The 57291-nt window shown below is 74.5% G+C and carries 49 protein-coding genes (1 of these 49 cut by a window edge); 25 read left to right on the top strand and 24 right to left on the bottom strand.

Annotated features, from left to right (window positions below; translation table 11 throughout):
* Window positions 1-627: the 3' portion of a DHA2 family efflux MFS transporter permease subunit gene (locus ACWF41_RS03115; RefSeq protein ID WP_380315493.1), read on the top strand. Its footprint begins 1104 nt before the window's first position; only the last 627 of its 1731 coding nucleotides appear in the window; the start codon falls outside the window, past its left edge; its stop codon occupies window positions 625-627.
* Here the strand turns inward: ACWF41_RS03115 and ACWF41_RS03110 are convergent.
* The 3 genes from ACWF41_RS03110 to ACWF41_RS03100 are packed head-to-tail and all read right to left on the bottom strand — an operon-like array spanning window position 557 to window position 2852.
* Window positions 557-976 (bottom strand): DUF2871 domain-containing protein, encoded by a 420-nt coding sequence (locus tag ACWF41_RS03110; RefSeq protein ID WP_380315490.1) that lies wholly within the window; start codon window positions 974-976, stop codon window positions 557-559. The genes ACWF41_RS03115 and ACWF41_RS03110 overlap by 71 nt on opposite strands.
* Before the next feature lie 30 nt (window positions 977-1006).
* Window positions 1007-1702 (bottom strand): ABC transporter ATP-binding protein, encoded by a 696-nt coding sequence (locus ACWF41_RS03105; RefSeq protein WP_380315487.1) that lies wholly within the window; start codon window positions 1700-1702, stop codon window positions 1007-1009.
* A 52-nt stretch (window positions 1703-1754) separates the two neighbouring features.
* The gene (locus tag ACWF41_RS03100; protein ID WP_380315484.1) at window positions 1755-2852 is read right to left on the bottom strand and encodes an ABC transporter permease; all 1098 of its coding nucleotides are present in this window, start codon (window positions 2850-2852) and stop codon (window positions 1755-1757) included.
* 163 nt (window positions 2853-3015) lie between these two features.
* Between ACWF41_RS03100 and ACWF41_RS03095 the strand changes: the two genes are divergently transcribed.
* Window positions 3016-4230, top strand: coding sequence for a sensor histidine kinase (locus ACWF41_RS03095; RefSeq protein WP_380315481.1), 1215 nt, complete (start codon window positions 3016-3018; stop codon window positions 4228-4230).
* Window positions 4227-4862, top strand: a complete 636-nt coding sequence (locus ACWF41_RS03090; protein ID WP_380315478.1) for a LuxR C-terminal-related transcriptional regulator — start codon at window positions 4227-4229, stop codon at window positions 4860-4862. The genes ACWF41_RS03095 and ACWF41_RS03090 overlap by 4 nt, the downstream gene beginning before the upstream one ends.
* 26 nt (window positions 4863-4888) lie before the next feature.
* On the opposite strand, the gene ACWF41_RS03085 is transcribed toward ACWF41_RS03090, so the two are convergent.
* Complete coding sequence (locus ACWF41_RS03085; RefSeq protein WP_380315475.1) at window positions 4889-6463, bottom strand: HNH endonuclease signature motif containing protein; 1575 nt, start codon at window positions 6461-6463, stop codon at window positions 4889-4891.
* Window positions 6464-6634: 171 nt separating this feature from the next.
* On the opposite strand from ACWF41_RS03085, the gene ACWF41_RS03080 reads away from it, so the two are divergent.
* The gene (locus ACWF41_RS03080; protein ID WP_380315472.1) at window positions 6635-7675 is read left to right on the top strand and encodes a S66 family peptidase; all 1041 of its coding nucleotides are present in this window, start codon (window positions 6635-6637) and stop codon (window positions 7673-7675) included.
* Between the two features lie 60 nt (window positions 7676-7735).
* Window positions 7736-8392, top strand: coding sequence for a glutamine amidotransferase-related protein (locus tag ACWF41_RS03075; protein WP_380315469.1), 657 nt, complete (start codon window positions 7736-7738; stop codon window positions 8390-8392).
* A 7-nt stretch (window positions 8393-8399) separates the two neighbouring features.
* Here ACWF41_RS03075 and ACWF41_RS03070 read toward each other — a convergent pair whose 3' ends face one another.
* Window positions 8400-9191 (bottom strand): isocitrate lyase/PEP mutase family protein, encoded by a 792-nt coding sequence (locus ACWF41_RS03070; protein ID WP_380315466.1) that lies wholly within the window; start codon window positions 9189-9191, stop codon window positions 8400-8402.
* 89 nt (window positions 9192-9280) lie between these two features.
* Between ACWF41_RS03070 and ACWF41_RS03065 the strand changes: the two genes are divergently transcribed.
* Genes ACWF41_RS03065 through ACWF41_RS03055 form a run of 3 tightly spaced genes read left to right on the top strand, consistent with a single transcriptional unit; the run spans window position 9281 to window position 10716 of the window.
* The gene (locus ACWF41_RS03065; protein WP_380315463.1) at window positions 9281-9643 is read left to right on the top strand and encodes a YidH family protein; all 363 of its coding nucleotides are present in this window, start codon (window positions 9281-9283) and stop codon (window positions 9641-9643) included.
* Between the two features lie 5 nt (window positions 9644-9648).
* Complete coding sequence (locus ACWF41_RS03060; protein ID WP_380315460.1) at window positions 9649-10005, top strand: DUF202 domain-containing protein; 357 nt, start codon at window positions 9649-9651, stop codon at window positions 10003-10005.
* Window positions 10006-10062: 57 nt separating this feature from the next.
* On the top strand, window positions 10063-10716 hold the full coding sequence (locus ACWF41_RS03055) for a Pr6Pr family membrane protein (RefSeq protein WP_380315457.1): 654 nt from the start codon (window positions 10063-10065) through the stop codon (window positions 10714-10716).
* Here the strand turns inward: ACWF41_RS03055 and ACWF41_RS03050 are convergent.
* The gene (locus ACWF41_RS03050) at window positions 10706-12595 is read right to left on the bottom strand and encodes an alkyl/aryl-sulfatase (protein ID WP_380315454.1); all 1890 of its coding nucleotides are present in this window, start codon (window positions 12593-12595) and stop codon (window positions 10706-10708) included. The genes ACWF41_RS03055 and ACWF41_RS03050 overlap by 11 nt on opposite strands.
* 87 nt (window positions 12596-12682) lie before the next feature.
* Window positions 12683-14575, bottom strand: a complete 1893-nt coding sequence (locus ACWF41_RS03045; RefSeq protein ID WP_380315451.1) for an alkyl/aryl-sulfatase — start codon at window positions 14573-14575, stop codon at window positions 12683-12685.
* Window positions 14576-14739: 164 nt separating this feature from the next.
* On the opposite strand from ACWF41_RS03045, the gene ACWF41_RS03040 reads away from it, so the two are divergent.
* Window positions 14740-15411 carry a GAP family protein gene (locus ACWF41_RS03040; protein WP_380315448.1) on the top strand — a complete coding sequence of 224 codons (672 nt, stop codon included), beginning with the start codon at window positions 14740-14742 and terminating at the stop codon, window positions 15409-15411.
* Window positions 15412-15444: 33 nt separating this feature from the next.
* Window positions 15445-17268, top strand: coding sequence for an alkyl/aryl-sulfatase (locus ACWF41_RS03035; protein ID WP_380346877.1), 1824 nt, complete (start codon window positions 15445-15447; stop codon window positions 17266-17268).
* A 67-nt stretch (window positions 17269-17335) separates the two neighbouring features.
* Here ACWF41_RS03035 and ACWF41_RS03030 read toward each other — a convergent pair whose 3' ends face one another.
* Window positions 17336-19051: a SulP family inorganic anion transporter gene (locus ACWF41_RS03030; protein ID WP_380323152.1), complete on the bottom strand. Its 1716-nt coding sequence runs from the start codon at window positions 19049-19051 to the stop codon at window positions 17336-17338.
* A 206-nt stretch (window positions 19052-19257) separates the two neighbouring features.
* Between ACWF41_RS03030 and ACWF41_RS03025 the strand changes: the two genes are divergently transcribed.
* Complete coding sequence (locus ACWF41_RS03025) at window positions 19258-20838, top strand: DUF7927 domain-containing protein (RefSeq protein ID WP_380323155.1); 1581 nt, start codon at window positions 19258-19260, stop codon at window positions 20836-20838.
* A 36-nt stretch (window positions 20839-20874) separates the two neighbouring features.
* Here ACWF41_RS03025 and ACWF41_RS03020 read toward each other — a convergent pair whose 3' ends face one another.
* Window positions 20875-21924, bottom strand: coding sequence for a TIGR00341 family protein (locus ACWF41_RS03020; protein ID WP_380323158.1), 1050 nt, complete (start codon window positions 21922-21924; stop codon window positions 20875-20877).
* 274 nt (window positions 21925-22198) lie between these two features.
* On the opposite strand from ACWF41_RS03020, the gene ACWF41_RS03015 reads away from it, so the two are divergent.
* Window positions 22199-30397: a DUF5979 domain-containing protein gene (locus tag ACWF41_RS03015; protein ID WP_380323161.1), complete on the top strand. Its 8199-nt coding sequence runs from the start codon at window positions 22199-22201 to the stop codon at window positions 30395-30397.
* A gap of 82 nt (window positions 30398-30479) precedes the next feature.
* Here the strand turns inward: ACWF41_RS03015 and ACWF41_RS03010 are convergent, their stop codons facing one another.
* From ACWF41_RS03010 to ACWF41_RS02995, 4 genes are all read right to left on the bottom strand, one after another.
* Entirely contained in the window at window positions 30480-32531 is a 2052-nt protein-coding gene (locus ACWF41_RS03010) for a bifunctional lysylphosphatidylglycerol flippase/synthetase MprF (RefSeq protein WP_380323164.1), read from the bottom strand.
* Window positions 32528-33712: an AI-2E family transporter gene (locus ACWF41_RS03005; protein WP_452181979.1), complete on the bottom strand. Its 1185-nt coding sequence runs from the start codon at window positions 33710-33712 to the stop codon at window positions 32528-32530. The genes ACWF41_RS03010 and ACWF41_RS03005 overlap by 4 nt, the downstream gene beginning before the upstream one ends.
* 378 nt (window positions 33713-34090) lie before the next feature.
* Window positions 34091-34510 (bottom strand): transferase, encoded by a 420-nt coding sequence (locus ACWF41_RS03000; protein ID WP_380322307.1) that lies wholly within the window; start codon window positions 34508-34510, stop codon window positions 34091-34093.
* A gap of 127 nt (window positions 34511-34637) precedes the next feature.
* Complete coding sequence (locus tag ACWF41_RS02995; RefSeq protein WP_380322310.1) at window positions 34638-35309, bottom strand: hypothetical protein; 672 nt, start codon at window positions 35307-35309, stop codon at window positions 34638-34640.
* An 89-nt stretch (window positions 35310-35398) separates the two neighbouring features.
* Between ACWF41_RS02995 and ACWF41_RS02990 the strand changes: the two genes are divergently transcribed.
* Window positions 35399-35851 carry a MarR family winged helix-turn-helix transcriptional regulator gene (locus ACWF41_RS02990; RefSeq protein ID WP_380322313.1) on the top strand — a complete coding sequence of 151 codons (453 nt, stop codon included), beginning with the start codon at window positions 35399-35401 and terminating at the stop codon, window positions 35849-35851.
* Window positions 35852-35866: 15 nt separating this feature from the next.
* On the opposite strand, the gene ACWF41_RS02985 is transcribed toward ACWF41_RS02990, so the two are convergent.
* Window positions 35867-37081: a PucR family transcriptional regulator gene (locus ACWF41_RS02985; RefSeq protein WP_380322316.1), complete on the bottom strand. Its 1215-nt coding sequence runs from the start codon at window positions 37079-37081 to the stop codon at window positions 35867-35869.
* A gap of 133 nt (window positions 37082-37214) precedes the next feature.
* On the opposite strand from ACWF41_RS02985, the gene ACWF41_RS02980 reads away from it, so the two are divergent.
* The 3 genes from ACWF41_RS02980 to ACWF41_RS02970 are packed head-to-tail and all read left to right on the top strand — an operon-like array spanning window position 37215 to window position 42266.
* The gene (locus tag ACWF41_RS02980; protein ID WP_380322319.1) at window positions 37215-38981 is read left to right on the top strand and encodes an aldehyde dehydrogenase family protein; all 1767 of its coding nucleotides are present in this window, start codon (window positions 37215-37217) and stop codon (window positions 38979-38981) included.
* A gap of 40 nt (window positions 38982-39021) precedes the next feature.
* Complete coding sequence (locus tag ACWF41_RS02975) at window positions 39022-40623, top strand: AMP-binding protein (RefSeq protein ID WP_380322322.1); 1602 nt, start codon at window positions 39022-39024, stop codon at window positions 40621-40623.
* The gene (locus ACWF41_RS02970; RefSeq protein WP_380322325.1) at window positions 40620-42266 is read left to right on the top strand and encodes a GMC family oxidoreductase; all 1647 of its coding nucleotides are present in this window, start codon (window positions 40620-40622) and stop codon (window positions 42264-42266) included. Before ACWF41_RS02975 ends, ACWF41_RS02970 begins: the two co-directional genes overlap by 4 nt.
* Window positions 42267-42278: 12 nt before the next feature.
* Here ACWF41_RS02970 and ACWF41_RS02965 read toward each other — a convergent pair whose 3' ends face one another.
* Window positions 42279-42830: a GNAT family N-acetyltransferase gene (locus ACWF41_RS02965; protein ID WP_380322328.1), complete on the bottom strand. Its 552-nt coding sequence runs from the start codon at window positions 42828-42830 to the stop codon at window positions 42279-42281.
* A 90-nt stretch (window positions 42831-42920) separates the two neighbouring features.
* Window positions 42921-43100, bottom strand: a complete 180-nt coding sequence (locus ACWF41_RS02960) for a hypothetical protein (protein WP_380322331.1) — start codon at window positions 43098-43100, stop codon at window positions 42921-42923.
* A 57-nt stretch (window positions 43101-43157) separates the two neighbouring features.
* Between ACWF41_RS02960 and ACWF41_RS02955 the strand changes: the two genes are divergently transcribed.
* Both ACWF41_RS02955 and ACWF41_RS02950 read left to right on the top strand, forming a co-directional pair.
* Window positions 43158-43928 (top strand): GH25 family lysozyme, encoded by a 771-nt coding sequence (locus ACWF41_RS02955; RefSeq protein WP_380322334.1) that lies wholly within the window; start codon window positions 43158-43160, stop codon window positions 43926-43928.
* An 18-nt stretch (window positions 43929-43946) separates the two neighbouring features.
* On the top strand, window positions 43947-45095 hold the full coding sequence (locus ACWF41_RS02950; RefSeq protein ID WP_380322337.1) for a VanZ family protein: 1149 nt from the start codon (window positions 43947-43949) through the stop codon (window positions 45093-45095).
* 12 nt (window positions 45096-45107) lie between these two features.
* On the opposite strand, the gene ACWF41_RS02945 is transcribed toward ACWF41_RS02950, so the two are convergent.
* Window positions 45108-46175: a YihY/virulence factor BrkB family protein gene (locus tag ACWF41_RS02945; RefSeq protein ID WP_380322340.1), complete on the bottom strand. Its 1068-nt coding sequence runs from the start codon at window positions 46173-46175 to the stop codon at window positions 45108-45110.
* Window positions 46176-46281: 106 nt separating this feature from the next.
* On the opposite strand from ACWF41_RS02945, the gene ACWF41_RS02940 reads away from it, so the two are divergent.
* Window positions 46282-46797: an LURP-one-related/scramblase family protein gene (locus ACWF41_RS02940; protein WP_380322343.1), complete on the top strand. Its 516-nt coding sequence runs from the start codon at window positions 46282-46284 to the stop codon at window positions 46795-46797.
* Here ACWF41_RS02940 and ACWF41_RS02935 read toward each other — a convergent pair.
* Window positions 46794-47519 carry a MarR family transcriptional regulator gene (locus ACWF41_RS02935; protein WP_380322346.1) on the bottom strand — a complete coding sequence of 242 codons (726 nt, stop codon included), beginning with the start codon at window positions 47517-47519 and terminating at the stop codon, window positions 46794-46796. The two genes, ACWF41_RS02940 and ACWF41_RS02935, sit on opposite strands and share 4 nt — an antisense overlap.
* 227 nt (window positions 47520-47746) lie before the next feature.
* Here ACWF41_RS02935 and ACWF41_RS02930 point away from each other — a divergent pair, with 227 nt between their 5' ends.
* Entirely contained in the window at window positions 47747-48412 is a 666-nt protein-coding gene (locus ACWF41_RS02930; protein WP_380322349.1) for a DUF4097 family beta strand repeat-containing protein, read from the top strand.
* Between the two features lie 69 nt (window positions 48413-48481).
* Window positions 48482-48976 carry a pyridoxamine 5'-phosphate oxidase family protein gene (locus ACWF41_RS02925; protein WP_380322352.1) on the top strand — a complete coding sequence of 165 codons (495 nt, stop codon included), beginning with the start codon at window positions 48482-48484 and terminating at the stop codon, window positions 48974-48976.
* A 28-nt stretch (window positions 48977-49004) separates the two neighbouring features.
* Here ACWF41_RS02925 and ACWF41_RS02920 read toward each other — a convergent pair whose 3' ends face one another.
* From ACWF41_RS02920 to ACWF41_RS02900, 5 genes are read right to left on the bottom strand one after another with little or no spacing between them, the layout of a single operon-like run.
* Window positions 49005-49700: a DUF4166 domain-containing protein gene (locus tag ACWF41_RS02920; protein WP_380322355.1), complete on the bottom strand. Its 696-nt coding sequence runs from the start codon at window positions 49698-49700 to the stop codon at window positions 49005-49007.
* A 10-nt stretch (window positions 49701-49710) separates the two neighbouring features.
* The gene (locus ACWF41_RS02915; protein ID WP_380322358.1) at window positions 49711-50340 is read right to left on the bottom strand and encodes an SRPBCC family protein; all 630 of its coding nucleotides are present in this window, start codon (window positions 50338-50340) and stop codon (window positions 49711-49713) included.
* Entirely contained in the window at window positions 50337-51491 is a 1155-nt protein-coding gene (locus ACWF41_RS02910) for an RDD family protein (RefSeq protein ID WP_380322361.1), read from the bottom strand. The genes ACWF41_RS02915 and ACWF41_RS02910 overlap by 4 nt, the downstream gene beginning before the upstream one ends.
* 54 nt (window positions 51492-51545) lie before the next feature.
* The gene (locus ACWF41_RS02905; protein WP_452181972.1) at window positions 51546-52763 is read right to left on the bottom strand and encodes a PEP/pyruvate-binding domain-containing protein; all 1218 of its coding nucleotides are present in this window, start codon (window positions 52761-52763) and stop codon (window positions 51546-51548) included.
* A 50-nt stretch (window positions 52764-52813) separates the two neighbouring features.
* On the bottom strand, window positions 52814-53314 hold the full coding sequence (locus ACWF41_RS02900; RefSeq protein ID WP_380326514.1) for a hypothetical protein: 501 nt from the start codon (window positions 53312-53314) through the stop codon (window positions 52814-52816).
* A gap of 67 nt (window positions 53315-53381) precedes the next feature.
* Between ACWF41_RS02900 and ACWF41_RS02895 the strand changes: the two genes are divergently transcribed.
* Together ACWF41_RS02895 and ACWF41_RS02890 are read left to right on the top strand one after the other, a co-directional pair.
* Window positions 53382-53852 (top strand): DNA-binding protein, encoded by a 471-nt coding sequence (locus tag ACWF41_RS02895; protein WP_380326511.1) that lies wholly within the window; start codon window positions 53382-53384, stop codon window positions 53850-53852.
* The gene (locus tag ACWF41_RS02890) at window positions 53849-54487 is read left to right on the top strand and encodes a transcriptional regulator (protein ID WP_380326508.1); all 639 of its coding nucleotides are present in this window, start codon (window positions 53849-53851) and stop codon (window positions 54485-54487) included. The genes ACWF41_RS02895 and ACWF41_RS02890 overlap by 4 nt, the downstream gene beginning before the upstream one ends.
* A 12-nt stretch (window positions 54488-54499) precedes the next feature.
* Here ACWF41_RS02890 and ACWF41_RS02885 read toward each other — a convergent pair whose 3' ends face one another.
* Window positions 54500-54946 carry a MarR family winged helix-turn-helix transcriptional regulator gene (locus tag ACWF41_RS02885; protein WP_380326539.1) on the bottom strand — a complete coding sequence of 149 codons (447 nt, stop codon included), beginning with the start codon at window positions 54944-54946 and terminating at the stop codon, window positions 54500-54502.
* 150 nt (window positions 54947-55096) lie between these two features.
* On the opposite strand from ACWF41_RS02885, the gene ACWF41_RS02880 reads away from it, so the two are divergent.
* Window positions 55097-56296, top strand: a complete 1200-nt coding sequence (locus ACWF41_RS02880) for an MFS transporter (protein ID WP_380326505.1) — start codon at window positions 55097-55099, stop codon at window positions 56294-56296.
* A 44-nt stretch (window positions 56297-56340) separates the two neighbouring features.
* On the top strand, window positions 56341-57171 hold the full coding sequence (locus ACWF41_RS02875; RefSeq protein ID WP_380326502.1) for an aldo/keto reductase: 831 nt from the start codon (window positions 56341-56343) through the stop codon (window positions 57169-57171).
* Window positions 57172-57291: the final 120 nt, after the last annotated feature.

The raw sequence follows: 57291 nt of genomic DNA, 5'->3' as shown, positions 1-57291 counted from the left end.
GGCCTGGTGCTCGAGGTCGTGGGCGTCGGCGCGGTCGCGCTCGTCGTGACGCCCACCGTCTCGCCGTGGCTGCTCGCCGTGGTGCTGGTCGTCTACGGCGTCGGGCTGGGGCTCGCCTCCGCGCAGCTCACCAGCACGACGCTCGCGCAGGTCCCGCCCGCACAGTCCGGCCAGGGGTCGGCGACGCAGTCGACCGTGCGCCAGGTGGGGTCGGCGCTCGGCACCGCCCTGGTCGGGACGGCCCTGGCCGTGCTCCTCGCGACCACCGTGCCGGCGTCGCTCGACGGCCAGGGCCTGCCCGACGACCAGGTTGCGCAGCTCGCCGACGCCACGAGCGGGTCCGCGGGCAACGCGATCACCGGCCTGCGGGCCCAGGGGACGCAGGGGCCGCTCGGCGAGCAGGGGCCCGACGTCGTGGACGCGCTGTCGGCCGGGTTCGCCGACGCGACCCGGGGCTCGCTGCTCGTCGCCGGCGTGTTCCTGCTGCTCGGCCTCGCCGCGGCGGGCGCCGTCGTGCGGGCGTCCCGCCGCGCCGAGCCTGTCAGCAGCGAGCCCGTCAGCGCCGCTCGACCGCCCGGCGCACCGGGCGACGCAGCGACACGAGCAGGGAGACGAGACCGACCGTGAGGAGGATGTGCCCCACCCCGGCGATCCCCGGGATGGCGGCGCTCACGTCCGTCTGGCCCTGGACCTGCAGCATGCCGTGCCAGACCATGACGCCCACCGCGATCAGCAGCCCGGCGTTGTAGGTGGCGAAGAACCAGGAGAACGACCGGGTCCCCGAGATCTTCAGGACGGCGTCGAGAGCCAGCACGATCAGCATCACCATGAAGCCCAGGGCCAGCAGATGGGTGTGGGCCACGGCCAGCTGGGTGCTGCCGGTGAAGTCCTGCGCCACCGTGTACTCCCGGTAGAACAGGCCGGCGGCCAGGCCGAGCACGGCGTAGACGATGGCGGCGACGTAGAGCTTCTGCACGGGATTCCTCCGGGTTGTGGTGCGGGTCGGTCAGAGCGTGGCGAGGGGGGTGCTCGCCTCGAGGCGGGCGTCGAGCATCCGCTCGGTGGCGTCGACGCTGGCCAGCGTCGACGCGTCGTGCGACACCAGCAGCGTGGCGGCACCGGTCTCCCGGGCCAGGCCGGTGATCAGCTCGACCACCCGGGTGCCGCGCTCGTGGTCGAGGGCCGACGTCGGCTCGTCGACCAGCAGCACCTCCGGCCGCCCGACGAGGGCGCGCGCGATGGCGACGCGCTGCCGCTGCCCGCCGGACAGCTGCGCGGGCCGCTTGGCCGCGTGGTCGGCCACACCGACGGCGTCCAGCAGCTCCATGGCGCGGGCGCGCACGCTCGCCGGCCGGCGCCCGCGCAGGTGGGCGTGCAGCTCCAGCTGCTCCAAGGCGGTGAGCGAGCCCAGCAGCTGCGGCGACTGGAACACCATGCCGATGCGGTCCAGGCGGGCACGGGTCGCGTCGGCGACCGTCGTGGTGGGGGAGAAGACGACGTCGTCGCCGAACCGCACCGTGCCGCGGGTCGGGTTCGTCAGCCCGGCGGCCACCGCCAGCAGGCTCGACTTGCCCGCCCCGGACGGGCCGAGCAGCGCCGTCGTCGTGCCGGCGGGCACGGCGAGGTCGACGTCGTCCACGGCCGTGAGGGTGCCGTCGCCGTCGGGGTAGACGAGGGTGATGTGGTCGAGGTGCAGGTCCATCGGGATCCTCCAGGGGTGGCGTAGGTCGGCGGCAGGCGTGGTCGGGGGCGGGTCAGCGCGCCGCGAGCGCGGCGTGCGGGTCGATGCGGGTGATGCGGGCGACCGAGACCGCCGCGCCCACCAGGCCCAGCAGCACCAGGCCGACGGCGGGCACGAGCGTCGTGGCGGTCGTGACGACCACGGGGACGACGTCGGGCAGCAGGGACGCGCCCGCGACCGTCAGCGCGGTGCCGACCGCGACGCCGCCGACCAGCAGCACCGCCGCCTGGCCGAGAGCGTCGCGCAGCAGGTAGCGGGTGGAGGCGCCGAGCGCCTTGAGCACCGCGATGTCGCCGGAGCGGCCGATCGTCCACACCGTGAAGAACGCGCCCACCACCAGCGCGGAGATGGCCAGCAGGAACGCCTGCATCGTCGACAGCGACGTGTTCTCCCCGGCGAACGACGCCACCGCCGAGCGGGCGTCCGACGTCGTCACCGTCGTCGTGCCGAGGGCGGCGTCGGTGTCGGTGAGGGCGGCGTCGGTCAGGCCGTCGTCCGCCGTGGTGAGCGCGACCACCGTCGCGACGTCGTCGCCGCCGGCCGCGCCGCGGGCGCCGACCGCCTGCCAGTCGTCGAGCGTGGTCCACACCACCGGGGTGTGGGAGAACGACTCGTCGGCGTCGACCGTGGCCGCGACCGTGAGCTCGGCGCCGCCGAGCGTGACCGTGTCGCCGGTGCTCGCGCCGAGGGCATCCGCCGCGCCCGGGGTGAGCACGACCGTGCCCGGGTCGACGTGGCCACCGCCCGGCACCAGGGTGGAGCCGTCGGCCACGCCCAGCGCCGTGACGGAGGCCGTCGTGCTGTCCGAGGCGGCGCGTGTCGTCGCCAGGCCCAACGGCTCTGCCGACTCGACGCCCGGCGCGTCGGCCCAGCCCTCCCACTGGTCGGGCGTCACGCGCGACGCCGTGAACTCCGGGTCGTCGCCGGCGGCCGGCATGGAGAAGGCGAGGTGGTCGGCGGGCAGGTCCGTCACCGCCGACGTCGACTCCCGGGCCAGGCCCGCCGTGAGCGACGCGAGGAACGTGACGAGGAAGGTGATCAGCACGATCACCACGGACATGAGGACGAAGCGGCCGCGGGCATGCTTCAGATCGCGCAGGGCGACGAACACGAGATGACCTCCACAGGACGGGTGTTCCGGACTGCTTCCAGCCTCCGCGTCGGGGCGCCTGCGATCATCGGGACCCGGGGTGATCCTGCGGCGCCGAAGGACGGTCCGCCCGCTCCACCTTTCGGACGATGCGCCCGCGCCCCGTCCGGCTACCGTGGACGGGGTGATCCGCCACCCCCAGCCGTCGGCGACGCGCGCCCTCATCCTGGGGCTCGACGTCCTGCTCGCGGCGCTCGCCGTCGTCGCGGTGCTGCAGGCCCCGCCGGGGCGGACGTGGCCCTCGGTGGTCGTCGCGGCCGTGCTCGTCGCCGTGTACGTCGTCGGACGCCGGGCGGTGCGCGTGCACGACCGGGCCGTCGACACCCCGCGCGGCGCCTGGTGGCCCGACACCGCGTGGATCGCCGCCCTCCTGCTCCCGTGGGTGGTGCTGCTCTGGCTCTCGCCCGCCGCCCTGTGGCTCGCGTTCCCGCTGATGATCCTGCAGATGCACGTGCTCGGGCCGCACCGCGGCGTCGTCGCGGTGGCCGTGACGACGGCGCTCGCCGTCGCCGAGGGGCTGCTCGTGCAGGCCGACGCCGACGACCCCTGGACCGGCTTCGTGCTGGGCCCGGTGCTCGGCGGCGCCGTGGCCGTCGGCGTCGTGCTGGGGATCGAGGCCTTCGTGCGCGAGTCCCAGACGCGGCAGCGGACCGTCGACGAGCTGACCCAGGTGCGCCAGCACCTCGCCCAGGCCGAGCGGGACCGGGCCGTCACCGACGAGCGGGCGCGCCTGGCGCGCGACATCCACGACACCCTCGCCCAGTCGCTGTCCGCCATCGAGCTCCTGCTGCGGGCCGCCGACGACGCCGTCGGCACCGACGACGACAGGGCGCACGACCTCGTCGACCAGGCGCGCGGGGCCGCCCGCGACAGCCTCGCCGAGGCGCGCCGCGTCGTGCAGGACCTCACGCCGCCCGACCTCGACCGCACCACCCTCGTCGCGGCCCTGCGTCGCGTCGCCGAGCGGCAGCCGCTGGACGTGTCCGTGCACACCGTCGGCGACGTGCGGCCGCTGCCCGTGCCTGTCGAGACGGCGCTGCTGCGCGTCGCCCAGTCGGCGCTCGCGAACGTGGTGCAGCACTCGGGCGCCGGCCGCGCCCGCCTCACGCTCACGTACGAGCGGGACACCGTCACCCTCGACGTCGTGGACGACGGTCGTGGGTTCGACCCGGAGGTCGCCGCGACCGCCGCGGGAGCGTCCGGGCGTGGTTTCGGCCTGCCCTCCGTCCGGTCGCGCGCGCACGAGCTGGGTGGCACCGTCACGCTCGAGACCTCGCCGGGCGCGGGAACCGCCCTGGCGGTCACGCTGCCCGTGGACAGGACGGAGGACGCCCCGTGATCGACGTCGTGCTCGCCGACGACCACCCCGTCGTGCGCGCCGGGCTGCGCGCCGTCGTCGACGGCCAGCCGGACATGCGGGTCGTGCACGAGACCGGCACCGCCGAGGACCTCCTGGCCTGGCTCGACGACGGCGGCCGCGCGGACGTCGTGCTGCTGGACCTGAGGTTCGGCGACGCGGGCCCGGGGCGGAGCCGGCTCGGCGGTGCGGAGGCGACCGGCACCGTCGTGCACCGGCACGGTACCCCCGTGCTCGTCGTGACCACCTACGGCACCGACGCCGACATCCTCGCCGCCGTCGAGGCCGGCGCCACCGGCTACCTGCTCAAGGACGCGCCCACCGAGGAGCTCGCCCGCGCCATCCGGTCCGCCGCCGCCGGCGAGGTCACCCTCGGGGCCGACGTGCAGCGTCGCCTGCTCGGCCGTATGCGGTCGCCGGGCGAGACCCTCAGCGCCCGCGAGCTCGAGGTGCTGCGCCTCGTCGCCGCCGGCCGGTCGAACGACGCCATCGCGCGCGAGCTGTTCGTCTCCGTCGCCACCGTGAAGTCCCACCTGGCGCACATCAACACCAAGCTGGGCACGCAGTCCCGCACCGAGGCCGCCGCCGTCGCCCGCGAGCGCGGGATGCTCTGACGGCACGACCCGAGCGCGGTGACGGCTCAGAACGGTGGGTCGCCCAGCTCCGGCGCCCAGTCCGCCGAGCCTGGTAGGTCCGCTGAGCCTGGTAGGTCCGCTGAGCCCAGTGGGTCCGGCGGCTCCGGTGGGACCAGCTCCCGACCGGTGAGGTCGACGGGGTCGGCGACGGGGTCGCGGGCGACTCGTCCGGTCGGTGAGGTCCACACGAGGGTGCCGTCCGGTTCCTGCCGCGTCCGCCAGCGGGTCTCGTGCTTCAGCACGTGATGTCGGCGGCACAGATGAGCCAGGTTGTCCGCGGTCGTGCGCCCTCCGTCGGCCCACGCGACGGTGTGGTCGACGTCGCAGCGGGCGGCGGCGCGGGTGCAGCCCGGGAAGCGGCAGGTGCCGTCGCGGGCCTCCAGGTAGACGCGCAGCGCCGCCGGGACGGTGTACGTGCCGGGGTCGGCGGACAGCAGCTCGCCCGACGCCGGGTCGACCAGCAGCCGGCGCAGCGACGGCGCCCGGGCGGTGAGGAACGCCGCGACCTCCGGGTCGATCGCGCCGTGACCCGTGAGCTCGGCGGCGTCCTCGGAGCGGCCGAGCAGCGCCATCACCGGCACGGTGATCTGCACGCGGGGGACGATCCGACGTGCATGGTCGGCGAGGTCCGGGACGGGGCACGCCGTTGCCTCGCCCGCGGGCGCGCCCGCCGACTCGCCTGCACGGCCTGCACGGCCTGCGCCGGGCTGCGCACCTGCGGAGGTGCCGGTGACGGCAGGGGTCGCAGACCCGGGTCGCGCCGCGGCCGAGGGGGCGGCGTCCGCCAGTAGCAGGGCGGCGTATGCGTCGGCGCGGAGCTGGGCCACCGTGCGCGGGTCGCCGGCCTCGCGGGCGGTGCGAGCGGCCGTCGTCAGCCGGTCGTGGGCCGCGTGGGCGGTCGTGGCGGGGAGGTAGGCGCTGAGCCAGGCCATGCCGTCGGCGGCGGGGTCGACGAACACGCCGCGCTTCGCCGCCGCCCTCGCGTGCCGCAGCGTGAACGGCTCGGGGTGTGCGCGGTCGCGGGCGCGGCGCAGGTGGGCGCGGAACTGGGCCGGTGTGGCCGTCGCGGCCCGCGGCAGCGCCTCGGCCTGCACGGCCGCGCGGGCCTGGGCGTCGGGGAGGTCGGCGAGGACGTCGGCCATCGCCGTCGCGTGGCGGGCCCCGATCCGGCCGCGGCGGAGCTCGGTTAGCGTCGCGGATCCCGACGAGGTGAGCGTCTGCGCCGTCTCGACGAGGTGGTCCGCCTCCCGCTCGCTCAGTCGCAGCGTGGTCGCGACGTCCGCGACGAACGCCCGCCGGGCGAGCTGGTGCCGACGCGCCGTGCCCGCCCGCAGCACCCGCAGCTCCTCGCCCGCCAGGAGGTCGGGCTCGCACCGCACGGCTGCGCGCCGGGCGCGCTCCACGGCGAGCAGCTTCTCGCCCTCCAGCGCGTCGATCCGCGACTGGAGGCGGGCCACGTCGTCGAGGGCGGCCGAGACGTCGTGCACCGTCGTCGGTCCGGGCGGGGAGAGCGCGTCGTCCCAGGGCGTGGTGACGACCGGAAGGTCGTCGACCGCGCCGTCGAGCACCGCAGCGGACATGCGCGCCTCACCCCCTCGTCGTCGGTCGGCGGTTCGAGAAGGGCTCGAACACGTGTTCGAGCCTAGCGAAGGTTCACGCCTCGCACCAGGCCCGATGCCCCGCCTGTGGACAACCGTCGCGGCCGCCGAATGCCGTTGCCGCGGAGCCGTCGGGTCGGGCAAGGTCCGGTCATGACGATCCGCTACCCCCGCCCCCTGCGCCCCGGCGACACGATCGGCGTGACCGCGCCGTCGTCGGGCGTGCCCGCCCCGCTGCTGCCGCGGCTGGACCACGCCGTCGACGTCGTGCGCGCGAAGGGTTACGACGTGCAGGTGGGAGCCACGCCGTCGGGCGACGGGGTCGTCAGCGCACCGGCGGACCTGCGCGCGGCGGAGCTCACCGCGATGCTCACCGACCCGGCGGTGCGTGCCGTCGTGCCGCCGTGGGGCGGGGAGCTGGCGACGGACCTGCTGGGCCGCCTCGACTGGGACGCGCTGGGCGCGGACCCGACGTGGCTGGTCGGGTACTCGGACATCTCGACGCTGCAGCTGCCGCTCACCCTGCGCACCGGGGTCGCCACGCTGCACGGCCAGAACCTCATGGACACGCCCTACGACGTGCCGGAGGGCATCGTCGGCTGGTGGGACGTCGCCGCCTCGGCGCAGGACGGCGGGCAGCTGGTGCAGCGCTCGCCGCGGCGGTACCGCTCGTCGGGCTGGGACGACTGGGAGCAGGACCCGCAGGTCCACACCTGGACCCTCGACGCGGAGGGCGCGTGGCTGCGGCTCGACGGCGAGGACCCGGGCGCGCCCGTGGACGTCCAGGGGCGGCTGATCGGTGGCTGCCTGGAGACCGTCTCCCTGCTCGCGGGCACGCCGTACGGCGACGTGGCCCGGTTCGCGACGGAGCACGCGCCCGAGGGCCTGGTCGTGTACCTCGACATCCTCGAGTGGGAGGCGCTCGAGGTCGGCCGGGCCCTGTGGGCGATGCGGCACGCGGGCTGGTTCGACGCGGCGAACGCGGTGCTGATCAGCCGTACGCACGCGCCGGACTCGGAGGGGTTCACCCTGCACGACGCCGCCCGCGACGCCCTGGGTGACCTGGGGATCCCGATCCTCGCGGACGTCGAGTGCGGGCACGTGCCGCCGTACCTCGCGCTGGTGAACGGTGCGCTCGCGCGCGTGCAGCACGGGCCCGAGGGGTCGGTGATCACCCAGCGCCTGGTGCCCTGACCGCGGGGCCCTGACCATGGGGCCCTGACCATGGGGAACGGGCTGCGCTACCGTGGCGCCGTGACCCTCGCGCTGCTCGGCGACCACGGAGACCACACCAGCCACCGGGAGCTCGCCGCCCTCGTCCCGCGCCTCGCGGACGAGCTCGGCGTGGAGGCCGTGTGGGTGCCCACCGACACACCGTTCGACGTGCGCGCGTACGACGGGATCTGGCTCGTGCCCGGCTCGCCGTACGCCGACGAGGCGGCCGTGCTGCGCGCGATCACGGCCGCCCGGGAGGGCGGGATCCCGTTCCTCGGCACGTGCGCCGGGATGCAGTACGCGGTCGTCGAGCTCACGCGCAGCCTGCTGGGGAGGGCCGCGACGCACGCGGAGTCCGACGGCGAGGCCGACGACAACGTCGTGGCGGCGCTCGCATGCTCGCTGTACGGCGAGGAGCGCGTCGTGACGCCGGTGCCGGGCACGCGGTTCGCGTCGTGGGTGGGCGAGCCGTTCGCCGGGATGCACTTCTGTGGCTATGCCCCGACGGCGGAGGCCGTCGCGGCGCTGGAGGCGGTGGGCGTCGTCGTGGGAGCCGTCGCGGACGACGCCGGCGCGGAGGTGCTCGAGCTCGCCGACCACCCCTTCTTCGTGGCCAGCCTCTTCCAGCCGCACATCGGGGCGTCGGCCGGGCGCCCGATCCACCCGCTGGTGCGGGCGTTCGCCGCCGCGCTCTGAGCGCGCGTCAGCCCCGGAACGCCCGCGGCATGACCTCGCGCGCCGGGCCGGTGCGGTCGAGGAACCCGACGCCGCCGGCCTGGAGCTCGCGGGCGGCGTCGACCAGCGCGGACAGGGCGTTCCAGGCGAACGTGCCGCCGACGGAGACCCGCGCGACCCCCGCGGCGGCCAGCTCGGCGGGCGTCGGGCCGCCCGCGACGAGCAGCGCGTTGACGGGCCGGTCCACCTCGCGGCAGACGGTCGCGATCGCGGCCGCGTCGCGCAGCCCGGGCGCGTACAGCACGTCGGCGCCGGCCTCCTGGTAGGCCTGGAGCCGCGCGATCGTGTCGGCGAGGTCGTCCCGGCCGTGCAGGTGGTTCTCGCAGCGCGCCGTGAGCACCAGGTCCCCCGCGGCCTCGGCCGCGGCGGCCACGCGCTCGACGGCGGCGGGCCGGGCGTAGAGGGGCTGGTCCGCGCGCCCGGTGGCGTCCTCGACCGAGCACCCCGCGAGGCCGGTCCCGCGGGCCTCGGTCACGGTGCCCGCCACCCCCGCGGGGGAGTCCGCGAAGCCGTTCTCCAGGTCGGCGCTCACCGGCACGTCGACGGCGGCCGCGAGCGCGCCGGCGTGGGCGAGCGTCTCCTCGCGGGTGGTCGCGCCGTCGGGCCGGCCGAGCGTCGCGGCGAACCCGCTGCTCGTCGTCGCGACGGCGGCGAAGCCGAGCGCGGTGAGGAGGCGCGCCGACCCGGCGTCCCAGGCGTTCGGCAGCAGGAGCGGGTCGCCGGGGCGGTGCAGGGCCAGGAAGTCCGCGCGCAGGGTCATGCGCCCGAACCTAGCCACCGCCCCCGACGCCCGCCCCCACGCCGCCGTCGCCGCGACGTGCCCCGCGGCGGTCGATAGGCTCGGGCCTCGTGAGCCGCGAGCGCTTCCCCCGGTGGGTCTACGAGCAGGGCACGGAGCCCGACCCGCGGTTCTCCCTCGCCAACGAGCGCACGATCCTGGCGTGGCTGCGCACCGCCCTCGGGCTGATCGCGGGCGGCACCGCGCTCGAGACGCTGGACCTGCCGATGGAGCCGCACCTGCGTCTCACCGCGGCGGTCGTGCTGCTCGTGGCGGGCGCCGTCGTGCCGGTGGCCGCGGCGGTGGAGTGGGCCCGCTCCGAGCGCGCGATGCGGGAGCACGGGCCGCTGCCCGGCGCGATCACGGGGTTCGTGCTGGTCCTGACCATCACCGTCGTGGGCATCCTCGTGCTGCTCGCGCTGCTGCTGCACTGACCGCGATGGCCGAGCCGCCGCTGGACCCGCCGCTCGTCGGCCCCGAACGAGACCGGGGCCTGCAGGTGGAGCGCACCTCGCTCGCGTGGCGGCGCACCCTCCTGTCGTTCACCGCCGCCTGCGCGGTGGCGTGGCAGACGCTGCCGGGCGTCGACGGGCTGTCGTCGTTCGCGCTCGCCGCCGCGGTCGGCCTCGTCCTCACGCCGCCGCTGTGGTGGTTCGCCCGGCGGCACGCGCACCACACGGCAAGGCACCTGGGCGCCGAGGAGCCGCGGCTGCGGCACGGGCGGCGGATCGTGGTCATGTGCGCGGGGACGGCGCTGCTCGGCCTCGCCGGGCTGGTCGCGATCCTGGTCTTCTGAGGACGAGCCCCGAGGACGACGTGCCGCCGTGGCCGCCCGGTCTGGTTCACTACGCCCATGTTCGTGATCGTCGGCCTGTTCCGGCTCTTCGTCGCCGTCCTCGGCCTCGTCGGCACGCGCGCCATCTGGCGCGACGGCGACGTCGAGGGCTTCGTGTACTTCACCAACCTGACCAGCTTCCTCGCGGTGGCGGTGTTCGGATGGGCGGGCGTCGCGACGCTGCTGCGCCGGGAGCAGCCGCCGGTGTGGGCGAAGGGGCTGGTGACCCTGGCCGCCGCGATCACGGGCCTGGTCGCGTGGCTGGTCCTCGCGCCCGAGTCGCCGGACGCGCCCGCCGTCTTCCTCGGCCTGACCGACGGGCAGGTGGAGCACCGGGCGCTGCCGATCGCCGTCGTCCTGGACTTCCTGCTGCTCGACCCGCACCGCCGCGCCCGCCTGCGCCACGCGGGGCTGTGGATGCTGTTCCCGGTGCTGTACTTCGGATTCATCCTGCTGCGCGGCCAGCTCAGCCCGGGCAGCGCGTACCCGTACGGCTTCATCGACCTCGACGCCCTCGGGTGGGGCGGGCTGGGGATCAACCTGGTGGTCTACGGCGGCGCCTTCTACGTGCTCGGGCTGCTCATCGTCGGCGTCGACCGGCTGCTCCCCGCCCGCCCCCTCGTCCCGGGGGTGGCGGTCCCTGAGGTCAGGGACCCTCAGCTCACGGCGTGACGATGGCGAAGTCCGGGTCGCCCGGGTCGAGGATGCCGTGCACCTTCGCCAGCGCGGCCGTGTCGCCCGAGACCTCGATGCCCGCCGCGGCCAGCCGCGCCGGGTCCAGACCTCCCGCGAGGGCAGGGAGCGCGGCCCGCGTCGTGGTGATGGTGACGTCGGCGGCGTCGGGCTGCGGCCGGGCGCTGTAGGTGAGCGCGCCGTTCGCGAGCCGGAGCCGGTAGCGCGCGGCCGCGTCGGAGAGGACGACGTCGGCCGTGACGCGGTGGTCCCACGCCTTCGGGCCGTCGATCTGGATCGCGAGGGCGTCGAACAGCATCTCGGGGGAGAGGTGCGCGACGATGTCCGCCGACGCGGTCTGCGTCGGCGTGCCGAAGTTCCCGCTGCGCAGCTCGGTGGCGCCCGACAGGTACACCGACCGCCACGTGCCGTTCTCCGCCCCGTACCCGAGCTGTTCGAACGTGTCGGCGAGCAGCTCCTTCGCCCCGGCGTGGTCGGGCTGCGCGAAGACGACATGGCTCAGCACCTCCGCCACCCAACGGAAGTCCCCGGCGTCGAACGACGCGCGCGCCTTCTCCACCACGGCGTCCGCGCCGCCCATGAACTCGACGTACCGCTTGCCCTGCTCCTCGGGCGGGTGCTGCCACAGGTGCGCGGGGTTGCCGTCGTACCAGCCCATGTACCGCTGATAGATCGCCTTGATGTCGTGGCTCACCGATCCGTAGTAGCCGCGCGCGTGCCACGCGTTCTCCAGCGCCGGAGGCAGCGGCAGCTGCTCGGCGATCTCGGAGCCCACGAGTCCCTTGTTCAGGAGGCGCAGCGTCTGGTCGTGCAGGTACGCGTACAGGTCGCGCTGCTCGGACAGGAACGTCACGATGCGCTCGTTGCCCCAGGTGGGCCAGTGGTGCGACGCGAAGACGGACTCGACGTCCGCGCCGAACAGGTCGATCGTCTCGGTGAGGTAGTTGGCCCAGGCGTGCGGGTCGCGCACGACGGCGCCGCGCAGCGTCAGCAGGTTGTGCAGCGTGTGCGTGGCGTCCTCGGCCGCGCACAGCGCCTTGTGGTCCGGGAACCAGATGAGCATCTCGGCCGGGGCCTCGGTGCCCGGCGCCATCTGGAACACCATGCGGACGCCGTCGACCGTCTCCTCCTGCCCGGTCGTCGTGATGTCGAGCGTCGGGGCGATGAGCGTGACGGTTCCGGTGGACGTCGTCTGCCCCAGGCCGGCGCCGACCTGGCCCTGCGGGCCGCGGGCGAGTGCCGCGCCGTACATGTAGCCCGCGCGGCGGCCCATCGCCGTGCCCGCGTACACGTTCTCCGCGACGGCGTGCTCCGTGAAGTCCGCGGGCGCCAGCACGGGCACGCGGCCCGCGTCGACGTCCTCCTGCGTGGTGACACCCTTGACGCCGCCGAAGTGGTCCACGTGGCAGTGCGTGTAGATGATGCCGGTGACGGGGCGGTCGCCGCGGTGCTCGCGGTACAGCGCGAGGGCGGCGGCCGCTGTCTCGGTCGAGATCAGCGGGTCGAGCACGATGACGCCCGTGTCGCCCTCGATGAACGTGACGTTCGACAGGTCGAACCCGCGCACCTGGTAGATGCCCTCGACCACCTCGAACAGGCCCTGCTCCGCGACCAGCTTCGACTGCCGCCACAGGCTCGGGTTCACGGTGTCCGGGGCGTCGCCCTCGAGGAACGCATACGTGTCGTTGTCCCAGACGACGGTGCCGTCGTCCTTCGTGACGGCGTTCGGGGTGCGGCGGCCGAGGAAGCCCCGGGACGCGTCGTCGAAGTCCTGGGTGTCGGAGAAGGGAAGCCTGCCGAGCAGCTCACGCTGCTGGGCGGCGATGGTGGGCGTGGCTGGCTTCGGTGTGCTCGGCATGGCGCCAGGCTGGCACCGGCTGGGCGCTCGCGCGCGCCGAAACGCCCCGCCCGAGCAGGTCGGACGGGGCGCTCGCGGCGATGCAGGTCAGGGCGTGACGATGGAGAAGTCCGGGTCGCCCGGGTCGAGCACGGCGGTGAGCCGGCCGAGCACGCTGACGTCGCCGTCGACCTGGATGCCGGCCTCGGCGAGCCCGTCCGGGGTCACGCCGCCGAGGGCGAGCGCGGGCAGCGCGCGCGACGTCGTGGTGAGCGTGAGGTCGGCGTCGCCCTTCTGCGGCCGGGCGCTGTGCGTGAGGGCGCCGTTGGCGAGGCGGAGCCGGTAGCGGGCGTCCGTGTCGGTGAGCACGACGTCGATCGTGAGCTTCTCGTCCCACGCGCGGGGTCCGTCGACCTGGATCGCGATGGCGTCGAACAGCATCTCCGGGGTGAGCGCGGAGATGACGTCCGGCGACGCGGACACCGTCGGCGTCCCGAACTTGCCGCTGCGCAGCTCGGTGGCGCCCGAGAGGTAGATGTTGCGCCACACGCCGTTCTCGGCGCCGTACCCGAGCTGCTCGAAGGTGTCCGCCAGCAGCTCGCGGGCCGCCGCGTGGTCGGGCTGCGCGAAGACGACGTGGCTGAGGATCTCCGCCGCCCACCGGAAGTCGCCGCCGTCGAACGACGCGCGCGCCTTGTCCACGATGGCGTCGGCGCCGCCCGCGAGCTCGACGTACCGCTTGCCCTGCTCGACCGGCGGGTGCTGCCACAGGTGAGCAGGGTTGCCGTCGTACCAGCCCATGTACCGCTGGTAGATGGCCTTGAGGTTGTGGCTCACGGAGCCGTAGTAGCCGCGCGCGTGCCAGGAGTTCTCGAGGGCCGGCGGGAGCTTCAGCGACTCGGCGATCTCGATGCCCGTCCAGCCCTGGTTGATGAGGCGCAGGGACTGGTCGTGCAGGTAGGCGTACAGGTCGCGCTGCTCGGAGAGGAACTTCACGACACGCTCGTTGCCCCAGGTGGGCCAGTGGTGCGACGCGAAGACGGCCTCGACCTCGTCGCCCCACAGGTCGATGGTCTCGGTGAGGTAGCCGGCCCAGGCGTGCGGGTCGCGCACGAGGGCGCCGCGCAGGGTGAGCAGGTTGTGCAGCGTGTGCGTGGCGTCCTCGGCGGAGCAGAGGGCCTTGTGGTCGGGGAACCAGACGAGGAACTCGGCCGGCGCCTCCGTGCCCGGCGCCATCTGGAACACCATCCGGACGCCGTCGATGGTCTCGGTCTGCCCGGTCTCGGTGATGTCGAGCGTCGGGGCGATGAGCGTGATGTTGCCGGTCGCCACCGTCTGCGCCAGGCCCGTGCCGAGCGCGCCCTGCGGGCCGCGAGCAAGCGCCGCGCCGAACATGTACGCCGAGCGGCGGGCCATCGCGGTGCCCGCGTACACGTTCTCCGACGCGGCGTGCTCCGTGAACTCCGCCGGCGCGACGATCGGCACCCGGCCGGCGTCGACGTCCTCCTGCGTGGTGACGCCGCGCACGCCGCCGAAGTGGTCGACGTGCGGGTGCGTGTACAGCACGCCCGTCACCGGGCGGTCGCCGCGGTGCTCGCGGTACAGCGCCAGCGCGGCGGCGGCGGTCTCCTCGGTGACCAGCGGGTCGAGGACGAGGACGCCGGTGTCGCCCTCGATGAACGTCACGTTGGCGAGGTCGAAGCCGCGCACCTGGTAGATGCCGGGCACCACCTCGAAGAGCCCCTGGACCGCGTTGAGCTTCGACTGCCGCCACAGGCTGGGGTTGGCGGTGTCGGGCGCGTCGCCCTGGATGAAGTCGTAGGTGTCGTTGTCCCAGACGACGGCGCCCTCGGCGTTGGTGATCGCGTTCGGCGTCCGCTTGCCCAGGAGGCCGCGCGTGGCGTCCTCGAAGTCCTGGGTGTCGGCGAACGGCAGGGTGCGGAGCACCTCCTGCTGCTGGGCGGCGATCGTGGGCGTGGCTGGCTTCGGAGTGCTCGGCATGGCGCCAGGGTGGCACCGGGTGCCCGCGGGCGCGCGGTGAACGGCGCCTTCGTGCTGTGACGTCGCGACGTCCCGTTCGACGAGCGGATCCCGGGGCGCGTGCCTACCGTCTGAGCGGCGGCGCCCACCCGCGGCGCCGTCGACCACCGGGACGAGGAGAACACGTGGGTGCAGCGATCGGTCAGTCCCTCCCGGTAGCGGTGGGCGTGCTCATCAGCCCGCTGCCGATCGTCGCGGTGGTGCTGATGCTCGTCAGCGAGCGCGCGAAGGCGAACGCCGCGGCGTTCCTGGTCGGCTGGTTCGTGGCGGTGCTGGTCGTCGTCGGCCTGGTCGCGGTGCTCGCCGGCTCCGCCGTGCCGGACGACGAGGGCACGCCGCTGTGGGCGGCGATCGTCAAGATCGTGCTGGGCCTGCTGCTCCTGCTGGTCGCGGTGAAGCAGTGGCGCGGGCGGCCGCGCGAGGGCGTCGAGCCGGAGACCCCGAAGTGGATGGCCGCCATCGACCGGTTCACGCCCGGCAAGGCCCTGGGCCTCGCGGTGCTGCTGAGCGCCGTCAACCCGAAGAACCTGCTGCTCGTCGTCTCCGGCGGTGCCGCGATCGCCGCCGCCGCCCCGAGCGACACGAACGCCCAGGTCGTGGCCGCCGTCGTGTTCGCGCTGATCGCCAGCGCCGGCGTCGTCACGCCGCTGGTGATCTACCTGGCGATGGGCGAGCGCGCCGCGGCCGTCCTCGACGGCCTGAAGACCTGGATGGTCCAGAACAACGCCGTGATCATGGCCGTCCTGCTGCTCGTCATCGGCGCCAAGATGATCGGCGACGGCATCACGGCACTCTGACCCTGGTTTCTCAACAGCCGAGGAGGCGCACCGATGGGATTCGTGGAAGACAACCCGGGTCTGGACTGGGACGACCGGACCGACTTCGAGAACGCGGACCGGGGCTTCATCGCCACGATCGACCCTCCGCAGATCGCCGGGCCGGGTGGTGGTGTCGCGTGGGACAACACCCGGTTCGACTTCCTGACAGGGGACTGCCCGCCCACGGTGAACCCCTCGCTGTGGCGGCAGTCGCAGCTGGTGCAGAAGAACGGGCTCTTCGAGGTCACCGGCGGCATCTACCAGGTGCGTGGGCTCGACCTGTCCAACATGACCCTCGTCGAGGGCGACACCGGCGTGATCGTCATCGACCCGCTGGTGTCGGTCGAGACGGCGAAGGCCGGGCTCGACCTCTACCGGGCGCACCGCGGTAAGCGGCCTGTGGTGGCCGTGATCTACACGCACTCGCACGTCGACCACTTCGGCGGCGTCGCGGGCGTCGTGCCCGAGGGCGCGGACGTCCCGATCGTCGCGCCGGCCGGGTTCCTCGAGCACGCCGTCTCGGAGAACGTGTACGCGGGCACGGCGATGACCCGCCGCGGGATGTACCACACGGGTGCCGCCCTGCCGACGGGGCCGGAGGGCCTGGTCAGCACCGGTCTCGGGCTCACCGCGTCGATGGGCACGGTGTCCCTGCTGCCGCCCACGGTCGACATCACGGAGACCGGCCAGGAGCTGACCCTCGACGGCGTGCGGATCGTCTTCCAGATCACGCCCGGAACCGAGGCGCCCGCCGAGATGAACTTCGCCTTCCCCGACCGCCGGGCGCTGTGCCTCGCGGAGAACGCGACCCACAACCTGCACAACCTGATCACCCTCCGCGGCGCCGAGGTACGCGACGCACGTGGTTGGTCGCGCTACATCGGCGAGGCGATCCGCCTGTTCGCCCGCGACGCCGACGTCGCGTTCGCCTCGCACCACTGGCCCACCTGGGGCACCGAGAACATCGTGACCTTCCTGACCGAGCAGCGGGACCTGTACGCCTACCTGCACGACCAGACCCTGCGGATGCTCAACGAAGGCCTCGTCGGCTCGGAGATCGCCGAGCGGATCCAGCTCCCCCCGGCGCTCGAGAACGCCTGGCACGCTCGCGGCTACTACGGCTCCGTGAGCCACAACGTCAAGGGGATCTACCAGCGCTACCTCGGCTGGTTCGACGGCAACCCCGCGCACCTGTGGGAGCTGCCCCCGTCGGAGGCGGGCGCCGCGTACGTCGAGGCGATCGGCGGCCTCGACGCGACGATCGCCAAGGGGCGCGAGCAGGCCGAGAACGGCAACCTGCGGTTCGCCGCGCAGCTGCTGAGCCACGCCGTGTTCGCTGCGCCGGAGTCGGCCGACGCGAAGGCGGCGCTCGCGGACGTGCTCGAGCGGCTGGGGCACGGCGCCGAGAACGGCACCTGGCGCAACTTCTACCTCGTCGGCGCGCACGAGCTGCGGCACGGCGTCCTGAGGACCGAGATGGACTTCGGCAGCGGGATGGCGGTGGCGCTCACCCTCGAGCAGATCTTCGACACTCTCGCGATCCGCGTCGACGGCCCGAAGGCCTGGGACGAGCACTTCGTCATCGACTGGCACTTCACCGACGCCGACGCGCGCTACCGCACCACGCTGTCCAACGGCGTCCTCGTCACCGAGCCGGGGGAAGAGAGCGCCGACGGCGCCGACCTCGCGTTGACGCTCACCAAGCGCCAGCTGCTCGGCATCGCCGCCGGGGCCCCGGCGAGCGACCTCGAGCACACCGGCGACCTCGGCGTCCTGGCACGCCTCGCGGCCGTCCTCGGCAAGCCCGACGCCAACTTCGAGGTCGTCGCACCCTGACCACCACGACGACGGCGGCCCGGCGGTTTCCGCGGGCCGCCGTCGCCATGCGGGGGGCGGTGATCGATCAGGGCGAGGCGGCGCCCTCTCGGCGCCGCCGCTCGGCGAGGTCGTAGGCCTCGCGGACGGCGTCGAAGAGCACCTCGGACTCGGGGATGACGGAGTCCTGCAGCCGTCGTGACACGCCGCCGGCGGCGAACCGGCGGGCGAGGGCGTCCGGGACCCCGCACACGACCACCTCGACGCCGTGGTCGTGCCAGCGGTCCAGGAGCCGGTCGAGCGACTTGAGGAACGTGGTGGACGGGATGCCCACGGACCCCCGCAGCGAGATCACGAGGGCGGCGTCGTGGACCTCCGCGGTGTGCGGCCACTCCTCCTCGAGGCGGTTCACCTCGGCGAAGAAGCCGGAGCCCATGTAGTGCAGCACGGTGGTGCGCCCGCTCGGCAGGGTCGCGGGGGCGTCCGCGACCCGGAAGCCGCCGTCGCCCGTCGGGGCGAGCTCGACGATGCGGCCGCGCTTCGCCGCCTGCACCGCGAACAGCACGATGGACAGGCCGGCGCCCAGGAAGATCGCCTGCTGCAGCGGGAGCTGGGTGGTGGCGAGGAACGTCACGACCAGCGCCGCGGCGGAGAGCCACGACGTGCGGAACACGAGCACGACGTCGGCCCAGCGCCCGACGACCAGCTCGCCGCCGATGACGAGCAGCAGGCCGCCGATCACGGCCATGGGGATGTACCCGGCCAGCGGCCCCACGGCCAGCACGATGACGATGAGCCACACGCCGGAGAAGATGCCGGCCCAGCGGGTCTGCGCGCCGCCGCTCGTCGCGACGCCCGTGCGGGACAGGGAGCCGCCGGTGGGGAGGGCGCCGAAGAAGCCGCCGGCCACGTTGGCGAGGCCCTGCGCGGTGAAGTCCTTCGAGACGTCGGTGCGCGACCCGTCCGGGTTCGGCACGGCGGCGCCGATGCCCGCCGCCTGCGCCAGGGCGACCAGCGCGATCGCGAGCCCGCCGGAGACGAGCGGGCCGAGGGAGCCGACGTCCGGCAGCGTGAACGGCGGCAGGGAGCGCGGGATCGCCGCGATGTCGGAGACGAGCTCGACCTTGGTGCCCAGCAGCGCGACGACGACGGTGACCACGAGCAGGGACAGCAGCGTCGCCGTCTTCCTCAGCCGCGGCACCAGGCTGAGGGCCGCCCACGCGGCGACGGTGGCGACGGCGACGGCGACGGTCGGGCCGTCCCAGTCGCCCACGTGCACCACGGCCTCCACCAGCTTGGCGATCGTGTTGTGCGACTCCGGGGTGTACCCCGTGGCGTCCTTCACCACGCCCGCGACGATCTGCACGGCGATGCCCGCCGTGAAGCCCGTCATCACCGCCGTCGACACGAACGACATCACCGACCCGAGCCGCAGCAGCCCGAGCAGCAGCATCCACAGCCCGACGATCACGGTGAGCGCGGCGACGGCGCCCACGTCGCCCGGGTCCAGGCCGGCGTCGGTGAGCACGCTCTTGGCCGACAGCGCGATGGCGCTGGTCAGCGTCGTGACCATCAGCACCGTGCGAGAGAACACCGAGCCGATGACGGTCGGCACCGCGCCCGACCACAGACCCATCGGGGCGGAGAACCCGCCGACCGTCGCGTACGCCATGCCCTCAGGGATGGAGAACAGGCCGGTGACGAAGCCGGAGACGACGTCGCGCGGCGTCGGCCGGGGGATCTTCCGGCCCCCCTTGGCCTTCCGGCCCCCTGTCGCGTCGCTCGCGTCGCTCGTCTCGCTCACTGCTGCCCTCCTGTGCCGGCCGGGGATGCACCCAGCACCCTGCCCCACCAGCGGGGACGCCGCGACCGCAGACACCGTCATCGGTGGTGCGGCCTCCGCGCGCGTGCGGCAGCGTCCTCGGGCAGTGTCGTGGATGACGTCCGGGCGCCGCCCGGCGCGGGGGCGGGGCGTCACGAGACGGGAGAACACCCATGACGGGTGACCGGATGTCCGCACCGCGCCACGACCGGCCGGGGCTCCACCGGCGACGGCGGCTTCGCGCCGCCCTGTCGGGTGCGCTGGCGCTCGCGCTCGGCGGCGCGGCGCTTGTCGTGGTGGTGCCGCGGGCCGCAGCGCAGGTCGTGAATCCGACGCTGACCTTCACCTCGACCGCGGTCCCGTCGGACGAGGCGGTGCCCGGCGACACCGTCGCGTTCACGGTGACCGTCACGAACACGAGCACGACGCCGTACGACGCGGAGAACCCGGCGGCCTTCGGCGTCGACCTCTCCGCGGTGCTCGACGACGCGACCAGGGACGGCACCGCGACCGCCGACGTGGGCGAGGTGACCCCCTCGGCCAGCGCCCTCTCCTGGGCGGGCCCGCTGGCGCCCGGCGGGACGGCGACGGTCTCCTACTCCGTGACGGTCGACGACCCACCCGCCGGCGACGGGATCCTGTCCGCCGTCGTCCTCGGTCCGGAGGGCTCGAGCTGCCCGCCCGGCGGGGACGACCCCGGCTGCGCGACGGCCGTCCCCGTCCGGGCGCTGCACCTGCGCAAGGTCGGGGACCCGGACGGCCCGCTCCTCGCTGGCGGCTTCGTCGAGTACTACGTCACGGTGACGAACACGGGCGGGGTGCCGTACACGGCCGACGACCCGGCGTCGTTCACCGACGACCTGACGGGCGTGCTCGACGACGGGACCTACGAGGGCGGGGAGGCCGACGTCGGCGACCTGACCTACGACGCGCCGGTGCTGTCCTGGTCCGGCCCGCTCGCGCCGGGGGAGTCGACCGAGATCGTCTACCTCGTGCACGTCACCGCCCCGCCGTCGGGCGACAAGGCCCTCGACAACGTGGTGGTGGGCCCGGACGAGTCGAACTGCGCCGCGGGCAGCGACGACCCGGACTGTGCCGCGACCGTGGGCGTCCAGGAGCTCGAGATCGTCAAGACGGCGGACCCCGCCGGCCCGGTGGCCCCCGGCGACACGGTGACGTACACGGTGGTCGTGACGAACACCGGCGCCGCGGACTACCCGGCCGACGCCCCCGCCTACCTCACCGACGACCTGACGTGGGTGCTCGACGACGCCACGCTCGACGGCGAGGCGAGCGCCACCGTCGGCCAGGTCGTCGCCGACGGGCCGCGGCTGTCCTGGTCGGGCCCGCTGCCGGTGGGCGGCTCGGCGCGGCTCACCTACGCGGTGACGGTCGACGACCCGCCGTCGGGCGACCGGAAGCTCGCCAACGTCGTGCTGGGGCCGTCGGAGTCCAACTGCCCGACGGAGCTCGTCGCGGGCGGCGGCGGGACGGCGGCGCCGGTACGGGCCGCGATCCCGCGGATGCCCGAGGGGTGCCAGGTGATCACCAGGGTGCGGGGTTCGCGGCCGGCCGCGCTGCCCTCCGACCCGCCCTCGGCGACGCCGTCGGCGCCGGCCGTGGCAGGCCCTGCCGACCCGGGCGCCCCGACGGCGGGGACGCTGCCGGACACCGGCCCCGACCCGGTCGCGGCGACCGTCGCGCTGGCCCTGGTGCTCCTCGCCGGCGGCGCGGTCATGGTCGGGGCCGGGCGGCGTCGACGGGGCTGAACTGACGGGGTCGACGGCTCGGGGCCCGCCCGGGCCTCAGCCCTCGACGCGCTCGCCGACCGTGTGCACGACGGTGACCTCCGGGTCCCAGGGGACCAGCTCGTCGACGGACGCCTGCAGTTCGGCGACGTCGGGCAGGTCGCCCGGCCCGCGCACCTCGACGACGAGGTCGGTGCCCTGCCAGGTGACGTCCTCGACGTCCGCCTCGGGGGTGTCGGCGAGCCAGGACTCGGCGGCGGAGCGCACCTGGCCGGCCCACACCTCGGCGAGGACGGACTGCATGGTGTTGGCGACCATCGGCACCGCCACGACGACGACGGCGGCCGCGCCCAGCACGACGGCGCGCCGGGGGCGGCGGCGCCCGCCCGCGTCCTCGCGCGCCTGCGCGGCGTCCGAGGCGTACCCGGCGCCAGTGAACACGACCGTGGCCGCCACGACCAGGGCGACGACGTTCGAGCCGAACAGCAGCAGCGCGCCGGCCGCCAGCGCCGGCTCGCCCGCCCCGAGGCACACGCCGACGACGCCGAGCGGGGGCACGAGCGAGATCGCGATGGCGATGCCCGGCAGCACGTCGCCGAGGTCGCGGCGGGCGAGGGCGATCGCGCCCGCGAACCCGGTGGCGAACGCGGCGACCAGGTCGCCCACGCCGGGGGAGGTGCGCCCGGTGACCTGGGAGTTCGTCACGACGGACGACGTCTCCGGAAGGGCGAGCGCGACGAGCCACCCGAGCACCACCACCAGCGCGACGCCGCCGAGCACGTAGAGCGCGGACCGCCCGACCAGCCGGCCCTGGCCGGTGACGACCCCGAGGCCGAACCCGAGGATCGGCGTCGACAGCGGCGCGATGATCATGGCGCCGATGACGGTGGCGGTGGAGTCGGTGACGACGCCGGAGATCGCGATGATCCCGGAGAGGACCAGCATCGCCCAGAACGCGGACCGCTTGGCGCGCACCTCGCCCGAGGACAGGTCGAGGCGGTCCGCCAGCTCGGCGAGGTCGCGACGCTGCCGGTCGGGCACGACGGCGGACAGCAGGCGCCCGTGCTCGCGCGCGGGTTCGGGCGGGGCGGCGGTGGGTGAGGACATCGGACCTCCGGGCGGGACCGTGCCCGGCCACGGGCCCGGCAGCCCGGGGCGGGGTGCTCCGCGGCGAGGCGAGTATGCCGCCCGGCGCGCCGCACGTCGCGACGAACGCCCAGGTGACGGCCCCGCGTGACAGGGAGTAACGGACCTTGACGATGTATGGGGCAAATCGTCGTTCGCCGAGCCAACCCCGCCCATGTCTGACACCTTCGGAGGTGGCGCGCGTCCGAGGTCGTACGCGCGCGCATGGTGACACCGGGGTGGGGGAGAAACTTCGATGGCAATCGGTCGCGCGACGACGAAGCACGGCGGACGACACGCACGGAAGCGGCAGGGCAGGCGCTTCAGCCGCGGCTGGTCGGTCCTGGGCGTGCTCGCGCTCGGCTTCGCGGGGGCGATCATCCCCGCCACGACGGCGTCCGCCGCGGAGTGGGGCATCAGCAAGACGGTGACGAGCGGTCCCGGGCCGTACGAGCCGGGGCAGACCGTCACTTACGCCATCCAGATCTCCTGCTCGGACCCGAACGCGGACCCGTGCACCAACACGGTGATGACCGACGAGCTGCCCCCCGAGCTGATCCTCGTGGACGCCACGGTCAGCTCCAGCGGCGGCGCGACCAACGGCGTGGTCGTCGCAGACCCCGCCACCAACACGGTGACCTACACTGCCGACTCGAACCCGAACGGGCAGACGCCCACCATCACCGTGAGCGCCCGGGTGGACCCGGACCTGCCGTACAGCGCCGACGGCGTGCCGATCCCCAACACGGCGACGGTCGTGGCGGACAACGCGGCCGAGGAGTCCTCGACGGTCGAGATCACGCCCGTCGTGGAGCTGAACCTCGACTCGGAGACCACCAAGGCGATCGATCCGGAGGGCGCGCTGGCCGCCCCCGGGACGGCCGCCACGATGACGATCACGGGAACGAACACCTCCAACGCCCCGGTCGACACCCTGGTGATCCAGGACCCGGTGGACCCGACGGCCACCCCGAACCCCTTCACCTACCTCGAGTACACGAGCACCGGCGACATCGAGATGCCGCCGAACGCCACCGAGGTGACCGAGGAGTACTGGGACGGCGACTCGTGGGAGCCGCTCGACGACTCCGTCGACCCGGCGGCGGTCCAGGGCGTGCGGTACACGTTCAGCGGCGACATCCAGCCGCAGGCCACGGCGACCGTCCCGGTCCAGGTGCAGCAGAGCGACGCCGTCGAGGAGCTCACCGACCCGACCACGGTCACCAACGACACGTCGTCCCTCGTGACGCTGGACGATGCGTCGTCCGACCCGACGACGGCGAGCGACACCTACGTCATCACGCCGCCGAACAACAGCGTGACGGCGAGCAAGTCCTTCGACCCGGCCCAGGTGAGCGCCGGCGATCCGACCACGGTGACCCTCGGCGCGCAGAACACAGGTACCGCCGTGACGTCGCTGACGATCACCGAGCCTGCCCCGGGCACGAACAACGTCTTCGAGGGCGACGACCCGATCACGTTCACCGGCTGGGGCACCGACGGCCAGGGGGCCGGCGTGGTGTGGCCCGACGGCGCCACGGGCGCCACGGTGACGTTCGTGTGCGACGGCACCGCCGCCGAGCCGATCTCGACCACCGAGGTGGACACGCTGCCCGACCCGCCGGCCGGCTGCAACGTCACCGGGTTCACCATCGAGTACACGGGGAACATCTCCAACGGCGCCGAGGCGACCGTCCCGTTCACGGCGGACACGGACCCCGACCAGATCGCGGACGACGTCGACCACCCCAACCAGATCCAGGCCGAGGTGCCGAGCGCGGACCCGGCACTCGCCGACGACACGCTCACCACGCTCGTCGACCGGCTGGCGACGGACATCACCAAGGTCATCACGCCGTCCACGTTCCCGGCCGTTCCCGGCCAGAGCGTCGTGGTGCAGCTGCCGAGCTCGCTGGCGGGGTTCGGCCCGGACGGGTCGACGACGGACGCCGACACCTTCGTGGTGCAGGAGCCGGAGGACCCGGCGAACCCGGGCGAGTTCTGGGACAACTTCGAGGCAACCGGTGTGCGCAGCACGTCGGTGCCCCCCAACGCGACGCTGACGGTCGAGTACTGGGACCCCGACACCGGAACGTGGTCGCCCGCGCCGGACTGCCCGCCCGTGCACGGGCCGGCCACCGTGAACTGCGACCTGCCCGCGGGCGCGGAGGGCGTGCGGTTCACGTTCACGGCGGACGACGGCTCCGGCTTCCCGCCGGGCACGGAGTTCCAGCCGAACTTCACGGCCGACTACACGGGCCCCGCGGACCGCGAGGACCCGATCACCAACTGCGCGTACTCGTCCGCGTCGGGCGGCTCGGTCGAGATGACGGACCCGGTCGAGGCGTGCGACGACGTGGACCCGTTCCCGGTGGACGGTGACGGCACCGGCGCCGACTTCATGGACAAGACGTTCCTCGGCGACCCGCCGACGGTGCAGGCCCGCACCGACGACCAGGTGACCGCGCAGCTCACGTGGTCGACCGGCGGCTTCTCGGGAGTCGGCCCGATGGTCGTGCAGGACGAGGCCGACCCGGTCGCGGCCGACGACACGGCCATCGCGGGCTCGTTCTACGACGCGTTCAACCTGGTGAGCATCGCCCTCGACGACCCGATGCTGCAGTACGACCAGGTGCAGAGCGTCGAGCTGTTCATCGACGGCGCGTGGGTGGAGGCGTCGGGCGACCCCTGCCCGGAGGCCTGCGACGGGACTTTCCCGGGCTACACGCTGACGGCGGACGAGCAGACCTCGGCGACGTCGGTGCGGCTGACCTTTGTGGAGTCCCCGTCGCGCACCGACAACCCGACCGACCCCACGGCCCCCGCAGCCGGTGACGGCGTCGCGCGGTCTACGCAGGCCGACGGCCGCCACGTCGACCTCACCTTCCAGGTGCGGGACACGAAGCGCAGCGACCCCGACGAGGCTGTGCTGGGCACCACCAACGGCACGATGTACAACACGGGCGACGCGGGCGTGGTGAACGACACCGCGCGCGGCACCGGCACGTTCGAGGGCAACGACTACACGGACACCGACGCGGACGAGGTGACGATCCTCGACACGCCCGTGAACGTCACGGTGACCAAGGACTGGACCGGTGGCCCCCTGTCGGTGCCGCCGGACGGCACCCCGCTCGAGTTCTACCCGACCACGAACGCCGTCATCACGGGGACGAACAACTCGACCGCGAAGGTGGACGAGCTCCGCCTGGCCGACCCGGGCGCCGAGGACTCGGACGACGTGATCACCGCCGCCGGCACCAAGCCGTTCGACGCGTTCACGCTGACGCACATCGACCTCACGCCGCCGGCGGGCACCGATACGACCACGGTGATCCTGCACTACGAGAACGGCGACACGGCGCGCGGCGACGAGGCCGGGGCAGAGGCGCTCACGCCCGCGGACCTCGTCGACGTCGTCGGCGTCGAGGTGCTGTACGACGGCCTCGTCGCCCCGGCGGCAAAGGGCGTCATGAACCTCACCCTGCAGCTGCGTCAGCTCGACCGGTACACCAACGCCCCGGTCACGGTGGCGGACTACAGCCCCGTGCCGAACGGCGCGGTCGCGACCATCGACGACCCGGGCGGCTTCGCCGACGACCCCCGGCAGGCGTTCGACGACGCGACGATGGAGCTGCAGGACGCGGCGATCGGCATCGACGTCACGAAGACCTTCAGCCCGGACACCATCGTGGAGCCGAACCACGGCAACCCTGGCGACACCCCCGTGATCATGACTCTCACCGGGCAGCCCCTCGGGCCGTCGCGCAGCGTGGAGATGACGCTGACGGACGACGACCCGCAGTTCTGGAACCAGTACGACTTCGTCGGGTTCGACCCGAGCGCGGCCCTGGCGGCCCCGATCCAGCAGGTGCAGGTGGACGCCTTCGTGGGCGGTACGTTCGTCGGCGACCCGGACTCACCGGACCCGGTCGAGGTGACCGGGGGCCAGTGGGTGACTGGCGTCGCGGGACCGGACTTCGCCCTGCCGGACGGCGTCGAGCCGTCCCAGGTGCAGGGTCTGCGGTTCACGTTCAGCCGCACGGACAACTCGATCTGGGAGAACCCCGCCACGCCGACGCAGAGCGTGCCGATCCAGATCCTGCGACGTGACGAGATGCGGTCGGGCGGGGACGTCCAGCACGACCTGGCGTCCAACCCGACGGCGCCGGGCGAGACTGCACCGGGCGTCGCGAGCAACACCGTGGACGGCACGACGACGGGCGCCGACCTGGTCGTGGACCCGGGGACCGGCGATCTCGTCCCGGTGAGCGCCGACGACTCCGCGGACGCGCAGATGCTGTACCAGCACGCCACCAACGGTGTGACGATCGTCAAGGACTTCGACGGCGTCCCCACCGGCGGGTCGGAGGCGCCGGAGGCCCTGTTCCCGATGAACATCACGTTCACGAACACGGGCGACCGGCCGATCGTGGACCCGGTGGTCACGGACGACCCGATGCCCTTCGACGACGACGGCGCACAGTTGCGGATCGCTGCGGGCGAGGACGAGCCGTTCCGGTACGCGCTGGGCGGCGTCGCCGACCCCGACCCCAGCACGCCCGACCTGCCGACCGACGCCGCGCAGGTGACGGTCGACCAGCAGGGCGACATCGACAGCCTCGGGTTCACGTTCCCTGCGGGGTCGGTGCTCGAGGTGGGCCAGAGCTACACCATCACCGTGATGGTGCAGTTCCGGCTCGGCCTCCCGCCGAACACACTGGTGGAGAACACGGCCGGCGTCACCGGCGACCGACCCTGGGACGAGTGCAGCCCACGTCTGAATGAGGAGACGGGGGCCTGCGAGGCCGACGCCGACGTGAAGCCATCTGCGTCCGCGGCGCTCGAGCAGCAGAAGCTCGTCAAGGCGACGAACGACGACGAGCTCGACGTGATCGTCGACCCCGACGCGTCGAACCCGCCGGACGAGTGCACCCCGAACGCTGCAGGCTTCTACGCCTACCCGTGCACGCCGGTGATCGCGCCCGGGCACGATGAGACGTGGCGCGTCCGCGTGAGCAACGCGGGCAACCTGCCCATGGACACGCTGGTGCTCTACGACCGGCTCCCGACCCCGGGCGACACGGGCTCGTACGCGGGCTCGCAGCGCGGCTCGGCCTGGGCACCGATCCTCACGGACGACCCGCCGCCCACGTTCGTCGGGCTGCCCGACGGCGCCGTGGGCACGTTCTACTACTCGACCACGCAGGACTACTGCATGGGCGACATCCAGGACCCGCTGACCATGCCGTGCCCCACCGACGACCCCGAGACCGGGTGGGTGCGGCTGACGGGCGACGAGCCGGACTCCGTGTTCGAGCAGATCACCGCCCTGAAGGCGGTCGTGACCTTCCCCGAGGACGACCTCTTCGGGCCGGGCGACACGGTGATCCTCGAGGGCACCACGACGACGCCGCCGGTGGCGCCGGAGGCCGGCGACCGGTCGATCGCGTGGAACTCGGCGGCGGCGGGCGGCGTGGTCGTCACCCAGTCGGCGGGGCGGGTGAACAACCTGCCCACCGAGGGCGTCAAGGTCGGCGTCGCGACGGCGACCGGACCGCTCGAGGTGAACAAGCTGGTCAGCGGCGCCGGCGCCCAGTATGCGCCCGACTCGTTCGCGATGAACGTGCAGTGCACGTCCGCGGTGGGCACCTGGGTGGAGGAGGAGCTCGACCCGATCCCCATCACGGTGGTGCCGGGCACGCCGACCACCGTGCCGAACCTGCCCTACGGCGCGGAGTGCACGATCACCGAGGACGGGACGAACGGACAGACGGACCTGATCGTCGGCTCGGTGACCATCGGTGAGGACCCCGAGGCCGTGAGCATCACCGCGATGAACGTCTACGACCTCGGCGGCCTGGTGCTGTCGAAGGACGTGGAGAGCGACGCCGTCGACCAGGCCGGCGACCCGATCGCCTACGGCCCGTTCGAGGCGACCGTGGAGTGCACGTTCCTCGGCGACCCGGTGTTCGCGGACGGCTACGACGCGGAGAACCCGATGGTCGTGGAGTTGGCCGGGGACGGCACGCCCGTCGAGCTGACCGGCCTGCCGGTGAACTCCGAGTGCACCGTCACCGAGACGAACGCTGCGAACGCGGCGGGCACGACCATCACCGTCACGACGCCGGGTGAGGACCCGGTCGAGACCGACGGCACGTCGGCCGACGTCACCGTCGTCCCCGACGAGGACGGCACGTCCGGCGCCCAGGTCGCCCTGGAGAACACGTTCGACGTCGGGGCGATCAACCTCCAGAAGGTGGTCGACGGCGAGGGCGGGCCCGCGTATGGGGCGGGGCCGTTCACGATCCAGGTGGTGTGCACGTACGACGCCGACGGCGACGGGCCGGGCGAGCCCGGCACCGTGTACGACGGCACCGTCGTGCTCGGCGGCGCCGGGCCGCTCGACGCCCAGATCGCCAACCTGCCCGTGGGCGCGGAGTGCACCATCACGGAGACGAACGACGGCGGTGCCACCGGCTCGGTGGTCGTGCCCGACACCGTGACGGTGGACGCGGACGAGCCGGCCGAGGTGGTCATCACCAACACGTTCGACGTCGGCACGATCGAGGTGGACAAGGAGCTCGACGGGCTGGGCGCCCTCTACGGCCCCGGGCCGTTCGAGGTGACCCTGGCCTGCACGTACGGCGAGGACGCGAACGGCGATCCCGTCGACATCGTGATCCCCGGCGGCGCCGCGCGGACGTTCGTCCCCGGCCAGCCCGCGGTCTACGAGGGGCTGCCCGTCGGGGCCGAGTGCACGGTCACGGAGACGGACGACTTCGGGGCCACGGAGACGTCGGTCAGCGTGGACGGCGGCGCGCCGGTCGACGGCAACCGGGCGGAGGTCGTCGTGCCGCCCGCCGACGGCGGGGAGGCGACGACCGTGACTGTCACGGTCACCAACACGTTCCTCACGGCGCCGGTACTCGTCGAGAAGACGGTCGACGGCGACGGTGCGGACTTTGCTCCCGACATGCCCGAGATCCCGCCGCTGCCGGAGCTGCCGGACGAGCCGGTCACGCCGGAGGAGCTCGCGGCGCTGATCGCGCAGCTCGAGGACTTCTACGCGCAGTTCCCGCTCGACGGCATCCCGTACCGTGCGTCGCTGGAGTGCACCTTCCAGGGTGCCGAGATCCCGATCCCGGGCGGTGCTGTGCGGCCGTTCGGGCCGGGGCTGCCGGGCGTGTACTTCGGGCTTCCGGTCGGGGCGACCTGCTCCGTCACGGAGACCGAGACGGGCGGTGCCACGTCGGTGACCGTGGACCCGAGCCCCTTCGTCGTCGACGAGGACCGCGTGCTCCCGGCTCCGCCGCAGGTCGTGACAGTCACCAACACCTACGACGTGGGCTCGATCCAGGTCGAGAAGGTGCTCGACGGTGACGGCGCGGAGTTCGTCACGGCGCCGTTCGAGGTGTCGCTGGCCTGCACGTTCCAGGGCGAGGAGATCGAGGTGCCGGGCGGCGCGACCCGTACGGTGACGCCGGACGACCCGGCCACCTACGACGGCCTCCCGATCGGCGCCGAGTGCGTCGTCACCGAGACGGACGCGGCGGGCGCGGCGTCCTCGACGGTCTCCACGACCGTCGAGGGCGGCGACCCGGGCCAGGTGGTGGTGCCGGGCGCGGACGCCGACCCCGCCGTGATCACGGTGACGAACACGTTCGACGTCGGCGGGTTCACGGTCGAGAAGGTCGTGACCGGGGACGGGGCGGCGTTCGGCACCGGGCCGTTCGAGGTCACCGCCGAGTGCACGTTCCAGGGCGAGCCGATCGACGTGCCGGACGGGGCGACCCGCACGGTGACGCCGGACGGGCCGGCCACGTACGACGGCCTCCCCGTGGGCGCGGAGTGCGTGGTCACGGAGTCGGACGACGGCGGCGCGACGTCGGCGACCGTGTCGACGGCCGTGGAGGACGGCGACCCGGGCCAGGTCGTGGTGCCGGGCGCGGACGCCGACCCGGCGGTCGTGACCGTGACCAACACGTTCGACGTGGGGTCCGTCGCGGTGGAGAAGGCGGTCGACTTCGAGGGCGACGCCTACGACGTCGGGCCGTTCGAGGTGACGCTCACGTGCACGTTCCAGGGCGAGGACATCGACGTACCGGGCGGCGCGGCGCGCGAGATCGCGGCCGGTGACACCGTCACCTACGACGGCCTCCCGATCGGCGCCGAGTGCGTCGTGACGGAGACGGACGACGGCGGTGCGGCGTCGTCCACGGTCTCGGCCGTGGGCGACGGCGACCCGGGCGCGGTCACGATCGCGGCCGACCCGGCGTCGATCACGGTGACGAACACGTTCGACGCCGTCCCGCCGCCGCCGAACGGTGGCGACAACGGCGGTGGCTCGCTGCCGATCACCGGTGCCGACATCATCATGTGGGTCGGTATCGCGGTGCTGCTGCTCGCGGCCGGCGTGATCCTCGTCGGGATCCGTCGCCGCAACCAGCACTGACGGTCGGCACTGACGGTCGGCACTGACGGCGCCGGTCCCGGACTTCCGGGGCCGGCGCCGTCGTCGTGCGCGGGGTGCGTGCTCAGGAGGCGTCGCGGCCGGCGGACCGGGCCGCGGCGAGGAGGTCGCGGGCGCGCGCCTCGGGCAGGTAGCACCGCACGAGGGCGAGGCCGACGAGCGGCAGCGTCGCCGGCTCGGGGACCACGAGGCTGAGCGGCACGGCGCGCGGCTGGAACTTCTGCTTGAAGCGGTGCAGCGACTCGAAGCCGTACAGCGGCTCGAGGACCTCGGCGAGGCGGTCGAGGGCGGCGTCGACGCCGCCGGGGTTGCGGTCGCCGTCGCGGGCCAGGGGGCTGCCGGACAGGGATGCCTCCTGCGCGCCCTCGTCGCGGAACGTGGTGAGGGCGTCCGCGATGAGCAGCTCCATCGTGTAGCGGAACGAGTCGGGGGCGCGGCGCATGACGTCGAGGGTCCAGCCGACCACCTGGCCGCCGGGCGCGTGCACGGGGAGCCAGCTCGTGACGCCGTGCAGGCGGCCGTCGGCGTCGGTCGCGAGCCCCACCCGGACGGCGGGGTCGAGCGCCTCGTGCACGCCGCCGAGGGTGAACGCCATCTCGGGGAGGTCGGAGTCGCCGAGCCACGCCTCGGAGATGGCCCGCACCTGCGCGAGCGTCTCGGGCGGCTCGTCGGCGAGGGTGACGAGCCGGTGCCCGATGCCGTGCTTCGCGGCCTGGTTGAGGGCGGTCCGCACGTCCTGCCACTTCTTGCCGCGGAACTCGAGGCCCGGGAGGTCGACGACGGCCTCCTCCGCGACGCGCACGACCGTCCACCCGCGGCGGCGCCCGAGGTCCGCGAGCTCGGGGCTGGAGGAGAAGAAGCAGGAGCCCGACCCGGCGGCGGACGCGGCCTCGACGAACGCGTCCACGAGCTCGGCGCGGCCCTGGGGCCCGTCGCCGACGGGGTCGGTGAGCGCGACGGCGACGCCCGCGTGCGCCCGGTAGGCGACGTAGCCGGGCACGCCGGGGGAGGTCCACCGCTCGTTCCCGTCCCACGTCGTCATCCAGGCGAGCCGCTGCCCGGCACCGAGCTGCGCGACGGTGGCACGCGCCTCGGCCTGGTCGAGCTGCTCGCGCGCCCAGGGGCGCGCGTGCCGCCGGGTGCGGAAGGACGCGCGCCGCACGACGAGCAGCGCCAGCGCCCCGCCGTCGAGCAGCAGCATGAGCAGGTACAGCGGCAGCTGCTGCGAGAGCTCGACGGCCGACGCGAGCACCAGGACCGTCTCGGCGAGGACGCTCAGCAGCGTGAGGGCGACGGCGACCCGCCACCACACGCGCCGCCCACGGAACAGGCCGACGGCGAGGACGAGGTCGATCGTCAGGGAGACGAGCCCGGTGGGCCAGTCGTCGCTCTCGACCTTGCCGAGCGGCCCGCCCGCCGGCCCGGCCGCGAAGGCCGCGAGCACGACGATGAGCGCGGACAGGGCGAAGTAGCCGGCCGCGGTGACGCGGTCGCGCTGCACCCGGCCGGCGCGGGTGCGGCCGCCCAGCCGCGGCCCGAGCAGCGGGCGCGCGACGACGAGCCCGGCCAGCCAGCCGAGCACGTGCTCCACGTCCGCGAGCCCGCCGCCCACCACGAGCCCCACCAGCACGTACGCCGCGACGAGGGCGCCGGCGCGCTGTCGCCACGGGGAGGAGAAGCTCATCGCGGTCACCGTGATCGCGCCGGTGACGCCGGCGCTGAACCCGACGTCGAGGTCGCCCGCCAGGCCCACGGCCCACGACCAGCCGGTGCGCGCGAGGAGTGTGATGGCGGCGGCCGTCGCGACGACGCCCACGAGCTGCGTCGTCGCGGTGACGAGCGCGGTGCGCCGGGTGCCGAGGCGCAGCTCCGTCCAGCCGACCAGGACGAGGAAGAGGCCCGCCGTCGGCACGTAGCCCCAGGGGACGGGGGCGAAGAACGAGCCGGTCACCGGAGTCCACCAGCGGCCGTCCTGGAACGCGGGGGCGCCGAACGCCACGACGTCGAACCACGACGAGTCCCGCAGCGGCGTCCACAGGCCCTGGGACACCACGCCGAGCACGAGCATCATCGCCACGACGGCGAGCGTGAACGGCGCCCGGCGCAGCAGGCTCACGGGCCGGCCCCGGCCCCGGCCCCGGCCCCGGCCCCGTCGTCGTGCCCGCCCTGCCCGTGCGCCGCCGCGTCCGCGTCCGCCACCGGATCGGCGCCGCGCGCGTGGCCGAGGATGTCGCGCAGGATGACGGTCACGGGGGCGGACAGCATGGCGCCGAGCAGCCCGGCGAGGACTGCGCCGACGATGGTGGAACCGAGGTTCACGATGGGGTGCAGCCGCAGCTGGTCGGAGGACAGCTTGGTGAGCATCAGCGTCTGCACCACGTTCTGCACCACGAGGATCACCGCGAGCAGGATCAGCGCCTGGGGGAGGCCCTGCGAGCCGAGGGCGATGAGGCAGGCGAACGCGGCGGAGAAGATCGCCCCGAGGTAGGGGATGTAGCTCGTCACGAACGTCACGAGCGCGATGGAGAACGCGAGCGGCACGTCGAGGACCACCGCCCCGATCGCGATGAGCACGGCGGTGACCAGGCTGGACGACGTCAGCGCGCCGAAGTAGCGGCGCAGGGTGAGGGTCGCCTCCTCGATCACGACGACGCCCCGGGCGCTGCCGACCGACGAGTGGCGGGCCGCGAACGCCTCGATGCGGGGCCAGTCGGCCATGACGTAGAAGAGGAAGAAGACGGCGATGAACGTGCCGACGACGAACGCCGCCGCGCTGGAGAACACGCTGCCGAACAGGCTGGCGAGGCCCCCGGTGAGCGAGCCCGACGTGTCGCTCAGGTCGAGGCCCGTCAGGTCGAGGGTGGTGCCCGCGAGCTCCTCCTGAAGGGTGGCGAGGCCGCTGCTCAGCCGGTCGGCGATCTCCGCGGACTGGTCGGCGATGCCGTCGGCCGTCACCCCCACGGCGAGCGCGAGGACGGCGCCCAGCGCGACGAGCACGGCGAGCGACCCGAGCCCGCGGCGCAGCCCCAACCGCTCGAGCCGATCGACCAGCGGGTGGAGCAGGACGCCCAGGACGGCCGCCACGACGAGGGGCACCACCAGCCCGCTGATCGCGGACACCGCGGCGTAGACGACCACCGCGGCGGCGGCGATGCCGACCACGGCCCAGCCGATGCGGCCCAGGCGCAGGACGAGGACGCCGGTCCTGCCCGCGGTCCGGTCGGCGGGCTCGGGGCCGGGCGCCCCGCCGGTCGCAGGGCCGGTCGTCGGGTCGGTCGCGGGGGCGTCGTCGGGCACGGGGCTCCTCGGGTCGGTCCCGTGCATCATCGCGCGCGGTGGCGCCCGGCGCGCGTCGCAGGCGGGCGCGTCGGCGCCGTCATCGCAGGTGGCACAGCCGTGCGGGCAGCCGGCGCCGTCGTGCGGGCGCGAGAAGGCCGGGCCGGCCGTCGAGGGACGGCCGGCCCGGCCTCAGGGGTCTCTATCGCTTACGCGCCTTGACGGTGGTCTCGGCAGTTCTCTCGCGCTTCTGCGCGCGCTTCTCCTTGAGGGAGAGAGACGGTTGCTTCTTCGTGTTCTTGGCCACGGGAGTTCACCTCCACTCGCCTCCAGGTGGGTCGATGAACCGGCCACCATAGCAACGTCCCGCGCGCGGCGGGCGGGGCGGTAGCGGCGGAGTCAGGCGGCCGTGCCGAAGTCCTTGCGGCGGCGCGTGCCGTGCGCGGTCTCGCCGTCGGGGACGATCGCGTCGGGGGCCACCACCGTGCCGGCGGGCACGCGGCTGTCGGTGCCGAGGCGGCTGCCCGAGCCGACGCGCGCGCCGTCGCCGACGACGCCGCGGACGCCGACGTGCACGTTCTCGTCCACGCGGGCGCCCCGCCCGACGACGGCGTCCACGTCCACCCAGCTGAACCGTCCCACCTGGGCGCGCGCGCCCACACGGGCGCCGGCCTCGACGTAGGCGCCGGGCCTGATGGTGGCGTCGGGGTGGACGGTCGCGTGCGGCGAGACGAAGCCCTCGCCGTTGTCGTGCCGGAGGTATCGGGTGAACTTCCCCGGCTCGTGCTCGATCTCGACCTTTCGGGGGATGCGTCGCAAGAGTGCTCCTCATGGTGCGGGTGAATCTTGTGACATAACGCGCAAGCGCCGCGCGATGTTCCCGGACGGTGTACCGGGGCACCGGTCCGGGTGGTCCCCGGCCGCCAAGGTCGTGGTCGGGCCATGCCTAGAAGGGGGTCGCCCCCACGCTGAGGTGCCACGGGAGGCGGGTCGTCACCGGGGCCGGGTCGGGGAGCGCCGCGGCGCCCGGGCCGTTCGCTCCTGGGGCGGGTCGGGGTGCGGGGCCGAGCCGCAGGACGCTGACGCGGTCTCCGATCTGGACGCGGGCGAACGCCCCGTGCGCCGGCGTGTCCGCCGGGAGGGCGAACGCATGGGCGCCGGCCGGGAGGTCGTCGTCGGCCACGGCGACGACGTGGGGGATCGGGTCCGGCGGGACGGGCACGCCCCACAGGACGGTGACGGTGACGTGCGCGGGCTCGGTCGTGGTGACGCGGACGGCGTGCTCGGCCTCGTCGTGCCGGACGCCGAGGGCCGCGCCGCGGGTGAGCTCCTCCACCTGCGCGACCAGCAGTGGCGCCACCCCGCCCAGGCCGCCGACGCAGCGGATGCCGGGGTGGCGCCGGCCCAGCTCGGCCTCGAGGTGCTCGCGGAGCGCCGGGGGGACGAAGCCGCCGAAGATCACGAGGTCCACGTCGGCCGGGTCGTAGTCGTCGAGCACGCGGTCGAACTGGTTGGTCGCGTTCGCGGGGTAGCCCTGGGCGCGCAGCAGCGCGACCACCTCCGTGAGGGCGCGGGCGCTGCGGCCCACGACGAGCACCCGGGTCGTCCTGTCGGTCATGACATCTCCTTTGTTGGCCTCACCAAGATTGGTACCACCAACATACACACAGATGTGGGTGCGGCCAACAACCTGACTAGACTTGGCCCATGCGCGAGCAGCCACGACTCGGCCGGACGCCGGACCGTCTCAAGGACCGGCCCACCTGGCTCCTGGGCCGGGCCGCGGCCCGCTCCTCGGCGCTGCTGTCCGAGGCGTTCGCCAGCCACGGCGACGGGCTGCGCGGGTACCACTACCGGCTGCTCGCGGCGCTCGACCAGTTCGGGCCCGCCAGCCAGGCCGACCTCGGGCGCGACACCGGCATCGACCGGAGCGACGTCACCGCCGTGCTCCAGGAGCTCGAGGCCCGCGACCTCGTCGCGCGGGAGGAGGACCCGGCCAACCGGCGGCGCAAGATCGTGTCGGTCACGGCCTCCGGCCGGCAGGTGCTCCGGCGCCTCGACACCGTGCTGGACGCGGTCCAGGAGGACCTCCTCGCACCGCTCTCCGAGACCCAGCGGCGGCAGTACGCCGCGATCATGGCGCGCCTCGGCGACGGCTGAGCGGTCCCGGCGCCCTCAGCCGGTCGTGCGGGCGCCGTTCCCGGGGGCGAGGCGGGTCGCGCGCAGCGCGGCGTACAGCTCGGCGGCCTGCGCGGGCCGGGCGACGGACCGCCCGGTGAGGTCCTCGATGCGCCCGAGGCGGTAGCCGACGGTGTTGCGGTGACAGTGCAGGGCGCGCGCGGCCTCGGCGGTGGACCCGTCGGCGTCGAACCAGGCCTCGAGGGTGTCGAGCAGGTGGCCGCGGTCGGGGGAGTCGGCGAGGGCGCCGAGCACGGTGGTCCGCAGCTCGGCCGCCTGCTCGGGGTGCGTGACCAGCAGGACGTCCACCGGCGCCGCGCCGAAGGCGTGCGATCCCGCCGTGCCGCGCGGCACGCACTCGAGAGCCAGCCGTGCCTCGCGCAGTCCGCGCCAGACGTCGGCGACGGTGGTGACCGCCCCCGAGACCCCGACCCGCGCGGTCGCGGCGGCCCCCACGACCTCCACGGCGCCCTCAAGCTCGGCGTCCGTGCGGCAGGCGACGACGCCGACCCGCTCGGCGCCCCACGTCGACCAGGAGGAGCGGACGCCCCGGTGCCGCAGCCGGGCCTCGACCTCGGGCAGCGGGTCGTCGCCGGTGGGGTCGAGCTCGGCGGACACCACGAGGTACCGCCCCTGCTCGGGCAGGCCGAGCGTGCGCAGGATGCCCGTCGCCTCACGCAGCGGGGTGTCCGCGTCGAGCAGCGCCACCAGCATGAGGCTGCGCGCGTGCTGGCTGCGGCGGTCGCGCTCGTCGACGACGTCGCGGTAGGCGTCGGCGGCGACGGACGAGAAGCGGTCGATGATGCCCCAGACGTCCGACGACGCGCGCAGCAGCTCCTCCGACCGGTGCCGGGACGCGGCGTTCGCGACCATCTCGTCCCAGAGCGCCAGCCCGGCGAGGCGGTAGGCGTGCAGGAGGCTGGCGAGGGGGATGCCGTACTCCGCCTTGAGACGCCCAGCGTCGCGGGCGGGAGCGAGGTCGTCCGGCTCGCCGCCCATGCTCCGCAGGAGCGCCTCGATGTTGACCTCGACGACGGCGCGCAGGGCGCCGTCGGGCAGGGCGGACTCCGCGTACGCGTGCTCGCCCGCCAGGATCTGCGCGACCACGCGGTCGGTGACCGCGGGCACCGAACCCAGCAGCTCGCGGAACAGGTCGGCGGCGGGCGGGAGCGGCGCGACGCGCGGCGCGGCGACGTCCTCGTACAGGGTCATGGGGCCACGGTACCCGCCGCCAGCGGGCGGCTCTTGTGCCGGCGCACAAACTTCCCCAGCCATCTGGGGGCGCCCGCCCATGGAGTCCGGCACCCCCGCGGGGTGAGACTCGGGTCACGATCGAAGGAGATCCATGACCACCATCGCGAGCTCTTCGCCGTCGGCCGACGCCGACCACTCCACCCTGCGCACCGCCGAGCGGGCCGCCCTCGACGCGACGATCGCCGAGCTGGCCGCGGGGGAGCGGCGCTGGGCCGCCATGTCGCTCGCCGCGCGCGCCGCCCTCCTCGCCCGCACGCACGCCGCGATCGCGGCGAACGCGGAGCGGTGGGCCACCACCTCGGGCCGCATCAAGGGCCTCGACCCCGCCTCGCCCCTGATGGGCGAGGAGTGGATCTCGGGCCCGTACCCGGCGCTGACGGGGTTCGCGCAGCTCTCCCGCTCCCTCGCGGCGCTCGCCGAGCGACGCAGCCCCATCGCGGGCGCCCGCTTCGGCGCCGCGCCCGGCGGCCGCACCACGGTCCGTGTGCTCCCGCACAGCGCGCACGAGGCGGTCCTGCTGCACGGGTTCCGGGCGGAGGTCTGGCTGCGGCCCGGGGTCGCCGCCTCCACCGCGCGGTCGCACGCCGGGCTCGCCCAGCAGCACCCGCGCCGCACCGGCGGCGTGGGGCTGGTGCTCGGCGCCGGCAACATCACCTCGATCGCGCCGCTCGACGTCGCCTCCGAGCTCGTCGCGCACAACCGGGTCGCGCTGCTCAAGCTCAACCCGACGCTCGACGAGCTCGAGCCGGTCCTCACCGCCGCGCTCGCGCCGCTGATCGAGGCGGGCGTGCTGCGGATCGTGCGCGGCGGCGCCGAGGCGGGCGCCTACCTGACCCGGCACCCCGGCATCGCGCACGTCCACATCACCGGCAGCTCCGTCACGCACGACGCCATCGTGTGGGGTCCCGGCGACGAGGGCCGCGCGCGCAAGGCGGCCGGAACGCCGGTCCTCGACAAGGACATCACCAGCGAGCTCGGCGGCGTGGCGCCGGTCGTCGTCGTCCCCGGCGACTGGTCCGCCGACGACCTGCGCTACCAGGCCGAGCACGTCGCGACCATGCGGCTGCACAACGGCGGGTACAACTGCATCGCCGGGCAGGTCGTGCTGCTCAGCGCGGACTGGCCGCAGAAGGACGCGTTCCTCGCCGCGCTGCGCGACGCGCTCGACCGGGCGCCCGCCCGCCCGGCCTGGTACCCGGGCAGCGACGCGCGGTTCGCGTCGGCGGCGGCGTCCTACCCCGACGCCGCCCGGCTGGGGACGGACGGCGGCCGCCTGCTCGTCGACCTCACGGGGCCCGGCGCGCACGCCGACGCGGCGGACCTGGAACGGAGCGAGTACTTCGCGCCGGTCCTCGGCGTCGTGGAGCTGCCCGGCACGGGGCAGCGGTTCCTCGACGCCGCCGTCGCGCACGCCAACGACGAGCTCACCGGCACGCTCGGCGCGAACGTCGTCGTCGCCCCGAAGGACCGCAAGGCCCTCGGATCCGGCTTCGACCAGGCCATCGCGGACCTCCGCTACGGCACGATCGGCGTCAACGCGTGGACCGGCGTCGGCTACCTCACCGCGACCGCGCCCTGGGGCGCGTACCCCGGGCACCCGCTCGACGACATCCAGAGCGGCCGCGGCGTCGTCCACAACGCCCTGCTCCTCGAGGACACGGAGCGCACCGTCGTCACGGGGCCGTTCCGGCCCTTCCCGCGATCGGTCGCCCACGGCGAGCTCGCCCTGTTCCCGAAGCCGCCGTGGTTCGTCACGGCGCGCAGCGCGGCCACCACCGGCCGCCGGCTGACGGACTTCGCCGCCCGGCCGGGCTGGCTCCGGATGCCGTCCGTCTTCACCGCCGCGTTCCGCGCCTGAACTCCCCTCACCCCGCCACGGTCCCGTCAAAGGAGACGCCATGCCCTTCCGCAGCCCCTTGCCCGACGTCGACATCCCCGACGTCACCCTGTACGACCTGCTGTTCGCCGACCTCGCCGACGCCGACCTCGAGCGTCCGGCCGTCATCGACGGCCCGTCCGGCGCCGTGACGACGTACGGCGCGCTGCGCGACCAGGTCGACGCCGTCGCCGGCGCGCTCGCCGCCCGGGGGGTCCGGCCGGGCGACGTCGTCGCGCTGCTGTCGCCCAACGTGCCCGCGTTCGTGCCCGTGTTCCACGGCGCGCTGCGCGCCGGCGCCACGGTGACCACGATCAACGCGCTCGCGACCGGCGGCGACGTCGCCTCCCAGCTCACCGACTCGGGCGCGACGCTGCTGCTCACGGTGTCCCCGCTGCTGCCCGCAGCGGCCGCCGGCGCGGAGCGGGCCGGGCTCCCGGCCGGCCGCGTCGTCGTGCTCGACGGCACCGACGGCCACGAGTCGCTGGCCGACCTGCTCGCCGAGGCCCGCCCCGCGCCCGACGTCACCGTCGACCCGGCCACGCACCTCGCCGTCCTGCCGTACTCGTCGGGCACCACCGGGCGGCCCAAGGGCGTCATGCTCACGCACCGCAACCTCGTGGCGAACGTGCTCCAGACCTCCGCCATGATCGACGTGACCCCGAGCGACCGCGTGCTCGCCGTGCTGCCGTTCTTCCACATCTACGGGATGACGGTGCTGCTCAACCTCGCGCTCCGGGCCCGGGCGGTGCTCGTCACCATGCCGCGGTTCGACCTGCCCGAGTTCCTGCGGATCACGCAGGAGGAGCGCTGCTCGTTCCTGTTCATCGCGCCGCCCGTCGCCGTCGCGCTCGCGAAGCACCCGCTGATCGACCGCTACGACCTGTCCACGGTCCGCGAGGTCATCTCGGGCGCCGCGCCGCTCGACGGCGAGCTCGGCGGCGCCGTCGGCCGCCGCCTCGGCTGCGTGGTGCGGCAGGGCTACGGGATGACGGAAACCAGCCCCGTCGCGCTGCTCGTGCCGGCCACCGGCGACGTCCCGCTGTCCAGCATCGGCATCCCCGTGCCCAACGTCGAGTGCCGGGTCGTGGACCCCGCGACCGGCGACGAGATCCCGCTGCCGGCGTCGGGCGTCAGCGCGCCCGGCGAGCTGCAGGTGCGCGGCCCGAACATCATGGTCGGCTACCTCGGCAACCCGCAGGCCACCGCCGACACCCTCGACGCCGACGGCTGGCTGCACACCGGCGACGTCGTCACCGCCACGCCCGACGGGGTCGTCACCGTCGTCGACCGCCTCAAGGAGCTCATCAAGTACAAGGGCTACCAGGTGGCGCCCGCGGAGCTCGAGGCGCTGCTGCTCACCCACCCCGGCATCGCGGACGCCGCCGTCGTCGCCGCGCGCGACGCCGAGGGCGAGGAGGTGCCCAAGGCGTTCGTCGTGCTCCAGGACGGCGCGGACCTGTCGGCCGACGACGTCATGGACTTCGTCGCCGAGCGCGTCGCCCCGTACAAGAAGGTGCGCGAGGTCGTGTTCATCGACGCCGTCCCCAAGTCGGCGTCCGGCAAGATCCTGCGCAAGGACCTGCGCACCGTCGACCAGGGCGCGTCGGAGGTGACCGCATGAGCCGGGACCAGCGGGCCACGCAGCCCCACGACTACGTCGTCGTCGGCGCCGGTTCCGCCGGGGCGGCGCTCGCGGGCCGGCTCAGCGCCGACCCGTCGGTGAGCGTCCTCCTGCTGGAGGCGGGCCCGAAGGACACCAAGACCGAGATCCACATCCCCGCCGCGTTCTCGAAGCTGTTCCGGTCCGAGGTGGACTGGGACTACGACACGGAGCCGCAGGAGCACCTCGGCGGGCGGCGCGTCTTCTGGCCGCGCGGCAAGGTGCTGGGCGGCAGCTCGTCGATCAACGCGATGATGTGGGTGCGCGGGTTCCCGGAGGACTACGACGCGTGGGGCGAGGCCGCCGGCGCGGGCTGGTCGTGGGAGGGCCTGCGGCCGTACTTCGAGCGGGTCGAGAACGTCGCGCCCGGCGTCGACCGCGACAACGAGGACGAGACCGGTCGCGCCGGCACCGTGCACGTGCAGGACCAGCGCAGCCCGCGCCCCGCCACGCGCGCCTACCTACGTGCGGCCGAGCAGGCGGGGCTGCCCGTGGTGCCCGGCAACGGGCACGACCAGCGCGGGGTCAGCCGCACGCAGGTCAGCCAGCGCGGCGGGTCGCGGTTCAGCACCGCGGACGCGTACCTCAAGCCGGCCCGCAAGCGACCCAACCTCACCGTCGTGACGGACGCGCAGGCCACGCGCGTCGTGTTCGACGGCACGCGGGCCGTGGGGGTCGAGTACGTGCGCGGCGGCGCGACGCTGGTGGCGCAGGCGCGCCAGGAGGTCGTGCTGTCCGGCGGGGCGGTCAACACGCCGCAGCTGCTCATGCTGTCGGGCGTCGGCGACCGGGACGAGCTGGAGGGCCTCGGCATCCCCGTCGTCGCGCACAGCCCCGAGGTGGGCAAGAACCTGCGCGACCACCTCATGGCGCTGCTGGCGGTCGGGGCGCACGAGGGCACGCTGTTTCTCGCCGAGAAGCCCCGCGAGCTCGCGGCGTACCTCTCGCGCAGGCGCGGGATGCTGACGTCCAACGTGGGCGAGGCGTACGGCTTCGTCTCGACGGACCCGGCCGTCGACCTGCCCGACGTCGAGCTGATCTTCGCGCCCGTCGGGTTCGTCGGCGAGGGGCTCGTCGCCCACGACGGGCACGCCGTCACCCTCGGCGCGATCCTCGTGCAGCCCGAGAGCACCGGCACGATCACGCTCGCGAGCCGGGACCCCTTCGAGAAGCCGCTCATCGACCCGCGGTACCTCAGCGACCCGGCGGGCAAGGACCGCGCCGCCCTCCTCGCGGGCCTCGGCGTGTGCGAGGAGCTGCTCGTGACCCCGGCGCTGCGCGAGGTCACGACCGGCGCGTTCGTGCAGCCGGCGGGCGGGGAGCAGCTGACGCGCGCGGAGCGCGACGAGATCGCGCTCGTCGACCACGCGCACACGCTCTACCACCCCGTCGGGACGGCGCGCATGGGGTCCGACGGCGCCGCCGTCGTCGACGAGGAGCTGCGCGTGCGGGGCGTCACCGGCCTGCGCGTGGCGGACGCGTCGGTCATGCCGACGATCATCCGCGGGCACACGAACGCCCCCGCCATCGTCATCGGGGAGAAGGCCGCCGACCTGCTCCTCGGCGTCGCCGCCGCCCCGCGCGCCGCCGCGGCGCAGCGGTAGGCGCGCCGGCCCTCACCGCGGGGCCGGGCGACCCATCACCTGGGTGCCCGGCCCCAGCGGGCCGAGCGGCTGCCAGCCGGAGCGGCGGTACAGCCGGACGGCGGGGTCGTCCTCGTCGTCGGAGGTGAGCAGGAGGCTGCGCCGCCCGACGCCGTCCAGCACGGCGTCGTGCAGCCGCCGGCCGACGCCGTGGCCGCGCCACGCGGCGAGGACCCCGAGCTCGACCAGCTCGAAGTGGTCGCCCACCCAGGCGTCGGCGACGTCGTCCGGGAGCCTGTCCACCAGGAGGTCGGACCAGTACTGGCCCCGCTGCCCGACATAGCCCCACGCGAAGCCCACCAGGTCGTCGCCCGCGTGGTCGGCCGCGTGCGCCGTCACCAGGCGGTACCCGTCGCGAGCGGCGTGCCGGTCGTACCGGTCCGTGCGCCAGACGACCGGGTCCGTGACGTCGCCGAAGACGGCGTCGTAGCAGCGCCAGACGTCGTCGGCGAGGGCGGCAGCGCCCGCGCTGTCGGTGACGCGGAGCTCGATCGACGCGTCGGGGGAGGGGGCGGGAGAGGCCACGAGCGCCATCGTGGCCGAGCCTCGCTCCCGCCGCACCTGCGGACCCTTGCTCGAAGGTGACGGCGCTCAGCGCGGGGTCCGGCTCCGAGATCACAGACCGACGTTGCGGAGCAGCCACTCCGCCTCGCGCAGCTCGTCGTCCTTCTCGTCGGGGGCAGGGGCGACGTCCTGCCCGGCGCGCAGCTGGTCCGGCGGGAGGGGCGCGTCGAGGTGCCGGAAGCGTTCGCGGGGGTCGGGCTCGCCGGGTGAGCCCACGGTCTCGGCCGTCATGCGTCCACGGTACGCGCCGTGGCGGCCGCCGACCCGCCGGTCCGGCAGGATCGGGGGATGAACGTCGACCTCGACGAACGAGCCCCGCGCCCGCGTCGCCGCGGGCGCGCGTTGCTGATCGCCGGCGGCGCCGTCGTCGTGGCGCTCGCGGTGCTCGCCCTGCTCGTGTGGCAGGGGGTGCTGTGGCCCAACCGGGTCACCGCGGCGAAGTTCGCCGTCCGCGGCGTCGACGTCTCCGCCTACCAGGGGGAGATCGACTGGCCGACGCTCGCCGCGCAGGACCTCGACTTCGCGTTCGTCAAGGCCACCGAGGGCTCGAGCCACGAGGACGAGCGGTTCGCGGCGAACTGGGAGGGCGCCCGCGGCACCGACCTGCTCGTCGGCGCGTACCACTTCCTCAGCTTCGAGAGCCCCGGCGCCGACCAGGCCGCCCACATGATCGACGTCGTCCCCGCCGAGAGCGGCACGCTCCCGCCCGTCGTCGACGTCGAGTACTACGGCGACTTCGCGGCCGACCCGCCCACCGTCGACGAGCTGCGCGGCATCCTCGACCCCCTGCTCGACGCGCTCGAGGAGCACTACGGCGTCCCCCCGATCCTCTACACGACGCAGCAGATCCGCGCCGACTACCTGGGCGCCCGCTACGACCGCTACCCGCTGTGGATCCGGTCCGTGGTGAGCAGCCCCGACCTGCCGAGGCGGGACTGGGAGTTCTGGCAGTACTCCGACCACGACACCCTGCCCGGCTACGCCGGCGACGAGCAGTACATCGACATGAACGTCTTCGACGGCACCCTCGACGACCTCCGCGCGCTGACCCAGCGGTAGCGGCATACGGTCGGCCCCGTGGTGGAGCGATGGACATGGCCGGCAGTGATCGGCGTCGGGTTCGGGGTGGCCGCATTCTTCGCGGTGCTGGTCCCCGTGCTCCTGGTGCAGCAGCGCCGGTACGGGCGGCTCGACGCGCGGCGCGTGCTGGGTGCGGCGGCGCTCGCGGTGTACGTGGTGACGCTGCTGGCGTACACGATGCTGCCGCTGCCGTCGGGCGACCTGGTGGCCTGGTGCGCCGCGCACGGCGTCTCCGGCGCGGAGCTGACGCCGCTGCACTCGCTCGACGACATCCGCCGGGACACCGCCGGTCTGGGCGCGGTGGCCACGCTGCGCAGCGCCGCGGTGCTGCAGGTCGCGTTCAACGTGCTGCTCTTCGTGCCGTGGGGCGTGCTCGCGCGGCGCTACCTCGGCTGGGGCGTGGCCGCGTCGACGCTGAGCGCGCTGGCCGCGTCGGTGGCGGTCGAGACCGTGCAGTACACCGGCATCCTCGGCATCATCCCGTGCTCCTACCGCGTGGCCGACGTCGACGACGTCCTCGCCAACACGCTCGGCGGGCTGGTCGGCGCGCTTCTCGCGCCCGTCGTGCTGCGCTGGATGCCGCAGTCGCGCGAGCTCGCCGCCGCGCGGCTGGAGCCTCGACCCGTGACGTTCTGGCGCCGGATCCTCGGGATGCTCGCGGACCTGCTCGCCGCGTTCGTCCTCGGCGCCGCGCTGCAGCTCGCGTACCGCGTGGGGACGCTGGCGACCGGCCACGAGCTGCCCTCGACCACGACCTGGGCGGACGTGCTGCTCGGCACGGTGCTGCCCGCCGTCGTCGTGTTCCTCGTGCCGCCGTGGGTGGGCAGCGGCGCGTCGCTGGGCCAGCGGGCGGTATGGCTGGAGCCACGGTGGCCCGACGGCGCCGGCCGGTTGCGGCGTGGGACCCTCGCGCGGCGCGTCGGGCGCGGCTACCTGCTGCTCGGCCTGTACGGGGTGCTGGGGATCGTCGAGGCGGTGCCGCCCGGCGACCCGTCGAACGCATGGGCCGGGGCGTTGCAGAACGGCGTGCTGCTCGCCGCGCTGATCGGCGTCGTCGCCACCCGCGACCGGCGCGGCCTGGCCTGCGAGATCACCGGCGCGCAGATGGTCGACGCGCGCGAACCCCTCGGCCGCGCGCCCCGCTGACGCCGGCCGTCGTCAGGCGCGCGCGTCGCCGGCGTCGTCGTCGTGGGCGGCCGCCATGCGGACGGCACGGTCCTCGGCGACGGCGTCGCGCCGCTTGGCGGCCTTCTTGTCGCTCGCCTTCGTGTCGCGCGGCGGGAGCTGGACGGACTCCTCGGCGGCGATGCCGTCGTTCAGCTCGCGGCTGCGCTCCACCTCGGCGTCGAGCTCGGCCCCGAACAGCAGCACGAGGTTGACGATCCACAGCCACAGCAGCAGCACGATGAACGTGGCGAGGATGCCGTAGGACCCGTAGTTGGAGAAGCTGCTGCCGACGTACCACCCGAACGCCGCGGAGGCGATGCCGATCACCACGATGGCGACCACGGCGCCGACGCTCAGCCAGCGGAAGCGCGGCCGTTTCACGTTGGGGGTGAAGTGGTACAGGAGCGCCACGGCGACGACCACGAGCAGCAGCGCGACAGGCCACTTCGCGATGCTCCACACGGTGATCGCGACGTCCCCCAGGCCGATCGCCGCACCCACCGACCGGGCGATCGGCCCGGAGAGCACCAGGCTCGCGACGACGACCGCCGCGATGATCAGCACCACCAGCGTCACGGCGAACATCGCGGGGCGCAGCTTCCAGACCGGGCGCCCCTCCTCGACGTCGTAGATGCGGTTCATCGCGCGCCCGAACGCGCCGACGTACCCCGACGCGGACCACAGCGCGAGTACGAGGCCGAGCACGAGGGCGAGCCCGGCGCCGGTGTTGCCGACGGCGTTCGCGATGAGCGGCCTGACGATCTCGATCATGTCCTCGGGGAGGAACTCCGAGACGGTGTTCATCACGGAGTTCAGGGCCTTCTCGGCGTCGCCGACGAACCCGAGCAGCGACACCAGCGCCAGGAGCGCGGGCGCGGAGGCCAGGACGGCGTAGTAGGTGAGCCCGGCGGCGAGGTCGGTGCACTGGTCGGCCCCGAACTCCCGGAGCGTGCCCTTGAGCGCCCGCCCCCACGACGGCTTCGGCGCGTCGGACGGCGCGCGTGGGGTGTCGGGGACGCCGCCGTCGGCACCGGTCTGCTGCTCGCCCGTCTCGGTCATGCTGGCCTCCTCGGTCACCTCCAGGCTCGTCGGGCCTGGTCATGCCCGCAAACGCACCTCGCGCGACCCCGGGCGCACCCGGGGGCCGTGGGGCATCCTGGTCGGCATGGCACTCCCACCGCCCCCGGCCGGCTGGACGCGGTACGTCGTGAAGGCGAAGGTCGTGTCCGTCGGGCGCGACTTCCGCGTCACGGACCTCGACGGCGCCGACGCCTTCCTCGTCGACGGCAAGCTCGGTCCGCGCGAGCGCGCCGACGTGCTCGACGCCGCGGGGACGGTCGTCTACCGGGTGACGGGCCGCGTCATCAACCTCCCGAAGCGCATGACCATCACCGACGCCGCGGGCACGGTGCTGGCGGAGCTGCACGGCAAGCTGTTCTCGCCGATCCGCTCGAAGATGACGCTCCACCGCCCCGACGGGCCGCCGTGGGAGCTGCAGGGCAACGTCATCGAGAAGGAGTACACGGTCACCGCCGGGGGAGCGCCGGTCATGGTCATCACGCAGAAGTGGGTGACGGTCCGCGACACGTACACGCTCGACGTCGCCGACGGCACCGACCCCGGTCTGGCGATCGCGATGCTGTGGGCCGTGGACCGCTGGGTGGAGCGCGACCCGGGCTAGTCGTCGACTCGCGCGGGCGGCGCGACCAGGTCGCGAGCCTGCTCGGCCGCGCGCGCGATGCTCTCGCCGACGAAGTCCATGAACCGGCCCATGTTCTCCAGCCGCGCGCCGGCGGGCGTGTCCCGGCCGAGGACGCCGACCCCCTGGCGCGCGACCTCCGCGAGCCGGGCGTTGGACGCCGCGGCCGCGAGCATCGACTGGTACCAGGCGTCGCCGTCGGCCGCGTAGCGCTCGCGGCGCCCCTCGGCGCGCTCGCGCCGCACGAGGCCCAGGTTCTCCAGCAGCGCGACCGCCTTGGAGACCGACGCCGGGCTGACCTCCAGCCGCTCGACGAGCTCCGCGGCGGTGAGGCTGCCGGAGTCCGCCACGTAGAGCAGGGTGAGCACGCCGGCGGCCATGCGGGGCAGCCCGGACTGCATGAGGAGCGTCGTGAACGTCTCCTCGTACGCGCGCAGCGCCGCGTCGTCCGGGTCGGCGGCGCGGGCCTGCGTCGCGCGGGCGCTGCGGCTCGCGGCGGGGCGACGGCGGTGGGCTGCCTGCTGCGCGCTGCGGTGCGCCAGGTCGGCGCGGTAGGCGCCGGGGCCGCCGTGCCGCATCACCTCGCGCGTGACGGTCGACGTCGGCCGGTCGAGCCGGCGCGCGATCTCCGCGTAGGCGAGGTCGTCGGCGAGGCCGAGCGCGATCTGCTGTCGTTCCTGCGCGGTGAGCCGGCCTCCCGGCATGGCGTCCTCCTCGGCGTCGCGGTGCCCGTCGCGTTCACCCTACATCGGATGCAACGGCTGATGGCCCACCTGTTGCGTTGCTCTTCGGGTCGGATGCAACGATTCATGCGTTCTGACCTGCAGCAATGGATGTTCGGTGCAATGAATGCTCTTGCCGAACATGCGAACGCAACGTAGCGTTTCCCTAGTCAGAAAGAGAGCACGGATCACCACAGGAGCTGAGCGCGATGCAGACCTTCGAGACCACCACCCCCGCCACCGCCGTCGTCGACCTCCCCGCCGGCCGGCTGACCGTCGTCGCCGCCGAGCGCGCCGACGCCTCCGTCGACGTCCGCCCGGCCAACCCGTCGAAGAGCCGCGACGTCGAGGCCGCGGAGCGCACCACCGTCGACTTCACCGGCGGCGTCCTGCGCGTCACCACCCCCGTCGAGCACCGCGCCCTCGGCAGCACCGGCTTCGTGGACGTCACGCTGCAGCTGCCCACCGGCTCCCGCCTCGAGGCGAAGGCCGCCAGCGCGGAGGTCCGCGGCGTCGGGCGCCTCGGCGAGGTCGTCGTCGAGACCGCGCACGGCGACATCAAGATCGACGAGGCCGCCACCGCCCGGCTCGGCACGCAGGCCGGCAGCATCACGGTCGGCCGCCTCACCGGCTCCTCGACGCTGCGCACCGCGAAGGGCGACATCCGCGTCGACGAGGCCACGCAGGGTGCGCTCGAACTCGCCACCCAGCTGGGCGACGTCTCCGTCGGCGCCGCGGCCGGCGTCACCGCGTCGCTCGACTCGGGCACCGCCCTCGGCCGCGTGCGCAACGCGCTCGCGAACACCGGCGGCGACGTCGCGCTGCAGATCCGCGCCACCACGGCGATGGGCGACATCTCCGCCCACAGCCTCTGAGATCTGTGCCGCGCGGCACCAGGACCGGCCGGAGCGACGAGTCTCGTCGCCCCGGCCGGTCTGTTCGTCATGACCCCCACCGGAATCCTCGACGCCCGCTTCAGCGAGGCCACCGCCCCGACCCCGTGGGACGAGGTCGACGCCGCGCTCGCTGACGCCACCCTCTACCGCCTCACGACGGTGCGCGCCGACGGCCGCCCGCACGTCACCCCGCTGGTAGGGCTGTGGACCGACGGGACGTTCGTGTTCTGCACCGGCCCCGACGAGCAGAAGGCCCGCAACCTCGCCCACGCCCCGCAGGTCGCGGTCACCATCGGGTCGGAGGCGTGGGACGACGGCCTCGACGTCGTCGTCGAGGGCGCGGCCGAGCGTGCGACCGGCGGCCCCGAGCTGCGCCGCCTCGCCGACGGCTTCCGCGGCAAGTACGGCGACGCCTGGGACTTCGAGAACGACGACGAGTCGTTCGACCCGCACGGCCAGCGCGCCCTCGTCTACCGCGTCGTGCCCGACAAGGTGCTCGCGTTCGCCAAGTCCCCGCACGGGCAGACCAGCTTCCGGCCCTGACGGCGCACGGCGACGTGCCGCGCCCGGGTCAGGTGCGGCGCTCGTGCCGCACGGGCCTGAGACGGTCGGGCGCGTCCGTCGCGGGCTCCCAGGTGCAGGTGAACCAGCCGCGGTAGCCGAAGAGGAAGCCGAAGCGGTGGTTCGTGACGCGCAGGTCCACCTCGAACCGTTCGGCCGCGTCGTCGTACCGCTCGCGCAGCAGCGCGCGGCCGCTGAACAGCATCGGGAAGCGGAAGCCGACCGGGCCCTCGTAGAACCGCTGCGCGTCGGACGTGAGCACCAGCGCGCCGTCGTCGTCGGCGTGCAGGTCGAGGTCGACCGCGAGGTGCTGGTGCGTGCCGAGGTAGTCCACGACCTTCCCGCCGACGTCGATCATCGTCGCGTCGAACCGGCGGCGCCGGCCGCGGATGTCGTACGACCGCACGAACGTCACCGTCTCGCGGCCGAAGGGGTCGCGGTACGGGTAGTTCTCGATGGTGAAGGGCACGTCGGTGCCCACGTCGGGCACGAGGATGTTGCGCAGCCGGCCCACCTGCAGGAACGGCACGGTCCACCACGGTCCGCGCCGGATCTCCGTCATGACGCCGGTGCCGACGCACGCCTCGCCGCTTCCCAGCCCGACGTCGAACCGGCGCTGCAGCATCGGGTGCAGGCGCCCGAACTCGCCACCCATGGCGCGGCGGAAGATCGAGGCGGTCGCGGTGCCGGCGGGTGTGTCCGTCATGGTGTGTCCGTCATGGTGCGGCCTCCGGGGCGGGCAGGGCGTCGAGGGTGCGGGGGGCGTCGCGCAGGTGGTCGTCGTGGCGGCGGCCGTGCTCCGGCGCGCGCCGGCAGCGGGCGGCGCGCGGCCGGTCCGCGCGCCAGAACCACAGCACGCTGCGCAGCGGCCAGCGCTCCGGCTCGACGCCGTCCTCGGCCCACAGGCGCAGGCGGTCGAAGCTCCAGGCGGTGGCCCAGCCGAGCAGCGGCCGCGCCGCGCGGTCGAGCAGGCGGCCCCAGCCCGGCGCGTAGTCGTAGCCCGTGACGAAGCGGGTGCCGTCGCCGTCCGGCACGTACCGCCAGTAGCCGCGGCCCGCGCGGATGGGGGAGCGGCGGTCGGCGGTGGCGAACCGCAGCGCCGACGTGCGTGTGCCGTCCGGGCGGCTCGACTCGCCGACGCTCACGCCGTCGCCCGCCACGGTCCCGACCGGGGTGCGCCGCGTGTAGGTGAAGCGGGTCGCGCCGCCGGAGGTGGGCGTGGTCGGCACGATGCGCGAGAACCGGACGTCCCACCGCACGTGCTGCTCCGGGTCCTGGGTCAGCGTCCAGACCGTCTCCGGCGGCGCGGCGATCCGCGCCTCGACGTAGATGCCTCGCCCGGTCACAGGTCTTCGGGCTCCGTGTCGAGGGCCGGCACGGGGGCGGAGCACTCGGCGAGCACCGTCCCGTCGTCGGCCACGAGCGCCGTGTGCGCCGTCCAGCCGGTGACGTCCTGGGACGCCGTGAGCTCGGTCGACGCGACCAGGTCCGGGAGAGACCACCAGAGGCCGTCGCCGGCGTCGTCCGTCTCCGCGCCTTCCGGGTAGCCGTCCGGGTCGCCGTCGACGGCGTCCAGGGAGTCGTACGTCGGGCCGCCGGGGGTGGACACGGACAGGCGGACCGTCGTGGCGTCGACGGCGGGGTTGTCAGCGCCGTCGAGACCGAGCCCGGCGGACCAGCCCACCGCGACCCGCCAGGTGGTCGTCGTGGTGCGGGTGATACCGAGCCGGGAGACCTCGTGGACGGTGCGAGCGCTGCCGAAGACCGCCGTCGCGGCCGACGGGCCCGTGCTGGCGCACGACGTCTCGTGCTCGGACATCTGCTCGCCCCCGCCGCTGCCGGTCATGACGCTCGCGGCCGCGGCCGCCGCGCACACCACGAGGGCGACGGCGCCCGTGACCCGCCGGGGCCAGCGCAGCCACGGCGCGTGGGCGTCGCGGGCCGCACGGAGGCGGGCGACGAGCGGGTGCGGCTCGGGCGTGGTGCTGCGGACGGCGACGGTGCCGAGCAGCGAGTCGGCGAACGTGCGGCCCTCGCGGTGGAACGCGGCGCGGACATAGCCGATCAGCAGGATCGCGTCGAGCACGTGCGCGAACCAGCGCACGATCGTGCCGGGCAGCCCGATCGGCCGTCCCGAGCGGTCGTCGACCACGGAGATGCCCGCGACCCGCTTGCCCGGCGTCATGCCCGTGTACGCCTGGAGGACGCCGAGCACGAGCAGCGTCCCGGCCACCCAGAGCGTCGTCGTCTCGTCGACGGGGTCACCGGACGGGCCGACGGCGGGGAGCGTGCCGAACGGCGGCGAGTCGCCGGTGCCGAGGAACGCGACGAAGGCGACGAGCGCCGAGTCGAGCAGGGTCGCGAGGACGCGCAGCCCCCAGGGGGCCCGCGGCCGGTCGTCGGTGAACGGCCCGAGGTCGTCGTTCAACGGCGGGAACGCGGCCGGGGGCGGGAACGCGCCCGGGGGCGGGGACCCGGCACGCACCGTCGACGTCATGGCCGGATGCTTCCACGCCGGCGCGCCCGCGTCCACGGTGTGCCCAACCCGCGCTCAGCGGGGCGTGGCGACGCCCGTGGCGACCACGGTGCCGGCCTCGCCGTCGACGACGAGGGTCCCGGCGCCGCGGAGCGCGTCGGTCGCGCCGGGCACGCCCAGCACAGCGGGCAGCCGCAGCTCGCGCGCGACGATCGCCGCGTGCGACAGCAGCCCGCCCGTCTCCGTGACGACCGCCGCGACGACGCCGAACAGCGGCGTCCATGCCGGGTCCGTCTCGCGGCACACCAGCACGTCGCCGGGGCGGACGGCGGCGAAGTCGTCCGGCCCGCGCACCACGCGCGCGGGCCCCGTCGCCCGCCCGCTGCTCGCGCCCGTGCCCCGCAGCACCGCCACCTTGTCGTTGTGAGCGGGCGTTTGGCCCTGTTCCGCCCTTGAGTCGGGGCCAAACGCCCGCTCACAACGACCGGCGGGGAGGGCGGCCGTGACCGGGCGGGCCTGCAGCAGCCAGACGGCGCCGTCGTCGTCCACCGCCCACTCCACGTCCTGCGGGCCGCCGAGCAGGCGCGCGACCCGTTCGCCCAGCGCGACGACGCGCAGTACCGTCGCGTCGTCGAGGCAGGGCCGGCCCCGGTCGGCGGCGGGGACCTCGCTGGTCGTGACCTCGGCGGGGGAGCGGTCCACCCGGGTGCGCTTGGTCCCCGTGCGCCGCTCGACGACGCGCCCGGCGGCGACCGTCCACCGGTCCGGGTCGACGGCGCCCTGCACCACGCTCTCGCCCAGCCCCCACGAGGCCTCGACCGTCGTGCGTCCGCCGCCCGTCAACGGTGCGCCCGTGAACAGCACGCCCGCCGCGCGGGCGTCGACCAGGCGCTGGACGACGACGGCCACCGCGACGCCGGCCGCTGCACAGGCCCCTCCCGTCGCCGCCCGGTACGCGGTGGCCCGCGGACCGGCCGCCGACGCGCGGCAGGAGGCGACGGCCCGCACGACGTCGCCCGCGCCGACCGCGCCGAGCACCGTCTCGTACTGGCCGGCCGCCGACGCGTGCGTGCCGTCCTCGTCCGCCGCCGACGACCGCACCGCCACGGGCTCGTGCCGCCCGAGGCCGTCGAGCCCGCCGTCGACGGCGGCGCGCAGGTCGGGGCCCTCGAGCGAGGCGGGGACGACGAAGCCGTCCGGCACCGGCAGGCCGGCGCGGCGCAGCCGGCCGAGGGTCGCGGCCTTGCCGCCGTGCGCGGGCGCTGCGCCGTCGAGCGGGATCGTCCCGGGCATCGCCCACCTCCGTGCGTCGTCGAACAGGAGTCGTGCGGTCGGCTGGGGCGCTAGGCGTCCGGGTCCGCCGGGCCGCGCCCGCGCCGCGCCTGCCGGCGGGCCGTGCGCTCCTCGGCGAGCACGCGGGCGCGGGCCTGCACGTGGCCGGAGTACGGGTCCAGGCCCGCGAGGGTCGCGGCGCCCAGGCCGGTGGGCAGCCACCACGAGACCGCCCTCCGCGCGGTGAGGCGGGCGTCCGTCGTGACGCCCGAGGCGCCGACGGGCCGCACGACGTCCGCCGCCAGCCGCTGCCACGGGGCGAGGTCGAGCGGCGCCAGCTCTCGGCGGTGCCTGCGCCGAGCCCGTCGCAGGCGTGCCCGCGCGCCCGTGAAGGCGGCCTCCGTGCTGCTGGTCTTGTCCTCGCCGTCGTCCCGCGCCTGCGCCGCGGCGACGTCGTCGAGCGCCCGGTCCACGATCCGGTCGACCGCGGCCCGGAAGGCGGGGGCCCGGTCGAGGAGGCGGCGCTCCTCGGCCGCCCAGGCCTCCACGGGGGTTCGCCTGTCGCGCGCCACGGGCCGGTCCTTCCTCGGGGTTCAACATTGCGTTGACAACGGTTCGTTGATGGTGCACGGTCGCGGGATGGAACGCAAGCCCCGCCCGGACGACCGCGCCACCGGTCGTGCCGCGGACCACGAGGTCGACCAGGGTGCCGCCGACGCGGAGGCGCGTGCCCGGCGCACGCTGCTCGCCCTCGGCGCGGACCGGCTGGCCGCGCGGCCGTGGCAGCCGGCCGGCGTGCCGCCGTCGGCGACGGACCTGGTGCGGCACTATCTGTGGCGCTCGGCGGGCGGCGGGCTGACCCCCGAGGAGGACGCCGCCGGGGCGCTCGCGGCCCTCGCGCTGGTGCCCGCCGCGCGGGCCGAGGCGGGGCAGCTCGAGACGGCGGCCCTGTTCGCCGCGCGCGCCGCCGGTCACACGTGGGCCCGGATGGCGGGGGCGATGGGGCTGGGCTCGCCGCAGGCGGTGCAGCAGCGGCTCGACCGCCTCGTCTCGCGGTCGGGTGGGGCAGGCTCCGGCGGGGCGGGCGGCGACGGCGGGGCCGCGGCGTGAGCCGGCCGTCCGACCCGGAGCTCCTCGTCCTGCACGCCGTGCGCGTGCGGGGTGCCGCGGACGACGCCGCCGTGGCGGAGCGCGCCGGGCTCCCCGCCGACGTCGCGCGCGACCTCCTCCTGGACCTGGAGGCGTTCGGGTGCGTCACCTGGTCCGAGTTCGCGGGGACGGGCGCCTGGTCGCTCACCGAGCGCGGGCGGGCGGAGGGGGAGCGCCGCCTCGCGGCGGAGCTCGCCGCCGACCCGACCGGGCGCGCGGACGCCGTCGTGCGCGCGGCGCTCCCGGCCTTCGACCCGCTCAACTCCCGGCTGCTGCAGGCCTGCACGGACTGGCAGCTGCGGCCCGGCGACGGCGGGCGGCTGGACGTCAACGACCACCGCGACGCCGCCTGGGACGCGCGCGCGCTCGACGAGCTGGCGGCCGTCGTCGCCGAGGTGCGCCCCCTGCTCGCCGGGCTGGCGACGGAGCTCGACCGGTTCGGCGGCTACGCCGGCAGGCTCGACGACGCGCTCGCGGCGGCCCGCGCCGGCGACGGCTCACGCGTGGCCGGCATCGGCGGCGCGTCCGTCCACGGGGTGTGGATGGAGCTGCACGAGGACCTGCTCGCGACGGCGGGTGTTCCGCGGGGAGCGTGAACCGGCCCCGCCTCAGACCGTGGCGACCTCGTGCAGGGACGCGGCGAGCGGGGCGATCTCGGGGATGTCCTCGGCGCGGGTGAGCGCGTCCTCGAGGGCGCGGTCGTGGGTGGGCCGGGCGGCCTCGAGGAGCTTGCGGCCGGCGGGCGTGAGCTCGGTGTAGATGCCGCGGCGGTCGTCGGCGCACAGGATGCGCGTGAGCAGGCCGCGGTCCTCGAGGCGCGTGACGAGGCGCGTCGTGGCGCTGCTGGACAGGGCGGCGGCGCGGGCGAGCTGCTGCATGCGCATGTGCCAGCCGTCCTGGCGGCTCAGCGCGTCGAGCACGGTGAACTCCACCACGGAGAGCTGGTGCTCCTTCTGCAGCGCGCGCTCCAGGTCCGTCTCGATCAGCCCGTGCAGCGCGGCGAGCGTGCGCCAGCCGCGCGCGCGGATCTCGACGGCGTCGTCGGCGATACCCATGTCGGCCTCCTCGGGGGCCTCGTGCGGGCCCGTCGTCCGGATCACAGCATAGCGCCTTGCGCGCATATAGCGCGTGTGCAACTATCTAGAACGTTGCGCGTGCAACTACTGCACACGCAACGTTCCCGTTCCCGATCCTGGAGGCCTCGGATGCCTGCCGCGCTGTACGCCCTCGCCCTCGGGGGCTTCGGCATCGGACTCACCGAGTTCGTCATCATGGGCCTGCTGCCGGAGGTGGCCGCCGACTTCGGCGTCACCGAGACGGTGGCCGGCTACCTCATCTCCGGCTACGCCCTGTCCGTCGCCGTCGGCGGCATCGCCCTCACCGCGGCCCTCTCCCGGGTGCCGCGCAAGCGGGCGCTCATGCTCCTGATGGTGCTGTTCATCGCCGGCAACCTGCTGTCCGCCGTCGCGCCCAGCTACGGGATGACGATGGTCGGCCGGGTCGTCGCGGCCCTGTGCCACGGCGCCTTCTTCGGCATCGGGGCGGTCGTCGCGGCTGACCTCGTGCCCGCGAACCGCCGCGCCGCCGCCATCTCCGTGATGTTCGCCGGCCTCACCATCGCCAACGTGGCCGGCGTGCCGCTGGGCACGTTCCTCGGCCAGGCGGCCGGGTGGCGGGCCACCTTCTGGGCCATCACCGTGATCGGCGTGATCGGCCTGGTCGGCATCGCCGTGCTCGTGCCCGCGACGTCGCACCGCTCCACCGGCTCCGTGCTGTCGGAGTTCCGCATCTTCCGCGACCGCCAGGTGTGGCTGTCCATGGCCGTCACCGTGCTCGGCTACGGCGGCATGTTCGGCGCGTTCAGCTACATCGCGTTCACGCTCACCGAGGTCAGCGGCTTCAGCGCCGCCGCCGTCCCGTGGCTGCTCGTCGTCTTCGGCGTCGGCCTCTTCGCCGGCAACGTGCTGGGCGGCCGCGCCGCCGACCGCAACCTCGTCAAGGCGCTCGTCACGGTCATCTCCGTGCTCGCCGCCGTCCTCGTGCTCTTCGCGCTCACCGCGCAGAGCAAGGTCGCGACCGTCGTGGCGCTGCTCCTCATGGGCGGCTTCGGCTTCGCCACGGTGCCCGGGCTGCAGGCCCGCATCATGCAGTACGCCGAGGCCGCGCCCACGCTCGGCTCCGGCGCCAACATCGCCGCGTTCAACGTCGGGAACGCGTTCGGCGCCTGGGCCGCGGGTCTCGCCCTCGCCGCGGGCCTCGGCTACACCTCGCCCCTGTGGGTCGGCGCGGCCGTCACGGTCGCCGGGCTCGGCGTCCTGCTGGTCGCCGTCCGCTCCCGCGGCGGCGAGCTCGCCCGGCCCCGCGGCACAGCGCACGAGCACGAGCTCGCGCCGTCCGCCGTCTAACCCACCCCGAACCTCAGTACCGCACCACCGGAAGGACCCATCTCATGACCGCGAACGTCCCCACCGTCACCCTCTCCGACGGCCGCACCATGCCCCAGCTCGGCTTCGGCGTCTTCCAGGTGCCCGACGCCGAGACGACGGCCGCCGTCGCCGCCGCGCTCGACGCCGGCTACCGCAGCATCGACACCGCCGCCGTCTACGGCAACGAGCGCGGCGTCGGCCGTGCCCTGGCCGAGTCGGGCGTCGCCCGCGACGAGCTGTTCGTCACCACCAAGCTGTGGGTGGACAGGCTGGGCCGCGCCGCCGCCCGCGAGGGCCTCGAGGAGAGCCTGGAGAAGCTGGGCCTCGACCACGTGGACCTGTACCTGATCCACTGGCCGACCCCCGCCACGGACGACTACCTCGACGCCTGGCAGGGCCTGGAGGACCTCCGCGACGCCGGCCTCGCCCGCTCGATCGGCGTGTCCAACTTCCTGCCCGAGCACCTCGACCGCGTCGCCGCCCTCGGCGGCAGCACCCCGGTCGTGAACCAGGTGGAGCTGCACCCGGCGCTGCAGAACCGCGAGACCGTCACGGCGAACGCCCGCCACGGCGCCGTCACCGAGGCGTGGAGCCCGCTGGCGCAGGGTGCCGTCCTGGGCGACGCACCGGTCGTCGACGCCGCCCGCGCGCACGGCGTGACGCCGGCCCAGGTGGTGCTGCGCTGGCACCTGCAGCAGGGCCGCGTCGTCATCCCCAAGTCCGTGACGCCGGCACGCATCGCCGCGAACCTCGACGTCTTCAGGTTCGACCTCACCGACGCCGAGCTCGCCGCCATCGACGGGCTGGAGCGCGACGGCCGCACCGGCCCGCACCCGGCCGCGTTCAACGGCTGACCCGGGGTCCGAGGCAGTGTTGTGGGGGGGGGGGGGGGGGGGGGTTTGGTTTGGGGGGGGGGGGGGAAGGAGGAGGAAGAAAAAGGGAGAGGGGGGGGGAGGGGAGGGACAACACGACGG

The sequence above is a fragment of the Isoptericola sp. NPDC055063 genome (genome assembly GCF_053608125.1).
Note: the sequence above shows the minus strand (reverse complement) of the source record. Positions and strands in the feature narration are given on the sequence as shown.

Coding starts and splice junctions, on each gene's coding strand:
- ACWF41_RS03105 (WP_380315487.1), bottom strand. CDS start 1,702: ATGGACCTGCACCTCGACCACATCACCCTCGTCTACCCCGACGGCGAC.
- ACWF41_RS03085 (WP_380315475.1), bottom strand. CDS start 6,463: ATGTCCGCTGCGGTGCTCGACGGCGCGGTCGACGACCTTCCGGTCGTC.
- ACWF41_RS03080 (WP_380315472.1), top strand. CDS start 6,635: ATGACGATCCGCTACCCCCGCCCCCTGCGCCCCGGCGACACGATCGGC.
- ACWF41_RS03070 (WP_380315466.1), bottom strand. CDS start 9,191: ATGACCCTGCGCGCGGACTTCCTGGCCCTGCACCGCCCCGGCGACCCG.
- ACWF41_RS03060 (WP_380315460.1), top strand. CDS start 9,649: ATGGCCGAGCCGCCGCTGGACCCGCCGCTCGTCGGCCCCGAACGAGAC.
- ACWF41_RS03055 (WP_380315457.1), top strand. CDS start 10,063: ATGTTCGTGATCGTCGGCCTGTTCCGGCTCTTCGTCGCCGTCCTCGGC.
- ACWF41_RS03050 (WP_380315454.1), bottom strand. CDS start 12,595: ATGCCGAGCACACCGAAGCCAGCCACGCCCACCATCGCCGCCCAGCAG.
- ACWF41_RS03045 (WP_380315451.1), bottom strand. CDS start 14,575: ATGCCGAGCACTCCGAAGCCAGCCACGCCCACGATCGCCGCCCAGCAG.
- ACWF41_RS03035 (WP_380346877.1), top strand. CDS start 15,445: ATGGGATTCGTGGAAGACAACCCGGGTCTGGACTGGGACGACCGGACC.
- ACWF41_RS03025 (WP_380323155.1), top strand. CDS start 19,258: ATGTCCGCACCGCGCCACGACCGGCCGGGGCTCCACCGGCGACGGCGG.
- ACWF41_RS03020 (WP_380323158.1), bottom strand. CDS start 21,924: ATGTCCTCACCCACCGCCGCCCCGCCCGAACCCGCGCGCGAGCACGGG.
- ACWF41_RS03015 (WP_380323161.1), top strand. CDS start 22,199: ATGGCAATCGGTCGCGCGACGACGAAGCACGGCGGACGACACGCACGG.
- ACWF41_RS02995 (WP_380322310.1), bottom strand. CDS start 35,309: ATGACCGACAGGACGACCCGGGTGCTCGTCGTGGGCCGCAGCGCCCGC.
- ACWF41_RS02990 (WP_380322313.1), top strand. CDS start 35,399: ATGCGCGAGCAGCCACGACTCGGCCGGACGCCGGACCGTCTCAAGGAC.
- ACWF41_RS02985 (WP_380322316.1), bottom strand. CDS start 37,081: ATGACCCTGTACGAGGACGTCGCCGCGCCGCGCGTCGCGCCGCTCCCG.
- ACWF41_RS02980 (WP_380322319.1), top strand. CDS start 37,215: ATGACCACCATCGCGAGCTCTTCGCCGTCGGCCGACGCCGACCACTCC.
- ACWF41_RS02975 (WP_380322322.1), top strand. CDS start 39,022: ATGCCCTTCCGCAGCCCCTTGCCCGACGTCGACATCCCCGACGTCACC.
- ACWF41_RS02970 (WP_380322325.1), top strand. CDS start 40,620: ATGAGCCGGGACCAGCGGGCCACGCAGCCCCACGACTACGTCGTCGTC.
- ACWF41_RS02960 (WP_380322331.1), bottom strand. CDS start 43,100: ATGACGGCCGAGACCGTGGGCTCACCCGGCGAGCCCGACCCCCGCGAA.
- ACWF41_RS02955 (WP_380322334.1), top strand. CDS start 43,158: ATGAACGTCGACCTCGACGAACGAGCCCCGCGCCCGCGTCGCCGCGGG.
- ACWF41_RS02945 (WP_380322340.1), bottom strand. CDS start 46,175: ATGACCGAGACGGGCGAGCAGCAGACCGGTGCCGACGGCGGCGTCCCC.
- ACWF41_RS02940 (WP_380322343.1), top strand. CDS start 46,282: ATGGCACTCCCACCGCCCCCGGCCGGCTGGACGCGGTACGTCGTGAAG.
- ACWF41_RS02935 (WP_380322346.1), bottom strand. CDS start 47,519: ATGCCGGGAGGCCGGCTCACCGCGCAGGAACGACAGCAGATCGCGCTC.
- ACWF41_RS02930 (WP_380322349.1), top strand. CDS start 47,747: ATGCAGACCTTCGAGACCACCACCCCCGCCACCGCCGTCGTCGACCTC.
- ACWF41_RS02925 (WP_380322352.1), top strand. CDS start 48,482: ATGACCCCCACCGGAATCCTCGACGCCCGCTTCAGCGAGGCCACCGCC.
- ACWF41_RS02920 (WP_380322355.1), bottom strand. CDS start 49,700: ATGACGGACACACCCGCCGGCACCGCGACCGCCTCGATCTTCCGCCGC.
- ACWF41_RS02910 (WP_380322361.1), bottom strand. CDS start 51,491: ATGACGTCGACGGTGCGTGCCGGGTCCCCGCCCCCGGGCGCGTTCCCG.
- ACWF41_RS02905 (WP_452181972.1), bottom strand. CDS start 52,763: ATGCCCGGGACGATCCCGCTCGACGGCGCAGCGCCCGCGCACGGCGGC.
- ACWF41_RS02895 (WP_380326511.1), top strand. CDS start 53,382: ATGGAACGCAAGCCCCGCCCGGACGACCGCGCCACCGGTCGTGCCGCG.
- ACWF41_RS02885 (WP_380326539.1), bottom strand. CDS start 54,946: ATGGGTATCGCCGACGACGCCGTCGAGATCCGCGCGCGCGGCTGGCGC.
- ACWF41_RS02880 (WP_380326505.1), top strand. CDS start 55,097: ATGCCTGCCGCGCTGTACGCCCTCGCCCTCGGGGGCTTCGGCATCGGA.
- ACWF41_RS02875 (WP_380326502.1), top strand. CDS start 56,341: ATGACCGCGAACGTCCCCACCGTCACCCTCTCCGACGGCCGCACCATG.